The organism is Peribacillus glennii, from assembly GCF_003429105.1.
Lineage (GTDB): Bacteria > Bacillota > Bacilli > Bacillales > DSM-1321 > Peribacillus > Peribacillus glennii.
On sequence record NZ_QVTD01000003.1, the window covers coordinates 346,029 to 403,699 of the forward strand.

55 protein-coding genes and 1 pseudogene (1 of these 56 only partly in view) are annotated in these 57,671 nt (G+C 42.7%); 8 read left to right on the plus strand and 48 right to left on the minus strand.

The genetic code is table 11. From position 1 onward, the window contains the following. The first annotated feature begins 125 nt into the window (after positions 1 to 125). Entirely contained in the window at positions 126 to 890 is a 765-nt protein-coding gene (locus tag D0466_RS03295) for a uracil-DNA glycosylase family protein (protein WP_117321129.1), read from the plus strand. A gap of 456 nt (positions 891 to 1,346) precedes the next feature. Continuing rightward, positions 1,347 to 1,640, plus strand: a complete 294-nt coding sequence (locus D0466_RS03300; protein ID WP_117321130.1) for a hypothetical protein — start codon at positions 1,347 to 1,349, stop codon at positions 1,638 to 1,640. Between the two features lie 487 nt (positions 1,641 to 2,127). On the opposite strand, the gene D0466_RS03305 is transcribed toward D0466_RS03300, so the two are convergent. From D0466_RS03305 to D0466_RS03315, 3 genes are all read right to left on the minus strand, one after another. Further along, positions 2,128 to 2,472: a spore coat protein gene (locus tag D0466_RS03305; protein WP_117321131.1), complete on the minus strand. Its 345-nt coding sequence runs from the start codon at positions 2,470 to 2,472 to the stop codon at positions 2,128 to 2,130. Positions 2,473 to 2,487: 15 nt separating this feature from the next. Beyond that, positions 2,488 to 2,769: a ferritin-like domain-containing protein gene (locus D0466_RS03310; protein ID WP_117321132.1), complete on the minus strand. Its 282-nt coding sequence runs from the start codon at positions 2,767 to 2,769 to the stop codon at positions 2,488 to 2,490. 84 nt (positions 2,770 to 2,853) lie between these two features. Beyond that, entirely contained in the window at positions 2,854 to 3,525 is a 672-nt protein-coding gene (locus tag D0466_RS03315) for a YitT family protein (RefSeq protein ID WP_233522519.1), read from the minus strand. Between the two features lie 177 nt (positions 3,526 to 3,702). Between D0466_RS03315 and D0466_RS03320 the strand changes: the two genes are divergently transcribed. Further along, the gene (locus tag D0466_RS03320; RefSeq protein WP_117321133.1) at positions 3,703 to 5,118 is read left to right on the plus strand and encodes a S8 family peptidase; all 1,416 of its coding nucleotides are present in this window, start codon (positions 3,703 to 3,705) and stop codon (positions 5,116 to 5,118) included. Between the two features lie 374 nt (positions 5,119 to 5,492). On the opposite strand, the gene D0466_RS22035 is transcribed toward D0466_RS03320, so the two are convergent. Next, a complete protein-coding gene (locus D0466_RS22035) occupies positions 5,493 to 5,663 on the minus strand; it encodes a hypothetical protein (RefSeq protein ID WP_158555798.1) in 171 nt (56 codons plus the stop codon). A gap of 172 nt (positions 5,664 to 5,835) precedes the next feature. After that, positions 5,836 to 6,678, minus strand: a complete 843-nt coding sequence (locus tag D0466_RS03325) for an oxidoreductase (RefSeq protein ID WP_117321134.1) — start codon at positions 6,676 to 6,678, stop codon at positions 5,836 to 5,838. 369 nt (positions 6,679 to 7,047) lie between these two features. Here D0466_RS03325 and D0466_RS22480 point away from each other — a divergent pair, with 369 nt between their 5' ends. Then, entirely contained in the window at positions 7,048 to 7,200 is a 153-nt protein-coding gene (locus D0466_RS22480; RefSeq protein WP_199484495.1) for a hypothetical protein, read from the plus strand. Positions 7,201 to 7,287: 87 nt separating this feature from the next. On the opposite strand, the gene D0466_RS03335 is transcribed toward D0466_RS22480, so the two are convergent. The 21 genes from D0466_RS03335 to D0466_RS03435 form a co-directional block, all read right to left on the minus strand. Beyond that, positions 7,288 to 7,995 (minus strand): TerC family protein, encoded by a 708-nt coding sequence (locus tag D0466_RS03335; protein ID WP_117321136.1) that lies wholly within the window; start codon positions 7,993 to 7,995, stop codon positions 7,288 to 7,290. A 400-nt stretch (positions 7,996 to 8,395) separates the two neighbouring features. Further along, complete coding sequence (locus D0466_RS03340) at positions 8,396 to 8,992, minus strand: malonate decarboxylase holo-ACP synthase (protein ID WP_158555799.1); 597 nt, start codon at positions 8,990 to 8,992, stop codon at positions 8,396 to 8,398. A gap of 14 nt (positions 8,993 to 9,006) precedes the next feature. Continuing rightward, positions 9,007 to 10,701 (minus strand): biotin-independent malonate decarboxylase subunit beta, encoded by a 1,695-nt coding sequence (gene mdcD / locus D0466_RS03345; RefSeq protein WP_117321138.1) that lies wholly within the window; start codon positions 10,699 to 10,701, stop codon positions 9,007 to 9,009. Further along, complete coding sequence (locus D0466_RS03350) at positions 10,685 to 10,990, minus strand: malonate decarboxylase subunit delta (RefSeq protein ID WP_117321139.1); 306 nt, start codon at positions 10,988 to 10,990, stop codon at positions 10,685 to 10,687. Before D0466_RS03350 ends, mdcD begins: the two co-directional genes overlap by 17 nt. 18 nt (positions 10,991 to 11,008) lie before the next feature. Beyond that, positions 11,009 to 11,872 carry a triphosphoribosyl-dephospho-CoA synthase gene (locus D0466_RS03355; protein WP_117321140.1) on the minus strand — a complete coding sequence of 288 codons (864 nt, stop codon included), beginning with the start codon at positions 11,870 to 11,872 and terminating at the stop codon, positions 11,009 to 11,011. A 2-nt stretch (positions 11,873 to 11,874) separates the two neighbouring features. Further along, entirely contained in the window at positions 11,875 to 13,536 is a 1,662-nt protein-coding gene (gene mdcA, locus D0466_RS03360; protein WP_233522520.1) for a malonate decarboxylase subunit alpha, read from the minus strand. A gap of 53 nt (positions 13,537 to 13,589) precedes the next feature. After that, a complete protein-coding gene (gene mdcH / locus D0466_RS03365; protein WP_117321141.1) occupies positions 13,590 to 14,519 on the minus strand; it encodes a malonate decarboxylase subunit epsilon in 930 nt (309 codons plus the stop codon). 108 nt (positions 14,520 to 14,627) lie between these two features. After that, on the minus strand, positions 14,628 to 15,299 hold the full coding sequence (locus tag D0466_RS03370) for a GntR family transcriptional regulator (RefSeq protein WP_117321142.1): 672 nt from the start codon (positions 15,297 to 15,299) through the stop codon (positions 14,628 to 14,630). 262 nt (positions 15,300 to 15,561) lie between these two features. After that, entirely contained in the window at positions 15,562 to 17,064 is a 1,503-nt protein-coding gene (locus D0466_RS03375) for a solute symporter family protein (protein ID WP_117322197.1), read from the minus strand. 92 nt (positions 17,065 to 17,156) lie between these two features. Beyond that, on the minus strand, positions 17,157 to 17,513 hold the full coding sequence (locus D0466_RS03380; RefSeq protein WP_199484496.1) for a DUF485 domain-containing protein: 357 nt from the start codon (positions 17,511 to 17,513) through the stop codon (positions 17,157 to 17,159). A 71-nt stretch (positions 17,514 to 17,584) separates the two neighbouring features. Continuing rightward, on the minus strand, positions 17,585 to 18,649 hold the full coding sequence (locus D0466_RS03385) for a carbon-nitrogen hydrolase family protein (RefSeq protein ID WP_117321143.1): 1,065 nt from the start codon (positions 18,647 to 18,649) through the stop codon (positions 17,585 to 17,587). Positions 18,650 to 18,806: 157 nt separating this feature from the next. Then, positions 18,807 to 20,501 carry a sigma-54 interaction domain-containing protein gene (locus D0466_RS03390; RefSeq protein ID WP_117321144.1) on the minus strand — a complete coding sequence of 565 codons (1,695 nt, stop codon included), beginning with the start codon at positions 20,499 to 20,501 and terminating at the stop codon, positions 18,807 to 18,809. Positions 20,502 to 20,699: 198 nt separating this feature from the next. After that, a complete protein-coding gene (locus tag D0466_RS03395) occupies positions 20,700 to 21,680 on the minus strand; it encodes a quinone oxidoreductase family protein (RefSeq protein WP_117321145.1) in 981 nt (326 codons plus the stop codon). A 50-nt stretch (positions 21,681 to 21,730) separates the two neighbouring features. Then, positions 21,731 to 23,020 carry an SLC13 family permease gene (locus D0466_RS03400; RefSeq protein WP_117321146.1) on the minus strand — a complete coding sequence of 430 codons (1,290 nt, stop codon included), beginning with the start codon at positions 23,018 to 23,020 and terminating at the stop codon, positions 21,731 to 21,733. Positions 23,021 to 23,484: 464 nt separating this feature from the next. Beyond that, positions 23,485 to 24,696 (minus strand): MFS transporter, encoded by a 1,212-nt coding sequence (locus D0466_RS03405; RefSeq protein ID WP_117321147.1) that lies wholly within the window; start codon positions 24,694 to 24,696, stop codon positions 23,485 to 23,487. 110 nt (positions 24,697 to 24,806) lie between these two features. Further along, positions 24,807 to 25,922 carry a tartrate dehydrogenase gene (locus D0466_RS03410; protein WP_117321148.1) on the minus strand — a complete coding sequence of 372 codons (1,116 nt, stop codon included), beginning with the start codon at positions 25,920 to 25,922 and terminating at the stop codon, positions 24,807 to 24,809. 29 nt (positions 25,923 to 25,951) lie between these two features. Then, entirely contained in the window at positions 25,952 to 26,707 is a 756-nt protein-coding gene (locus D0466_RS03415) for a maleate cis-trans isomerase family protein (protein WP_117321149.1), read from the minus strand. 16 nt (positions 26,708 to 26,723) lie between these two features. Continuing rightward, positions 26,724 to 27,635: a hydroxymethylglutaryl-CoA lyase gene (locus tag D0466_RS03420; RefSeq protein WP_117321150.1), complete on the minus strand. Its 912-nt coding sequence runs from the start codon at positions 27,633 to 27,635 to the stop codon at positions 26,724 to 26,726. Positions 27,636 to 27,658: 23 nt separating this feature from the next. Continuing rightward, complete coding sequence (locus D0466_RS03425; protein WP_117321151.1) at positions 27,659 to 28,156, minus strand: LeuD/DmdB family oxidoreductase small subunit; 498 nt, start codon at positions 28,154 to 28,156, stop codon at positions 27,659 to 27,661. Continuing rightward, positions 28,140 to 29,420, minus strand: coding sequence for a 3-isopropylmalate dehydratase large subunit (locus D0466_RS03430; protein WP_199484498.1), 1,281 nt, complete (start codon positions 29,418 to 29,420; stop codon positions 28,140 to 28,142). Before D0466_RS03430 ends, D0466_RS03425 begins: the two co-directional genes overlap by 17 nt. A 30-nt stretch (positions 29,421 to 29,450) precedes the next feature. Further along, a complete protein-coding gene (locus D0466_RS03435) occupies positions 29,451 to 30,650 on the minus strand; it encodes a CaiB/BaiF CoA transferase family protein (protein WP_117321153.1) in 1,200 nt (399 codons plus the stop codon). Positions 30,651 to 30,918: 268 nt separating this feature from the next. Here D0466_RS03435 and D0466_RS03440 point away from each other — a divergent pair, with 268 nt between their 5' ends. Beyond that, on the plus strand, positions 30,919 to 31,602 hold the full coding sequence (locus D0466_RS03440) for a GntR family transcriptional regulator (RefSeq protein ID WP_158555800.1): 684 nt from the start codon (positions 30,919 to 30,921) through the stop codon (positions 31,600 to 31,602). Between the two features lie 300 nt (positions 31,603 to 31,902). Here the strand turns inward: D0466_RS03440 and D0466_RS03445 are convergent, their stop codons facing one another. Both D0466_RS03445 and D0466_RS23560 read right to left on the minus strand, forming a co-directional pair. Further along, a complete protein-coding gene (locus tag D0466_RS03445) occupies positions 31,903 to 32,868 on the minus strand; it encodes a bile acid:sodium symporter family protein (RefSeq protein WP_117321155.1) in 966 nt (321 codons plus the stop codon). A 96-nt stretch (positions 32,869 to 32,964) separates the two neighbouring features. Continuing rightward, a pseudogene (locus D0466_RS23560) lies at positions 32,965 to 33,090 on the minus strand (DUF6019 family protein); the annotation flags it as partial. A gap of 214 nt (positions 33,091 to 33,304) precedes the next feature. On the opposite strand from D0466_RS23560, the gene D0466_RS03450 reads away from it, so the two are divergent. Then, complete coding sequence (locus D0466_RS03450) at positions 33,305 to 34,543, plus strand: ATP-grasp domain-containing protein (RefSeq protein WP_117321156.1); 1,239 nt, start codon at positions 33,305 to 33,307, stop codon at positions 34,541 to 34,543. Positions 34,544 to 34,789: 246 nt separating this feature from the next. Here the strand turns inward: D0466_RS03450 and D0466_RS03455 are convergent, their stop codons facing one another. After that, entirely contained in the window at positions 34,790 to 34,981 is a 192-nt protein-coding gene (locus D0466_RS03455; protein ID WP_117321157.1) for a hypothetical protein, read from the minus strand. Between the two features lie 302 nt (positions 34,982 to 35,283). Then, positions 35,284 to 35,646, minus strand: a complete 363-nt coding sequence (locus D0466_RS03460; protein WP_117321158.1) for a general stress protein — start codon at positions 35,644 to 35,646, stop codon at positions 35,284 to 35,286. Between the two features lie 534 nt (positions 35,647 to 36,180). Here D0466_RS03460 and D0466_RS03465 point away from each other — a divergent pair. Together D0466_RS03465 and D0466_RS03470 are read left to right on the plus strand one after the other, a co-directional pair. Then, on the plus strand, positions 36,181 to 38,643 hold the full coding sequence (locus D0466_RS03465) for a transglycosylase domain-containing protein (RefSeq protein WP_117321159.1): 2,463 nt from the start codon (positions 36,181 to 36,183) through the stop codon (positions 38,641 to 38,643). 167 nt (positions 38,644 to 38,810) lie between these two features. Then, on the plus strand, positions 38,811 to 39,626 hold the full coding sequence (locus tag D0466_RS03470; protein WP_117321160.1) for an exonuclease domain-containing protein: 816 nt from the start codon (positions 38,811 to 38,813) through the stop codon (positions 39,624 to 39,626). Between the two features lie 31 nt (positions 39,627 to 39,657). Here D0466_RS03470 and D0466_RS21865 read toward each other — a convergent pair whose 3' ends face one another. From D0466_RS21865 to D0466_RS03555, 18 genes are all read right to left on the minus strand, one after another. After that, entirely contained in the window at positions 39,658 to 39,846 is a 189-nt protein-coding gene (locus tag D0466_RS21865) for a hypothetical protein (RefSeq protein ID WP_142919881.1), read from the minus strand. Positions 39,847 to 39,863: 17 nt separating this feature from the next. Then, on the minus strand, positions 39,864 to 41,558 hold the full coding sequence (locus tag D0466_RS03475) for an AMP-binding protein (RefSeq protein ID WP_158555801.1): 1,695 nt from the start codon (positions 41,556 to 41,558) through the stop codon (positions 39,864 to 39,866). Between the two features lie 150 nt (positions 41,559 to 41,708). Next, positions 41,709 to 42,152, minus strand: coding sequence for a MaoC/PaaZ C-terminal domain-containing protein (locus D0466_RS03480; RefSeq protein ID WP_117321162.1), 444 nt, complete (start codon positions 42,150 to 42,152; stop codon positions 41,709 to 41,711). A 63-nt stretch (positions 42,153 to 42,215) separates the two neighbouring features. After that, a complete protein-coding gene (locus D0466_RS03485) occupies positions 42,216 to 43,205 on the minus strand; it encodes an NAD(P)H-dependent flavin oxidoreductase (protein WP_117321163.1) in 990 nt (329 codons plus the stop codon). 124 nt (positions 43,206 to 43,329) lie between these two features. Beyond that, positions 43,330 to 44,913 (minus strand): class I adenylate-forming enzyme family protein, encoded by a 1,584-nt coding sequence (locus D0466_RS03490; RefSeq protein WP_117321164.1) that lies wholly within the window; start codon positions 44,911 to 44,913, stop codon positions 43,330 to 43,332. A gap of 130 nt (positions 44,914 to 45,043) precedes the next feature. Then, positions 45,044 to 46,237 (minus strand): thiolase C-terminal domain-containing protein, encoded by a 1,194-nt coding sequence (locus tag D0466_RS03495; protein WP_117321165.1) that lies wholly within the window; start codon positions 46,235 to 46,237, stop codon positions 45,044 to 45,046. Beyond that, entirely contained in the window at positions 46,237 to 46,641 is a 405-nt protein-coding gene (locus tag D0466_RS03500; RefSeq protein ID WP_117321166.1) for a Zn-ribbon domain-containing OB-fold protein, read from the minus strand. Before D0466_RS03500 ends, D0466_RS03495 begins: the two co-directional genes overlap by 1 nt. A 22-nt stretch (positions 46,642 to 46,663) precedes the next feature. After that, positions 46,664 to 47,821 (minus strand): acyl-CoA dehydrogenase family protein, encoded by a 1,158-nt coding sequence (locus tag D0466_RS03505; protein WP_117321167.1) that lies wholly within the window; start codon positions 47,819 to 47,821, stop codon positions 46,664 to 46,666. A gap of 68 nt (positions 47,822 to 47,889) precedes the next feature. After that, a complete protein-coding gene (locus D0466_RS03510) occupies positions 47,890 to 48,675 on the minus strand; it encodes an enoyl-CoA hydratase/isomerase family protein (protein ID WP_158555802.1) in 786 nt (261 codons plus the stop codon). Positions 48,676 to 48,754: 79 nt separating this feature from the next. Then, positions 48,755 to 49,555, minus strand: coding sequence for an SDR family NAD(P)-dependent oxidoreductase (locus D0466_RS03515; protein WP_117321169.1), 801 nt, complete (start codon positions 49,553 to 49,555; stop codon positions 48,755 to 48,757). A 19-nt stretch (positions 49,556 to 49,574) separates the two neighbouring features. Further along, positions 49,575 to 50,753: a CaiB/BaiF CoA transferase family protein gene (locus tag D0466_RS03520; RefSeq protein ID WP_158555803.1), complete on the minus strand. Its 1,179-nt coding sequence runs from the start codon at positions 50,751 to 50,753 to the stop codon at positions 49,575 to 49,577. A 45-nt stretch (positions 50,754 to 50,798) separates the two neighbouring features. After that, a complete protein-coding gene (locus tag D0466_RS03525; RefSeq protein WP_117321171.1) occupies positions 50,799 to 51,554 on the minus strand; it encodes an SDR family NAD(P)-dependent oxidoreductase in 756 nt (251 codons plus the stop codon). Beyond that, on the minus strand, positions 51,554 to 52,699 hold the full coding sequence (locus tag D0466_RS03530; protein WP_117321172.1) for an acyl-CoA dehydrogenase family protein: 1,146 nt from the start codon (positions 52,697 to 52,699) through the stop codon (positions 51,554 to 51,556). The genes D0466_RS03525 and D0466_RS03530 overlap by 1 nt, the downstream gene beginning before the upstream one ends. A 278-nt stretch (positions 52,700 to 52,977) precedes the next feature. Further along, positions 52,978 to 54,120: an acyl-CoA dehydrogenase family protein gene (locus D0466_RS03535; RefSeq protein ID WP_117321173.1), complete on the minus strand. Its 1,143-nt coding sequence runs from the start codon at positions 54,118 to 54,120 to the stop codon at positions 52,978 to 52,980. A 345-nt stretch (positions 54,121 to 54,465) separates the two neighbouring features. Beyond that, on the minus strand, positions 54,466 to 55,167 hold the full coding sequence (locus D0466_RS03540) for an ABC transporter ATP-binding protein (RefSeq protein ID WP_117321174.1): 702 nt from the start codon (positions 55,165 to 55,167) through the stop codon (positions 54,466 to 54,468). Beyond that, the gene (locus tag D0466_RS03545; protein WP_117321175.1) at positions 55,151 to 55,927 is read right to left on the minus strand and encodes an ABC transporter ATP-binding protein; all 777 of its coding nucleotides are present in this window, start codon (positions 55,925 to 55,927) and stop codon (positions 55,151 to 55,153) included. Before D0466_RS03545 ends, D0466_RS03540 begins: the two co-directional genes overlap by 17 nt. Further along, positions 55,914 to 56,909 (minus strand): branched-chain amino acid ABC transporter permease, encoded by a 996-nt coding sequence (locus D0466_RS03550; protein WP_233522521.1) that lies wholly within the window; start codon positions 56,907 to 56,909, stop codon positions 55,914 to 55,916. The genes D0466_RS03545 and D0466_RS03550 overlap by 14 nt, the downstream gene beginning before the upstream one ends. Then, a protein-coding gene (locus D0466_RS03555) for a branched-chain amino acid ABC transporter permease (protein WP_117321176.1) crosses the window boundary here: on the minus strand, positions 56,909 to 57,671 show its 3' portion. 104 nt of this gene lie beyond the right edge of the window; only the last 763 of its 867 coding nucleotides appear in the window; its start codon lies beyond the right edge, outside the window — the gene reads right to left on this strand; it ends in the stop codon at positions 56,909 to 56,911. Before D0466_RS03555 ends, D0466_RS03550 begins: the two co-directional genes overlap by 1 nt.

The following is a 57,671-nucleotide window of genomic DNA, read 5'->3' on the forward strand; positions in this document are numbered from 1 at the left end:
ACTTGTTTTTATGATATGAACATGTAAAACTATAGACCGTATCTGAGCCAGTACTTTTGGAATTAAGTGATAGAGGGTAAATTCTGTGAAGCCATTGAAGGTTTCAAAAAGGAGGCATTTCTTAATTGTCCTACAGGGAACCGCTTTTTAAACAGTATTACAAAGCAATCGAACAATTGCCGCAGCAGGCGGAATTTACTAAAAAGGATTTACTGACAGCGCAGTTCTTACTGGAGAAACAAGAGGATTTGGAAATGTATTATTCACCTCATAATGAATTTATTAACCACGAAGCAAAAATCGCCATCGTCGGGATTACTCCCGGATGGACACAGATGAAAAAGGCCTTTGAACATGCTGCCCAAAGCCTTCGTCAAGGTTTTTCCAGCTCAGACGTTCTTCGATCGGTAAAACAGGCAGCCAGCTTTTCGGGTACAATGCGCACCAATCTGATTTCTATGTTAGACAGGTGCGGTGTGCCTCAGGCAATTGGTTCGTGCGGCTCAGAATCGTTATTTTCCGACAAATGTGATTTACTTCACACTACATCTATAATTAAATATCCCGTCTTTTACCAAAACAAAAACTACACTGGCCACCGCCCAAAAATTGACCAATCCCCTCTACTGACACATTATGGTTTTGAGGTATTCCCAAAGGAAATGGAAAAACTAAAAAGCTGTGCCCTCGTTATTCCATTGGGCAAAACTGTTGAGCAGGTTTTTACTGCCCTTATTAGAGAAGAAAAGCTGCCGCTGCACCATTATCTTTTTGGCTTTCCCCACCCTTCCGGTGCAAACGGGCATCGGAAAAAGCAATTTGATGCCAAGGTCCTATCCTTCCAAATGATCGTCCAGCAATGGGCAAAAAATTTTAATTCGATTAATTAAGCTGCTGGAAGCTCTCAGCCACAAGAATCCAGTCTTCAATGAAAGAGTTCCAATAAATTAGCCCTGCGCCTTACCACCAAAGGATGAAAGGCGACAGTTGTTTGAAAGCCGGCTACCATGCCACACTCCACGGAGGGTTTTCACTTCCGCTTCAGTCTTCCCGAAAAAAAGATTGGACCGCAACGTTCCCCAGACATAAAATGAGCTGCGGCTGCTTCTCCAGCAGTTGTTGGCCGAGGTGCATCATGCAGATTTGTTTCCCGCTTCACAACATCTTACTGACTTTCAAAATCATTAATTTCGGTTAGAAAGTTAAAAAATACTAAATGGATTTCTCTTCGTCGCCATTAAGTATGTTTGAGGAAAATGGTAAGGATACAGGCAAATACCATGATTATTTACTAAAAGTGGGACAAACTAAGGATAATTTCAATGTAATAAAGGAGTTCATATGTGATGGAAATCAGGATTGAGAATCTGATGCAGGAATTGCCCGAATTTGATACTCATGATGAAGCAAAAGCATGGTTTGAGGAAAAATATCAGGACCGGTTCGTTTTAGGCAGTACCGATATAATGGAGGGAACCAAGGTCTATTACTACCATTTAGTGAAAGAGCCGAATGAATATAGAGACTATATGGCCAACGTATCAAACGGAAGCGACGAGGGTATAGAAAGCATGCAGCCTTTCTATAGTTACTCCACCATTGAAATTGCTGAAAACGGTGGTATTAGCATCAGTTTATAAGGCTGCAAAATAATTGAGGAGCTAATCTGCTCCTCCTCGTTCATTAATAATAACCCTGTTTACGGCATGATTACTGTAATCAATACTGCAAACGCTCGCGGAAAGGTTTTGCCCCTTTTATTTTTGGAAGGACACTTGATCTTTAGAAAGGAGGTTTGCCGTCAGATTTATTAGTATGGTCGTCTCTTTCTTGGTTTTGTCGCCGGATTTTTAATTTGGTCGGCAACCGGGGTTTCGTCGTCATATTTATTAGTTAGAATCTATATAAACCTATTAAAATGATCCCCTGTTTGAACATCTTGCATCTGTTTTCCCCTTCTATCTCATTTAAAGTTTTATGTCTCATGCTAAAAAATTTGCTGAACCTCTCTTTTTTGTTTCTGTCTTTTTAGATTCGATGCAGATTAAGACGTATCATCTAACCCGTGTTATTGTTACACCTTTGATATAAAAAAACCCGGTATCTTATTGGATACCAGGTTTACCATCAATACGGGAACTGTGAAGAATAGTTGCTGAATTGCTTATAGGCTTGATCAATTTTTTGCTGCTCTTCCGCTTCGAGCTTGTACCATCCATTTTGGAACATGATATTATACATTTCACGGCAGCTATCATGGGTTTCCATCAGAATTTGAAGCATATCGGAATACAGTTCTTTATGGCTCGCTTCCCGCACAGCGACATTAAGGCTGTCTGTCAAATATTTGCAAGTACTAAGGCCATCATTGATGAAGTCCCGGTCATTCATGTCTGGACTCTTTACTTTCGGCAATTGTCCTGTTTGGGGATTTGCAATTTGGCTGTTCTTTTTTGTTTGCTCGTTTTCCATGATTCAACCTCCAGGCTATTTGGATGAATTCTTGGCCTGTTTCGGGCTAGGAATATTAGCCATTACATCATCATTATTTACTTGCAGGTGTGTTAATAACCTCTCAAAATGCTTTTGATGCATTTTTCCCGCACGATCCAGTGCTTCTTTAATGTTCGAATCGCTTACAAGTCCAGCTAAAAAATGAAATTTCTTAAACGCAAGAAGTTCCCATGATAATGCATCTTTTAAATACAGTATGTCCTTGGACGTGATGGCCCGGGGCGGGTTGGGGATAGGTGGTTGTTGTGTGTCCAAACAGACGGCTCCTTTCTAATGTTAATACGTATAGAATGAACAGATCAGTGGTCCGTTATGCAAACGCAGGCGTTCCCAGTAACATTATTTTCTACGCCAAGCCACATCCTGAAACAGTGAAAATCGAATTTTATACGTGTTTACGAAGTCGATGATCTTCGTGGATGAAAATTGGCAAATCACTGCGTATATGACGATTTTAAAATCAATGATGATCGCCGTCAGGATAAAAATGGAGATATTCATCCAGAACATTGCTTTTCCAGGAGACATTTTTTTGTACATGGCAAGCACGAGTGCAAACACAACCATTCCCCCGCTGGATGAACCATATCGAATTAGTATTCCAACTCCTGCGCCGTAAAATAAAGACCCGCATATAAGATCCATTATTATATTCCATTCCGGGATGTACCAAAAAGCTGTAACCCAGTTTACTGTAAAAGAAGTGACAGAAACAGAAAAAATCGTTCGCAATGTCCATTGATAGCCGAAATATTTTAGTGCTAATGTCAAAGACATTAAATTTGCAAACCATAAACAAACCCCGATCGTCATATGAAGGAAGTGATTCATAAGGATCGCAATTCCAGCAGCTCCCCCGGAAGGAATGGAGTTAGGAAATAAAAATAACGCCATTCCAATTCCTTGAATGACAGCACCTACAGTTAAGTATCCATAAGAAATGATTTCCCAATAAAACATTTCGCTTAATGACCGATTATTTCTTTTCCCCTTTTTTGACAATGTCTTCATTGCCTCCGTTCACCATTCAGCCGCCATTTTCACTCCTTGTCCATATTATGAAAAACTGCGGCCAAATATGTTGAATTTCCAAATCACCCTAAAATCAAAGGCACCATACTTTTCCATCGTTAAAATTCAGTAAAAATAACAGGCTAATACTATTACTTTTTAATGAGGTGTACGGTGATGGGACGAATGAGACAATATGTAATAACCGGTTCTATTCTTTTAATGGTTGCAGGTGGAGCCGCGCTGATGATCAGAGAAGACAATCTAAATAAAGATGAAAATCCAGGGACAAACCGTTTTAGTGAATCCAATCCAAGGCTGCTAAATGATGGAACCAATAGTGAATTATTGAAAATCAACAGCCTGGAGGACGGTAATAACCTGAAATCACACCTTCGTACGCATCCGGAAATCACCCTTATAAAACATAATGCGGCCGATGAAAGCCATTATCATGAACATCAGGTAGCCGTAAAATTCAAACGATATCCGAGTAACCGGGAATTGTATGAAATCAATAGAAGGATTCAAGGCAAAATAATCAAAACTTATAATTCCACAATTGTTTTCCGGTCTGAAAGATTTAATACAAACGACTTGCTGCAACATTTTAACCATCAGGAGAATGTTGATTTTGCAGAGCCCAATTACATCTACCTTCAAAATGAAGAAAACCTTCCTAATGATTCGCTGTACCGCCGCAGGTATCAGTGGAACCTGCCTGCCATTCAAGCAGAAGAGGGCTGGGATATATCACGGGGAAGCAAAAATGTTGTTATCGCAGTGGTAGATACTGGCGTGGATTTGGACCACCCGGATTTACGGCGGAGAATCATTTCAGGCTACAATGTAGTGGCAGAGAATCATAATCCCGATGATGACAATGGACATGGCACTCATGTAGCCGGCATCATTGCTTCTGAAACAAACAACATGCGCGGGGTTGCTGGTCTGACCTGGCACAATAAAATCATGCCCATTAAAGCCATGGCTGCAAAAGGCTATGGAAGTGCTTTTGATATTGCACAAGGGGTTATTTGGGCAACCGACCACGGTGCCGATATCATTAATTTAAGCTTGGGAAATTATCAACCCTCTGCTGTCATGCATGAAGCCATAGAGTATGCCTATAAAAAAAATGTTGTGATTACAGTGGCCGCCGGGAACGATAATACGGACCAGCCAAGTTTTCCTGCCGCTTACCCGGAAGTGCTTTCTGTGGCAGCTGTGGACAATCAAGGAAATAAAGCACCCTTTTCCAACTACGGAGAACACATTGATGTAGCTGCACCTGGAGTGGAAATTCCTAGCACCTATTTTCACAAGCAGTATGCCGCCCTTTCAGGCACATCTATGGCCTCTCCGCACGTAGCCGCACAAGCGGGACTGATAAAGGCTGAAAACCCGGATTTGAAAAATACGGACATCATGAATATCATTACAAATACTACTTATGACCTGGGATCTGCGGGCAGTGACCCATTTTTTGGAAGCGGGTTAATCGATATACGGCAGTCTCTTCGCAATGTGAGACAACCCGAAGAGGAACAACGCGGCAGTTTTGCTGACAAACTAAAAAGACTTCTTCAATGATGGATATCAAAAATCAGAGTGACCTCCTTTGGGGAATAATAAGCCGGCATGAAATCCGGCTTATTATTTTTGGCTTTTAATAATGGATTGAACTCCAGCATTTACGTTGCTAAGGGAAAGGATGGGCTTTTTCCCAGCTCGGGTCAACAAAGTCATTTACGGGTACCCCTGACTATAATCACGTAGTCCGATCAATTGTAATTAATTATTCAATTTTAGATGTGAATGTCGGTATCATTCACAATGGTGTAAAGACGCTGCCATCGATTAAGACATATTCTGTTCCGCCTGAGGCACATGTTAAGAGAAATGATAGGCAACCATGCCTCTCGATTAAGATATTACAGAAAAAAATAAAGCGCCATTATGGCACCTTATTGATGATTTTTATTTTGAGTGTATTGTTGCTCGCTTGAGTTCATTCCAAACGTTTCTTTTACCGCATCCGCAATCTTGCTTGTGGCACGATTAAGGCCTTGCACCAAGTCGCTTTTATGATCATTTGCGGCATTACTGTTGCTTTCATTAGAATGCTGGTTTTCCATAGATTTCACCTCCTGGTAATAGGATGCGACATATAAAGTTGATTATCCAGAGATGACAAAACAATGTTAACATTCCGCAAACCATTAAGTTTACATAATATTTTTATAGAATACTGATATTGTCACCATTCTATAAGCTTCGTCACCCTAATTAATGTTGGGAAAAGATCAATTATTTGTTCAATCTCTTTAATATCATCCTCTCCCATTTCTTCCATGAAAGTGTATTCCTTAATAAGATCCCAAGCTTCACCCCTTTTCCAACAGGATAGCGTAAATCCATTTCCTTTTGCATGGATATATCCGCAATCTTGATGGCAACCTCTTTGGGGTCCCCGTATGCTTTCTCACTCTTTTGTATGTGACTTTCGATTTTTTTCATAAGCTCATGATAAGGTGACTCTTCGAGTAATGATCTTGCGGTAATTTGTTTGCCAGTGGTCCAAATGTTTGTCCGGTACGAACCTGGCTCAACAAGTGCTACATCAATGCCATAGGGCTTCAATTCAAGCCTAAGACATTCACTCCATCCTTCTACTGCAAATTTTGAAGCAACATACGGTGACATGCCAGGGAATCCTATTTTGCCGCTAATGCTGCTTACATTAATAATTTTTCCTTTACCCTGTGACCGCATGATTGGAATAACCGACTGTGTGACCGCAAATAATCCAAATACATTCGTTTCAAACTGTTTCCTGTATTCCGCGACAGGAATTTCTTCTGCAAAGCCTGCCCCTGCGTATCCGGCGTTATTAACTAAAATATCAACTCTCCCGATCGATTTCACAAATTTGCTAAACCTTTGAATAGAAGTTTCTGATGTCACATCCAATTCCTGGATTTCAATATTACCGCTTACACCTATTTCCTGAGATTTAACAATCAAACTGGCACCTTTATTAACATTTCTCATCGTAGCAATTACACGAAAGCCTCTTTTCGCAAATTCCAAGGACGTCAACAAACCAAAACCACTTGACGACCCTGTCACAATCGCAACTCGATTCACCAAAAAAACCCTCCCTTTTTGGGGGTCAGACCCCCATTACGTTAACATGTTAAAGCGACGGGGGTAAGTCTCCCAACACGTTAATGCAGTACAACGACGGGGGACTGACCCCCAAGGCGGTAATGCAGTACAACGATGGGGGACTGACCCCACAAGGCGGTAATGCAGTAAAGCAGCGGAGGAAAGACCCCTCTTGTTTATGTGATAAATTTATATGGAACAATGATAAAGTGATAAGTAAGAAAATTGTACCATTTTATTGAAAATTTTTATGTAAAAAGCTAACTTTAATTGAAAGATACTAAAGGGTATTTTTTACTGAGTAACACACATAATAAAAAAACAATCCTATTTGCATGAGGAATCGATGAAATGATTAACAATGATGAGGCTCTTATATTTTTAGAGGAAATCGGGCGTTTGATTAATGATTACTACAGGTGTGAAGACCATGAAATCAAAAATCAAATATTTAAGGATATACAGCTCTTGGCCAGTGCGATTTCTCCTGAAACCACTGATTGATTTATACTCTACGGCAGTCAGATTTTAAGCAAATAAAGTAAAAAAAAGAGACTTTTCTAGTTTTTCAAAAAGTCTCTTTCCATCGCTTTATTGAAGGTTTTCCTTCAGCTTCATTTCCTTTTTTCTTTCTTTTTCGTTTTCCACTTTTTGCTGTTTGAAGTTTCCTGCAACAAGCACACCTATTACGATGAATGCTTCAAAACCATATTTCACTAATGGGTTCGCGAAATAATCGTGCAAGAACGGCTCGTTTACAATCATCTTGGATGCAGTCCATCCGAGTATACCGGCACCGATTGTAACGATGAATGGGTATCGTTCAATCAGTTTCAGGATCAACGTACTTCCATACATAACTACCGGAATGGATACAAGCAATCCTATGATGACCAAGATCATGTTGCCGTGAGCGGCTCCCGCAACAGCCAGGACGTTATCGAGTCCCATGAGGGCATCGGCGATAATAATCGTTTTGATGGCACCCCACATCGAGTCAGCTGCTTTTACATCGTGCTCTTCTTCATCTACCAAAAGCTTATAAGCAATCCATACTAGCAGCAATCCTCCAACCAAGTGCAAACCAGGCACATCTAAAAGCACTACTACGAGCAATGTGGCGATGATCCTGATTACAATCGCACCAACCGCACCCCATACGATTACCTTCTTTTGCTGCTCTTTTGGAAGTTTTCTCGCAGCAAGGCCAATCAAGATCGCGTTATCGCCGGCAAGAACCAAATCTATCAAAATGATTGATAAAAGTGCTGCAAAGAATTCTCCTGATAAAAATTCCATCAAATTTCCTCCTTCTACTCTGGATATCCACCTACTGACTAGCCTTTTAAGGCTCGGCAGCATTTTGATTGCCCTTTTGGGTTGGGAAAGCTTAAATTTTTCCTTTTAACCAAAAATAAAGAGACCCATGCCATATAATGGCAAAGGTCTCGCTGAGCACTAATTCAATAGGCCAATAAAGCCGGTGGAAAAACCACGTAATGACGACTTTATTTCAGGTCTCCCTGACGCTACTCCCCTTCACGGGAACTGCTATTAAATTCGAGGGCTGACCACTTCCTCCTTAGGAAGAATGGTTGTCCGTCTATGAACCTATGTTTTTATTATACCAAAAATTTTTTTATAGTAAACTAAGAAAATTAATCTTTTACATAAAAAAGCTTTACCACACTAATATGGATCACTTTTGAAGTTCAAAGAGATCTACAAGTCGCGGACCATGCTTAGTACGCAATAAAACATGGCTGTCTCCCCGCGAAAATTCCAAAAGGGAAATGGCTCCCTTTCCCGTTTCAAGCTGGACATCCAGCCTGACATCCAGCTCGCAAAGGTCTTTCAAAATTTGCCTGGCTTTCTTTATATCTATAAATCTAGGAATTACTAAATCCAAATCACTGGAAGTATTGACAGTAGGTACGCAGGTTGCCAATTCGAAGCCAACGCTGCCTGTTGGCCCCCAGGTAACTGAGTGCTTTCCCATAATTTCATTAACCTGTAAAAGCGCGCTTAGCGCTGCTATATAGTGAATTCGCTCGCTACGATGCCAAAGTTTATTCTCTACTATTTGCTCAGGCGTGATTCTTTCTTTTATTTTTGCGAATGGGAGAAAGGCTGCGAAACGCTCGCTACGATTATCTCCCCTAATTCCTACCGCAGCCATATCCTTTGTTCCAGATGCCCGGCGCACAACAACATACGGGGCTTTTTTCAAGGAATCGGAAACCCATTCCGGAATCGGATTAAAGCTTATCAGGTCCTGGCTAACTTCAAGTTTCAAAAGATCATGCGGATTTAGCTCCATTGTTTTTCCAGCAGTTCACGAACTTTAATAGATGCAGTACGTCCGCCATTCAAAGCTTCTTGCGTCTCAAGACGGCTCTTTAAATCAATCGGCGAGGATCGGATTTTGTCTATTGCTGATATCAGGCTATTTTTTACAGTTATGATATCTTGTTCTTGCGGCACGTCGGCATTGATTCCGTCTAATAGTTCGTCCACTGCCCCCAGCTTTGAAAAAGAGGCAATGTCATAAGCCATAGCCGGTACTTCGCTCGTAGCTTTTTCAAGCTCTGCAATGGTCCGCCGGGTGATACGGGCGGCAGACTGTTTGGACATGGCATGAACGCTTACACCTTCGTCATTTAAGGCGATCAATTGGTTTGATTGATACCCATGGGCTAAGAATGCTCCGGAAATGGCCTTGCCAACGATCAATGAAATAACCGGATGCCCTGCTAGCCGTGCCGTTGCATAAGCATCAACCGCTGCTGCACAGGCTAAATGAATACCTAGAAGTTCTTCGCGATAGCCATATGCCTGGCTGGGAACGTCAACAATCGCAACAATGGCCCGGCGACTGTCTTTATTCCTATGACTTTCAATAATGTCACGAACATATTTGGCAATGGCCCATCCCTCATCCAGGCCGACTTCACCGTTACGGGCCCTTGGAAAACGGTTATTAAGATCCGGAACAACCGAAATAAAAGAAACGATCTCATCCGCTAATAAAGCTTCCCCATGCACTACGGTTGGAATTTCACTTTCAAGGTTCGCCATGCCCGTCAAGGCTGTAAGCCAAGTTCTTCCACGGCTTTCTGTGATATTGGACCGTGTTGGAGAAACAGTTTTCTTTTCACGAATTTCACCCTTGTCCATTTTTCTCCATAGTTCCCGTACAGATTGTGGAGTTGTACGTTCGAAAGGATCAATATGGCTCAAAAAATTGCGGTACAAATCTACTTTTTCGGTCCTGCTTTTCTCTATTTTTTCCACTGTTAAGGCAGCTGCGATTGCCGCTTTAATCTCGTCCATGTCATCATTTGCCAATACATCAGCGAATCCGGTTTCGACACGCTGTGTTCCACCAATGGTTCCCCATATAAGGGGGCGGTTACTTGAATCAAATTCTTTGATACCCGCCTCTTGCTCAATGACTTCAGGTCCATTGAGGCCAAACCGGGCTTCTTTTGTCATAATAAGGTGATTAAACAAGGCTGCTGTAATCGACATTCCGCCGAAGGAGCCCACATCACCGGGGATCACGCCGACTACATTCACATACTTTCGCAAAGCAACAACAGCAGACTGTATTTCTGAAATGGCCAGCAGCCCATAATTTGCTTCCTGCAACCGCACGCCGCCGGTATCAAATAAAACCACAGCAAAGGTCTTCTTCCCCAATTTGTTATCGCGTAAAGCCAGCTCCAGGGCACCTGCAATTTTTGCACCCGAAACTTCACCGATCCCTCCGCCCTGGAAAGCCCCTTCTATTGAAATGACAACTGCCGGTTTGCCGCCAATTTTCCCTTTGACAATGACTACACCATCATCACTTTGTGGGACAATCCCTTGCGGAGGCAAATGTGGAGACTCCAGGCCATCAAAAGGACACAGCAATTCGCGGTGGGTTCCTTCATCCAATACAGCCGCAGCCCTCTCCCTTGCATTCAATTCGATAAAGCTCACTTTATTTATCACAGCCATGCCCGCTCACCTCCAATGCCTGTGCCAGCCTCAGATTCACGACTCCAGGAGTCGCCCCGAAATCATTAATCGTTACTTTAGCAGCAATGTCATTCACCGTAAAGAACCGGTCCAGCACAAGTTTCCATACCTCCCCGAACCCTTCACTGCCTGTCCTGATATGAATATGTGCCCTTCCCGAATCAGAAGGCTCGAGTAAAACTTCCAAATCACCGGATCCGACAACACCGACATGGGAGCGTTTATGAATCACCTTTGTCGCTTCGTAATCAAAAGTCAACGTTTCCAAGCCCTACACCTCCGTTACTTATTTAAATCTTGTAGAAAGGACATGCAGCCGGTCTAAAAATAACGCGGCAGCCAGCAAATCCGCACTGCCTCCGGGTGAAATGTTGTGCGAAACAAATTCTCGGTCCAACTTCCTCATCGAATCATGTCCAGCTTTTGAAGAACCGCCGGCTCTCAATATGTTCAAGGCGCCCTCTTTAGCTAGTAAAAGCCCTTCCATTCCGCCCCGATGCAAAATGCATGTGTCATCAAGATTCGCTATCAACATCAGTAAAGCATCCAACCTGGCCTCTGTTTCGGGAATCCCGTCACGCCGGGCATTCCATAAAACAGGAAGCGCTTTTGCAATAACATGGGGAAAACCCATTTGGGCCTCTCCAGCAGCACCAGGCACCCCATAACGGTTTCTCACTTTGGCTCCATTCGTTTCAAAACCGGGTCCAAACCGGTCCGGATAACGAGCAATCGAGCCGGCAGTTTCCGCAATTATTTGTATGGGACTCATCGGACCATGTATCGCTGCACCTGCTATTAACAACCCGAGAGCCCAAATAGCTCCTTTATGTGTATTGATCCCGCCTGTCGCCAGAAGCATGTTATTCTCCCCTCGACGGCCGACTTCCGCTAATTTCTCCCGCAACACCCTTCCAGCGGGGTGACGAAAACTAACTTCAGCCATTTCGGCGAAAGTACTTTGTAAAGCTTCAGCCGAGCGGAGCATCAACCCAATTGACATATCCGAATGGGCACCGGAACTTTCTTGGTCGACCAATCCCGGCTTTGGGGTTAGGAGCGCTTCCTCCTTAAGGGCATCAACCGCCAATTCAGCCAGACGCTCGCTATATGGAATCCCTTTTGACTTACTCTCTGTTATAAGTATCATCTTTACCAGCTCCGGAATTTAGCAGGCGGTTCATAAAGGCCACCTGACCATTCCACTAATTCCTCAACACTTTTGGCAGCTAAAAGTGTCCTTTTGGCATCCGTACGTCGTATACCCAAATCTTCCGGCAAGGCGACCAGGCCTTCCTGGCGCAGTTTTTCCGTTACCCGCGGATTTTGGTTCCTTCCAATTGGGGTTACACCTGCCACTGCGGCGATTGCCTCTCGCCTTTCATCAAGGCTTTCAGCTTTATATAAATATGCGACTCCTTCTTCCGTTACAACATGGGTCACGTCATCACCGTAAATCATCACAGGTGCTTCCGGCAACCCGGCTTTACGCCCCACATCAATGGCATCCAGTGATTCGACGAAAACCGGGGCATTTCCTGATAGATGGGTTTCCACCATTTGTACAACGAGCTTTTTTCCCCGGGCAAGCAAGTCGTCCGTAGTGATCATATCCAGCCAGGCATCCGTGGCATGCCTTCTTCCTCTCGGGTCATGGCCCATATTTGGTGCTCCGCCAAAACCGGTGAGCCTTCCTGATTTTACGGTGGATGAATTTCCGTCCTTGTCGATCTGTAGGGAAGAGCCGATGAACATATCCACCGCGTATTGACCTGCAACCTGGCAAAAAGCGCGATTCGAACGCAAACTTCCATCACTTCCTGTAAAAAACACATCCGGTCGCTGGGAAATATATCTCTCCATTCCGACTTCCCCGCCAAAGCTATGGATGCTTTCCACCCATCCACTTTCAATTGCAGGTATTAAAGTAGGATGCGGGTTTAGTGCCCAATGCTTACAGATCTTTCCTCTCAATCCAAGCTGCTCCCCATAGGTAGGTAATAGAAGCTCAATGGCCGCTGTATTGAAACCGATTCCATGATTTAACGATTGAACATTATGCCGCTCATAAATGCCGCGTATCGCCATCATCCCCATCAAAATTTGCAGTTCCGTTATGTTTCTAGGATCCCTGGTAAAAAGCGCTTCCAGCTGATATGGTTTTTCTGCCACAACAATAAAATCCACCCAGGAGCCAGGGATATCCACCCTCGGCAGCTCATCGACAAGTTCATTCACCTGTACGATGACGATTCCGTCCTTAAATGCAGTTGCTTCGATGATCGCCGGCGTATCTTCTGTATTTGGCCCCGTATATAAGTTGCCGTTTATATCCGCTTTATCAGCGGCAACAAGAGCCACATTAGGAATGAGATCAATGAACAGGCGGCCGTATAATTCTAAATATGTATGGATGGCCCCCACTACTAGCTTGCCATCTTCAATCATTTGGGAGATGCGCAGGCTTTGAGGCCCGGCGTACGAAAAGTCAAGTCTTTCGGCAATCCCTTTTTCAAAAATATCCAGATGCTCCGGGCGCGAGATACTGGACATGATCATGTGCAGCTTATTCACATGATCCGGGTTGATTTGGGCAAGGGAAGCAGAAAGAAAGGAAGCTTGCTTTTGGTTGTTTCCTTCTAAAACAACCCGGTCTCCTGCGGATATTAATTTCTCCATTGCCTCTACTATCCTGTCTGTCGGCAGAATTCGGCCTTCTGCAATTTCGGCGACCTTCGAAAGCCGGGCCGCTTTATCATCCCGCCGTGTCGTCCACGAACGACCGGATGCTCCTCTTATTTGTTTTACATTCAATCCGTTCGTCCCCTTTCCCGTATTAATAAATGAATCTGAATTCTTTAATATCTTTATAATTTTGCTTTTTCCTGCTCTATTAAAATAGCAGCAGTTTTGAGGCCGTTTACCGAAATTGACAGCGAACGCGCACCTTGGAACTCTTTTGCAGCAAGGTCTGTCAGTACTTGTCCAGGAGGCATTTCAATAAAAAGGCGGGCCCCCAATTCAAATAACACACTGGTCGCATCGTGCCAGCGGACCGGATTGGAAAGGCTCAAGGCCAAATCTTCCCTAATGGCCTTTGCATTCCTCAATGGCCGGGCTGTCCGGTTTCCGGCATAGGGGATATCAGGTTCACGTAAAGGAATGGCTTCTAACAATGCTGCCAATTTTACAGTTACTGGCTGCAGCAGCGAACAATGGGAGGGAACGCTTACATTTAACAGAAAGGCCTTCCTGGCACGATTTTTCAGCACCAATTCAAATGCCTGTTCCAACGCCTTTATTTGACCGGCTAGGACAATTTGGTCAGGTGAATTAATATTTGCGATGTAAACCGAATCGTCTGCATTGTTATTTTTCAATACCGATGATAATTCAGGCTGGCTAAGCCCTAATACAACACCCATCCCATAATTATCGGGGAAGGCTTGTTCCATATACTCTCCCCGTTTTTTCACCAATGTGAGGGCCTCTTCAAACTCAAGCACTCCCGCAATGACGGCCGCCCCGAATGCTCCGACGGAATGTCCGGCGACCATGTCGGGAGTTGCCCCTTCCTCCTGCAAAGCTCTTGCAGTTGCAACGCTTGCTGTAAGCAGAGAAATTTGGGCAGCTGCTGTTGACCGTAATTTTCCCTCTGTATCCATTGAAAGAATATCAGTTTTTAATAGTTCGCTTGCTTCCTCCAGGGTGCGTGAAACGGCCGGATGCATAGGCAATTCATGAAGCATCCCGGTTTGCTGCGATCCCTGTCCTGGAAAAAGAAAGGCAACAGCCATGGCAGCCTCCTTTCCGCTCTTCTATAGCAAAATATGAATTGTCGACAATCGACTATATGTCAATCCTAATACTCTATCTGGCTAAAGTCAATAAATTTTCCAAAAACTCTAAATATTACTTCGATGCTGCAACAGTTTACTTTCTACCCTTTGGATTACATTATGATTGTGCTTTTCAAGAAGTGCGCTCGCTGCCTCCATTTCGCTTTTCATCAATAATTCCAAAAACATCCGGTGCTCTTCCATGGACTTCTGGATATGTTCTTCTTGTAGGAAAGACATCCTTTGCAACGCTAGCAGCGGGCGTCCCAGCCTGGAATACATAACCTTTATGATATCGCTTTTGCTCAATTCGATGATTTGCTTGTGAAATTCAAGGTTCAGGCTGGCATACCTTTTGCCATCTCCCTCGATTTCAGCCATTTCTTGTACCAAATCCTGCATTTTTTGAAGTATGCTTTCATCGATTCCACGGGTTCTAATCCTCTTCATGGCAAGGTTTTCAATCATCAAACGCAATTCAAGAAGGTCATAAACTTCCGCCTCTGAATACCCTTTTACAACAGCACCTTTTCTGGGTATTCTCTCTATCAAGCCATCCGTTGCTAATAAATAAAGCGATTCCCTAACTGGCGCCCGGCTTGTCCCAAATTCTTCTGCATAGTTCGCTTCAATAATCTTTTCGCCTGGCTTAAGTTCTCCTGACACAATTTGATTCGTAATTCTTTCGGCGATTTTGTGAGATAATGAATGGTTAAAAAATGAATCCGATTTCGCCATCTTCCTATTTCCTCTCCTTAGACGACTGTCGACTTTAAATCCATCTTATTACATTACGTATAAGGACACAAAATAAAATGTTATGAATCCACCTTTCAAACCCTTTATCTATTGTATTTAATCCGGCTATAAAGTTTTTTAATTATGAAAAAAATCGGCAATCAATGGTTTAATAGTAAGGAAATATTCTCACATAAGAAAAGCACAATATATTAAGAACTAAATATATTGTGCCAAAGGTCTCTTTTTTAATTTTCTATGTTCATTCAGCACCTATTCCGGATTGGGAACGAACGGCAATTTCTCTGTACTTTGATTCTGAATTATGTTCTTTTTCTGTTAGCACCGAGGCTACGAAGGTAATGAGAAAACCTACAGGAATACTCACCAAGCCTGGATTACTAAGTGGAAATAATGCATCTTCTCCGGCAAATTGTGGTCCCATCAATACTAAGGCAATAGCAACTATGAGCCCGCCAATCATTCCTACAATGGCGCCGGTAGTAGTAAGGCGTTTCCAAAATAGTGAAAATACCAGTACCGGGAGATTTGCAGTCGCAGCGATGGCGAATGCCAGCCCTGTTAAATAGGCTACATTTACATTTTGCAGAAGAAGCGCAAGGATGATGGATATAGCGCCAACTCCCAAAGCAGTGGCTTTGGAGATAAATAACTGCTCTTTATGATTTTCCCTGCCTCCCCGTACCACCTTGATCCAGAAATCGTAAGCAAAAGCGCTGGATGCGGCTAATGCAAGCCCTGAAACTACTGCAATGACTGTAACAAATGCGATAGCGGACAGAAAAGCCATAAAGAATTCGCCGCCAATGCTTCCTGCCCCTCCACCTACAAATTGAGCCAGTAAAGGCGCAGCAAGATTTCCACCTTTATCAGCATTCGCTATCACGTTGACACCGACCAGAAGGGCAGCTCCAAAACCAAGTATTGGTGTTAAAATTTGAAAAAGGCCTATAAAGGTCATTCCCCATAAAACACTGCTCCGTGCTTTATTAGCCGTTGAAACGGTATAAAATCTCATTAATATGTGGGGAAGTGCAGCCGTTCCAAACAGCAGCCCAATGCCTAAAGAGAGTCTGTCCAATGGATTTTGGATCAAGCCGCCAGGTTCCAGATATTTCGGGTCGAACTGGCTCATTGACTGGAATAATGTGTTGGGATTAAAGTTGAAATGGGAAAGAGTAAGCATCGCTAAAGCGTAAGCTCCGACTAATAATAAAACAGCTTTTATGATTTGTATCCAGGTAGTCGCGATCATCCCGCCAAACATTACATAAATCGTCATTAAAACCCCGGTAATAATGATAGCCACACTTGCCGGAATTCCGAAAAGTAACCGGATCAGAACGCCGGCCGCTATCATTTGTGGAATCATGTACAATAAGCTTATGATCAGCGTATTAAGGGCCGCTGCACTTCTTACGGGTTTTTCCCTTAATCTATAGGAAATGATATCAGCGAATGTGTACCTTCCCGTATTTCTTACGGCCTCGGCTATCACGAACAGAACCACCACAAAAGCAACATACCAGCTTACCGAATAAAGAAATCCATCGATTCCTTTAAATGCTATAAGCCCTGAAATGCCAAGGAAAGCCGCTGCGCTCATGTACTCCCCCGCTATGGCCAGTCCATTTTGTAAACCGGAAATGCTTCTGCCCGCTGCATAAAAGTCAGTTGCATTTTTGACGCGATTTGCTGACCAGTAGGTAATGCCAAGTGTCAAAGCTATTAAACCGATAAACATGAAAATTGCCAAACGCCCCAACTCCTCCCGCTACAATTCAAAAGTATTATTAATTTTACATTCTTCGATCAATCTACGGATAAAATCCAATCCTATTGCCTTGATTTTTCCATCAGTTCTTTACCGAGCACATCAATCTTCTTTTGTGAATACCTAATGAATGCATAGCATAAAACCCATGCTACCGGTATTTGAGAAAGAGAATATAAGTAGCCAAAATTGAGGGATCCAATTACCGGTTTTGATGCGATTTCAGGAAAATATCCTTGGATTACCAGCAGCAACGTGTAATAGGCTGTGAAAAATACGAGTGCAGGTATGATAAAACGACGCTTTGCTCTTACAAGCATTCTATATTCCTTTGATACATATAGATCGTCCCAGTTCAGTTTATTTGTCGAGTCAGTATCAACCGGCTCTGATTTCTCTACCCTAGTATTTAATGGCAATACGGAACCCTCCTTAAAAAAGATTAGGGAGTAAATTTAATAATTTACCCCTGTTAGTTCACAAGTGATTTTTAAACTTTTTGTAGATCTTGGCTTGTTGGGAAATTTTCGAGGTCTTTGTTGGTTGAGTTAATTAACTGATCAGTCAACTCATCCTTTTCGATGGTGATTGGAGCATGGGAGCGTTTATTCACTTTGAGCTGGTAAATATCAAATCTATTATAGTAGCCAACAATATCATGGGCTTGTTTTAATATGATACTTTGGCTGATGTCTATTTCTGCTTCGACCATGCCTTCTTTCCCTACCAAAGGTTCACCGATCACGTCACCTGTTGGTCCAACAATGAGAGAAACCGGTTGCGGAGCATTTCGTAAAGTGGATTCAATTTTTTGGTCGCCTTGTGACAATTGTTGAATAGCATCTTCGTCCAGGACTCCAGATGAAACAATGTTAAACACTTTACCTTCAAAGGCATGTGCAGCGGCTCTTAATGTGATGGCATTTGTTAAGTTATAACTTTTCCCCTCCTCAGGACGTTGGAAAGGCCAGACAGGAGGATAACAAGAAATATGCACCTGTTCTCCCTGGGCTAACAGGGAAAACCTTGATAATGTATTGGTATTTTCGCCACAGATTAAGGCACCGATTTTACCTATTTCTGTATCAACAGGATGCAGTTGTGAGGCATCACCATTGGCCCAGGTTAATTTTTCTGCCCAAGTAGGCACCAGTTTTCGGTGTCTGTTCAAGAGTTTGCCATCCCGGTCAAACAACAGATTGGTATTCCACATGGCACCCATGCTGATGTTATCCTTCTCTGTTATCCCTACAGATAGAAATACCTTATTGGATTTTGCTATTTGTGCTATTTTTTTAAATGCGTCACTTCCAACCGTAATCGCATTATCAAAAAGTTTACGGTAAAAGTCATGTTGATCAATCGGTGCATAAACAATATTCCATACGGGGAATGCAGGAACAAATGATTCTGGGAAAACTACCAGGTCTGCTCCGTTGGAGGCTGCATTCTTGACTAAATCCTCCATTTTTTCGATTGTTGCATCTCTGTCGAGAAACACAGAAGCAGCTTGGACGGCTACAGCACGAAATTTTGGATAGGTATCTTTTGGCATACACGTCATCCTTTCAAGTAATGAATTTTTCATACACTACTAAATATATGCAAGTATCATGCCATTTTTTTTCACATAGTAAACTGATATTTAGCCAAGGAATCGATGCAAGAATGACTCAGTTTCCTTAATTTCCTGATGCAAGAATGACTCTGATTCAATATTGGTTCGATGTAATGATCCCTAACTCCTTAATACGCCTGACAATTGTCGATTGGCTCATCTTTAAATGTTTGGCTGCCTTTCTGGTAGTTTTATATTTTTTTAGTGTTTCTTCAATAACACTCCTCTCGACATCCTTTAATATGTGCTTGAGGCTAGTATCTTGAATCTGCGTACTCACACTAAGTGGATCATAAGAATCCTTTGCTTTGAGCTTTGCCCCTGGAGAATCCTTGTCAAAATCCTTCGAGAGCGTGTGAAATAACGGAAATATCTTTTCCTTACTAATTTTATCCTCATCGGATAAAACCACTAAACGCTCGACGATATTCTGAAGCTGTCTTACGTTCCCAGGCCAATGATAATCACAAAGCAGGTCAACTGCTTCAGAATCAAACCTTTTTTGCAATGAATATAATTTATTATATTTGTTAAGAAACAAGTGCAGCAGAAATGGTATATCATCTTTTCTATCCCGTAACGTCGGGAGCTCTATCGGAATGACATTTAACCGATAAAACAAATCTTCCCTAAACTTCCCTTCATCCACCATTTGTTCCAGATTACGGTTTGTTGCGGCAATTAAGCGGAAATCAATCCGTAAGGTCTTTGTTCCTCCAACACGCTGTATGGCTTTGTCCTGGATCGCTTGTAAAAGCTTTGCTTGAAGAGCCAGAGGCATTTCACCAATTTCATCCAAAAATAATGTCCCTTTATCCGCAAGCTCAAAGTAACCAGGCTTCCCCTCTTTCTTTGCTCCTGTGAAAGCTCCAGGGTCATAGCCAAATAATTCTGATTCCATCAAGCTTTCCGGGATAGCCCCGCAATTAACCTTAATAAATGGACCGGAATTTCTTAAGCTAAAATGATGAATGCTTTTGGAAAGGACTTCTTTGCCAGTACCTGATTCACCTGTTACTAAAATGCTAGTATCAACTGGAGCGATCCGTTTGACAACATTTAAGATATCGTTCATTTTTTTGCTATTTGTAACGAACCCTTCAATTGTCGTTTCTTTCAGCCGTAATTCTATTAGTTCACTTTCATAACGCTTCACAATCTCTTCATTCTTTTTAATCTGTTCCTTTAATTCAGTTAATTCTGTAATATCCCTCGAATTACAAACTATTCTTACAATTTGGTTGTCATCATTGAATATTGGATTTCCTGTCGCTATCATCACTTTTTCTGTTCTTGTTTTTTGAGAGACAGTGATCCGTCTTCTATTTTCCAATACTAATCTCACAACCGAGGGATTAAAAATGCCCTCGTTTTCTATATCAACAACACTCTTCCCGATTAATTCGGTGGACTTTACACCAAAATTCCGTTCACTTCCCCGGCTGACCCCAAGAGTAATGCCATTTCCATCGGCTACGTATATTCCATCATGAGAATGATTAAATATGGATTCCAAATCCAGGTTCCTCTCCTGCAATTCGATCCATTCAGATATATCTTGAAAAATTGCGAGGCAGATATTTTTTTCCAGGGGAAATACTTTTACAAGTAAATTAGTATCCAGCTTTATTGAAATGGGCAGCGTCTCCATTTCGAAACTGGATATCCATCCAGTACCTATCTTATCCAGCAACTGTTGGACCTGTTCAGAATAGGAAGTAATCCTACTATCATAAATTTTTGCAATGCCTAATACAGTGTCAGGTAAATTCATTTTCATGGCCTCCATTATTTTAAACTCCTACCTATTTCTTTTTTAATATTTATTAAGCAAAGGATATATTTAAGTTTAAGATATTGGTTAACTGCATTGATCAATTTTGCAAGAAAATCTAACAAGGTGTCCAGTGGATTCCTGGGTATTCCATCCGTAAATCAGGTGGGGAAAAAGTGAAAAAGACAGGGTAGGTTCCCTGCCTTAGAAGTTTTATAACGTTAGCAATATCTTACCGGTACTTTGTCTGCTTTCCATCAGTTCATGTGCCTTTGCCGCATCCTCAATGGGAAAACGCGAACCGATCTTCATTTGCAGGCGGCCATCCGCCAAATAAGGAAGCACCTGGTCAGCCGTATCCTGCAAAAGGTATGGGCGTCTGTCGCGGGTGGTTCCCAGGCTGAACCCTAGAACTGAACGGCAGCTGGAATGCAGATCCGTTGTTTTGACTTGGCCTACCATTCCCCCGGCGGCATTTCCAAAATTGACCAATCTTCCATAATACGCAAGACATGCAAGGCTTTTTTCTGCAACCCATCCGGAGATCGAATCCAAAATGACATCGGCACCCTGTCCATCCGTCAGTTCATTTACTTTCGCAGCAAAATCTTCTGTTTCATAGCAGATGACATGATCCGCACCTGCTTCCAGTGCTGCAGCTTTTTTACTTTCATTTCCTACGGTTCCGATTACGCGCTTCGCCCCTAATACCTTAGCAAGCTGAATCGCAGTCGTACCAATACCACCTGCTGCGGCATGAATCAGTACCGTTTCGCCGGGATGGAGCCTTCCGACATCTGCCAAAAGCTTATATGAGGTAAAGGAAACGGTCGGGCAGGCCGCTGCCGTTTCAAAGTCAATACTATCCGGAATTGCAAAGGTGAGATCTTCATCGGCTACAATATACTCGGCATAGGAACCATTTTTGGGAAAAGCGATTACCCTGTCCCCTGCGCCTATGCGTTTTACGCCTTCTCCCACCGCTTCAACTGTCCCGGCAGCATCCAAACCAGGAACGAACGGAGGCTGCCCCGTTCCATGATATTTGCCGTATCTGGCTTTAATGTCCGCAAAGTTTACTGCAGTTGCTGCAACACGGATTAACACTTGCTTTGGCCCAAGGGCGGGTTTCTCAACTTCCGTGTACTTCAACACTTCTGGTGCGCCAAATTCAGTTATAACAACCGCTTTCATCCAAAATCCTCCCATTCATTCAAACTAGAACACTACTGTTTATCCTTATTTTACCATGGTGTTCCAATTAGTACGAATAAGAGCCATGCGAGACCCGGCCCAAGAGCGATGAAAAGGCCTGCAATCATCAAGAGCTTCCTGAAGAATAAACGTTCATTCACACCTTGTACGTTTGCCATGATCAGCGCTCCGTTTGTGGAGAAAGGACTGATATCAACAACACTCGCCGCAATGGACAGTGCTGATACTACACCGATCGCTGACATGGTTGGATCTTGCAGGATTGGAGCCGAAAGCGGGATAACGGCTGCCAGAAATCCTGTTGTAGAAGCAAAAGCCGATATAACCCCTCCAACATATGATGCCATCAGGGATGCAAGTACAGGGTTGCCGATGCTTGCAATTTGGTCAGTCATGAATTCCATGGTCCCTACTTTTTCCATAACTCCTACATACGTCATAATCCCCGTTACCATTAACATTACGCCCCAAGGCATTTGCTTGATGATATCCGCCTGGTTTTTAGGAGCCATCAATGCCAATACAAGCCCGATCATCAATGCGCCGAAGCCCATATTCATATCGAATCCGATAGCTAATGTAATAAGGAGACCGATTCCAAACAGCGTAGCGATTTTATACCAGGTTGATTCATTATTTTCAGTTTTTGCATTTACCGCGCCAGCTCCGCCTTCTGTGGCAGCCGCCATTTGCAATTCGGCACCGGTTCGGTGTTTAAGCAACCTTAGCCCCCCGAATGCAAAGAAGACAACCAATGAAATTAAAACGTAGAAAATAAAACAGTTGATAAAAAGCATGATTGGTGAATGAGGGATCTTTTCAGATTCCATGATACCGTTTACAACCAAACCAAAGATATTTAGCGGCGAGAAGGAGCCTGCATACATTCCTGTTGATATCAAAGTACCCATCAGAATAGGATTGATTTTGTGCTGATAAGCCAAACGCAGCGCGATCGGGAATAAGATCGGGCCAACAGCGACAGTCGAAGCTCCCACTGCGGATAACAGGGCGCTTAAGAAAAACAACACCCACGGAAGGAGCCCCACATTCCCTTTTACCAATTTAAGCCCGCCTGAAATGATCATGTCGAGAGTCCCGTTGTTTAAGGCAATCGCGAATAAATACGTGACCCCTGCCAAAAGAATGAACATGTCGACCGGAAAAGCCGCGTAAAGGTCATCAAGGGACAACCCGCTCACATAAGTACCAACGATAAAAGCTGCCACAATACCTAAAACGCCCATATTCACCGAAATAACCGAACCAATGATGAACATAGCTAAAAGGACAATAAGAGTAATTATTTCCAAACTCATAGATTTCGCCTCCTGATTTAAATTGTTCTAAAATGTGTTTGGCGACCAGTGCACCGGTTGCGTAGATAGCCTGAAGTTGCATGTTTCTCTAAAGCGCTTACATAGTTCTTTTAAAAAAAATCCCTTTTCCCCCTATCAATTTACGAAAAATAGGGACGTGGATTTTGGGACTGCTGGAAAGTCTGAACAAAAGGTTTCGAAAAGTTGATAATCATAAGTATTATTGCAATTTCTTTAAAAAAGCCTCTTTTAAATGATCTACGTATTCTCCCAGGTTCAGAAGTCAGTCCTTAATAATCTCTATGTAACTTGCTGACTGATCAAGGTAGTTAGTAGGTTAAAGCTTATTAAGTTGTTAAATTCCCCCTATCAATAATTGAACTTTATAAATTTTCTGTCTTTTATACTATAAAATTTCTTTCGTTTACTGTCAACAGTTTACAACAAAAAAATAATAGAGTTTCTTAAAACTTAGAGTCAATGAAACCGCGTACCCTGCCCACCCTTTTTGACGCTGCCAGAACAAGGGGATAGCCAATAAATAAAAGAACCAGAATGAGAGAAATGACTCCATACCATTGAAAATGAATCCAGAAATATCCCCCAAATGATCCGATTAGGCTCGATCCCAGGTAATAAAAAAGAAGATACAAGGATGACGCTTGCGCTTTATTTTCCCCTGCAAGTTCCCCTACCAAGGAACTGGCTATCGAATGGCTTGCAAAGAAACCGAATGTGAAAATAGACAATCCTGCTATTTTGCCAATTAAGGAAGGAACTAAGGTGATAAGCGCACCCGCCAGCATAATGGCAATAGACAGTTTCAAAATCAAGGTGTAGCCGTATTCATCTGCTTTTTTTCCCATGTAAACAGAACTGTATGTTCCACAGATATAAACAATGAAAATGAAACCGACAAGGGTTTGGCTTAACCCGTAGGGCGGATCAACAAGCAGGAATCCGATATAGTTATACAGAGTTACAAAACTTCCCATAAGCAAAAATGCAAGCAAAAATAATGCTAGCAGTTGCTTATTCATGATGTGGGTTTTATAGGAGTGCCCCACAGACTTCCAGTCCAACGGTTTTATTACGGTATGCCTTGATTTGGGAAGGGCAAACAAAAAGAGAACACTGAAAATAAGCGTCAATCCACCCACAGCCGTTAACGCGATTCTCCATGAGAAAATGTCGGACAGCAGACCTATTAAGATTCTTCCCGCCATGCCGCCGATCGTTGTGCCGCTGATGTAAAGTCCCATAATCCTGGCGATGCCTTTTGGATGAAATTCTTCTCCAATATAAGCCATGGAAATTGAAGGTACTCCGGCTATGAAAATACCCAGAAGTGCGCGAAGTATCAGGAGCGTAATAAAGTTTGGGCTTAACGCCGTTAATATGGCAAGAAAAGAGGTGAAGAACATGGAAAGCACCATGATCTTCTTTTTGCCCATCGCATCTGACAATGCCGCCGAAACCAGCATTGATATCGCAAGCAACCCTGTAGATAAAGACAATGTTAAACTAGCAAAAGGCGCGGAAACATGAAATTCTTTCGCGAAAACCGGTAGTAATGGCTGCGTTGTATACAGGATAGAAAAAGTGACAAACCCTCCAAGGAACAGTGCAAGGCTTGCCCGTGTATACTCTTTCGACCCTTTCAGTATGTAACCCACAAGCCTCTCCCCCTTTCCTTGAAGTAGATAATTTAACCCATCACCGCGCTGGGGGTCAGACCCCCGACGGATTAACGCGTTACCGCACAGGGGGTCTGACCCCCTGTGGTTTAAAGCGTTGCAGGAGTAATCGGTATAACACCTATTTCAGTGGCATGGATGACCTGTGTTTTTTCTGCAACGGCATCCCCGACTTCTTTTGTGTTTGCGGTTCCGCCCATGTCAGGCGTCAGCGTGTTCCCTTCAACCATTACTTGTTCCATTGCAGCCAATACTCTTTTTCCCCAATCCTCATGGCCGAAGAAATCCAGCATTTGGCTTGCTGACCAGATGGAAGCCAATGGATTTGCAATGCCTTTCCCCGCGATATCGGGTGCAGAGCCGTGAATCGGTTCAAACATCGATGGGTATTCCCGTTCCGGGTTGATGTTGGCTCCTGCTGCAAGCCCTAACCCGCCGGCAATGGCCGCCCCTAAATCGGTAATGATATCACCGAACAGATTGGACGTCACAACGATTTCAAAACGCCATGGCTGCTTGACAAAAAACATGGCTGCCGCATCAACCAGATAGGAATTTGTTTCAACATCAGGATACTCTTTCGCCACTTCATCAAACACTTGATCCCAAAAGACCATGGAGTAATTCAATGCGTTTCCTTTGCTAATGCTTGTCAGGGATTTCCCCTGTTTGCGGGCTTCTTCAAACGCATACCTGATAATCCGTTCCGTCCCTACCCGGGAAAATATGCCTGTTTGCAACACGACTTCATGAGGCTGTCCCTTGAACAGCCAGTCCCCTGCGCCGGCATATTCTCCCTCGCTGTTTTCCCGGATGACCAGCATATCGATTTGTTCGCGCGGTACATCATTCAGAGGGCATGGAGCTCCTTCCAATAATGTGATCGGGCGCAGGTTCACATACTGATGGAAGCCCTTGCGGATTTTCAATAGTAAGTCCCAAAGCGAAATATGGTCAGGAACTCCCGGATACCCGACTGCACCCAGATAGATGGCATCGAAGGAGCGAAGCTGGTCCAAACCGTCAACCGGCATCATCTGGCCGTGTTTCAAATAATATTCACAGCCCCATGGGAAGTGAGTGAATTCAAATTCAAATGAACCGTCCAGTTCTGCCGCTTTGTCCAGCACTTTTATCCCCTCGCTGATTACCTCTGGCCCGATTCCGTCTCCTGCAATAACGGCGATTTTATATATATTTTTCAACGTTTCGAACTCCTTCCCTATTATGGTTCTTAAAATTTCCCAGATAACAAGTGGCCTGCGTTTGGTACCTCAGTGGAAAGGTTTAATTCTTTCAATATTTTATAAACAGTTGCTACTCCGGCAGACAGAACTGGAAGCCCCAGACGGTCCTGGACTTTTTGGATTGCAGGAAGGGATGGCATCTGCACGCAAGCTGATAGTACAACAGCGTCTGCCCCTTCAATATTCAAACGATCCGCATGCCCGATCAGGTTTTCAGGGTCAAGCCGGCCCACTTCAAGGTTATCCGCCACTTCAAGGCTGATCGAATCAATGACCTCAATGCCGGCAGCGTTCAAATATTCAATTACTGTTTGTGTCAGTGGTTTCATATACGGAGTGATGATGGAAACTTTTTTCGCTCCAATGGTTTCGAGCCCTTCGATTAATGCCCCGGCACTGCTTACGATTGGAGCTGACCCTCCATTGTCCGCAGTTACCTTTCCTAAACGTTCTTCAGAAATTTGATGGTATCCCGGACCCTGGCACATGATGGCTACTAGACATGCATAAGCCAGCACATCACAGCGAGCGTCAGAAAGCTCCACCGCGCAACGGTCACTATCTACATCCATCTTCTTCAATTCATCTGGGTTTACATGCATCATCCTCATACGTGCGGAGTGGAATGTAAAGGTTTCTTCCGGTTTAATTTGCATTCTTGATTGAAGCATTGCCGGAATTTCCGTTTCCATTGTGGTATTCGAACTTGGTACGATGAGGCCTACTCGATAATTTTTACTCATTTCTGATTCCCCCTGTTTACATTTGTGGTTGGTTTACGTTGATTTTATGATAATGTCCGGTTAAATCCCTGTTCGTCAGCGGTTTGACGACTTCTATACAAGAATGGAGTGAAAAAAGGTCGATTCCTGTGTCAATCCCCATTTCGTGGAGCATAAAAACCACATCCTCGGTCGCGACATTGCCTGCTGCTCCCAGAGCGAACGGGCATCCGCCAAGACCGCCGATGGAGGTATCAAATCTTGTTACCCCTGTTTGAAGTGCTGCTACAACATTGGCCTGTGCCAGGCCATATGTATCATGGAAATGGGCAGTAATCATCGCTTGAGGCTGCAATTCCTCAAAAATCCGGCTGAACAAGTCGAACACCTGGGCCGGGTTTGCCTTGCCAATCGTGTCACAGATTACGATCTCATCCACTCCTGAACGGTCAATTCGTTTCACCATGTCCAGTACAAGTTCGGAATCCACCTTTCCCTCATAGGGACACCAGAATGAAGTGGCGATATTATAACGAAGGAAAATCCCGTTTTCCTTTGCCTTTTCCACGACACTATTAAACTTATTGATGGATTCTTCCCTGGTCATTTTTACATTTTTCAAGTTAAAGCTGTCACTTGCACCAACTACGAGAGAAAGTGCGCGTACCCCGTTCTCGATCGCGCGTTCATAACCTTTTTCATTCGGAATCAAGGCCATATACTGAATAGAAGGATCTTGTTCCATACCCTCCAGGACTTCTTTGGCATCCTTCATTTGAGGTACATAAACCGGGTGAACAAATGAAGTGGCTTCCATTCGTCTAATGCCGGTTTTGTTTAAAGCATTAATGAGTTCAATCTTTTTTTCAGTCGGTATAAAATCGGCTTCATTTTGAAGACCGTCCCTTGGCCCGACTTCTATGATTTCTACCTTTTTGGGCAAATCCATATGCATCATGCTCCTTTAACGAATTAAGAGATTCCCAGCTTCTTGGCAAGATAAGGCTCGAGGCCGCCAAGTTTAACCATTTCAATTAAGTGTTCAGGCAGTTTGGTTCCTTTATGCTCGGTCCCTTTTGTATGGTTGATGATCTTACCTTCCAAAAGGTTGATTTCAACCTCATCGCCTTCTGTAATGACAGATGTGTCCGCCATTTCAACCACCGGCAGTCCAACATTGATGGAGTTGCGGTAAAAAATGCGGGCGAACGAATTTGCAACTATGGCCCCAATCTGGTGATATTTTAATACCATCTGTGCCGTTTCCCGGCTGGATCCTGATCCAAAGTTATTCCCGGCTACCAAAATATCACCCGGCTGGACTTTTTCTGAAAAGGACGGGTCAATCGCTTCCATGGCATGCACTGCCTGTTTTTCGACAGGCAAACTCATATATTGGCCAGGTGAAATGATATCAGTGTTGATGTTGTCCCCATATTTCCATACTCGTCCTCTAATGATGAATGACATTAACCATGACCTCCTTAGGCAAATACTTTCGAGGATCTGTGATTTTCCCTTCGATCGCTGTCGCAGCCACAGCGGCAGGCGAACCTAAATAAACTTCTCCTTTAGGACTTCCCATCCGTCCCCGGAAGTTCCGGTTTGACGAAGACATGACAACTTCACCGGCCCCGATGACACCGCTCGTAAAACCGCCGCAGGCCCCGCATGAAGGCATGTTTACAATGCATCCTGCCTCCGTCAAAATGTCCAGGATTCCTTCTTTGTTGGCCTGCATCCAGACATGCTGTGATGCAGGTACAACTAGGCAGCGAATGTTTTTTGATATCTTCTTCCCTTTCAAGATTTGTGCTGCAATCCTGAGGTCACTGATCCTGCCGTTTGTACATGAACCTAAATAAACCTGGTCAACTGCCTTTCCTTCTACTGAACTCACAGCATGAACATTATCCACTTCGTGTGGACAGGCTACCTGGGGTTCCAATTCAGAAGCATTGTAATACAAGACTCTGGAGTAGATGGCATCCTCATCACTGGAGATCATATCGATCTCTTCTGTTACTCCCTTTGACCTCAAATAATCCACAACTTTTTGATCGGGTTCAATCAACCCGGTTTTCGCTCCCGCTTCGACTGCCATATTGGATAATACCAATCTTTCATCCATCGATAAATCGCTGATCGCACTTCCGGAAAATTCAATCGTTTGGTACGTTGCACCCGCATGTCCGATATCCTTTATCGTTTTGAGCACTATGTCTTTTGCATACACTCCATGAGGAAGCTGACCATCCCAAACGACTTTTATCGTTTCCGGAACCTTCAGCCATGTTTCACCTGTCAATAAAACACCGATCATTTCCGTAGAACCAATGCCGGTTGCAAAAGCCCCCAATCCTCCTGCCATGCACGTATGGGAATCAGTCCCCAGTATCAATCTCCCCGGACGGACATGCCCATGTTCTACAATTACCTGATGGCATGGCCCTTCGAACTCATAATAATAAGGAAGCTCTTGATTCCGGGACCAATCCCTTGTGAATTTAAGGATATCTGCCTGCTGGACCGTTGCGGGAGGCGTACAGTGATCAGAAACGACAACAACCTTTTCTTTATCGAATAATTTCCCGCCTAATCGGCGAAATCCCCCATCTACCAGCCATGGTCCTAAAAGGTCGTGCATCATGGCAATATCCACCTTAACCCATACTATATCCCCTGCTTTAACATTTGCCTGCCCGGATGCCTTTGCAAGGATTTTTTCTGACATCGTCATTCCCATCCTTAATTACCCCTTCTCTTAAATAATCCCTTTTTCCCTGAGTTCCTGTATGTCAGTGGTAGATAAATTGATTTTGTCAGAGAGTACCTCTTCCGTGTGCTGCCCTAATTTTGGGCCTGCCCATTCGATCTGGCCTGGTGTTTCACTCATCTTTGGAACGATTCCCGGCATTTTCAATGACCCAAGCTCTTCCACATCTACTTCCTGGATCATATGGCGGGCATTGTAATGCGGGTCGTTTACAATATCTTCTATGGAGTAGATCGCTCCTGCCGGAACTTTTGCATCATCCAGGTGCTTCATCACTTCATCAAAAGGCATGCTCTTGGTCCAGTCTTCAATTAAATTGTCAAGGTAATCGGCATGCTCGGATCGTTTTGAATTATTTTCAAAACGAGGATCTTCTGCTGCATCTGCCCGGCCCATCGCGTTCATGAGACGCTTGAAAATCGCATCACCATTCGCCCCGATGACCACATACTTTCCATCCGCACATAAATATGTGTTAGATGGCGTGATTCCCGGCAGGGTGCTTCCTGTCCTTTCACGGATCAATCCTGCCCGGTCGAATTCAGGAAGTGTGCTTTCCATCATGCTAAACACAGATTCATATAATGCCACGTCAATTACTTGTCCTTCACCGGTTTTGTTCACATCCCTGTGATATACAGCCATCAATGCCCCAATCACAGAATAAAGAGCTGATAGAGAGTCCCCGATACTAATGCCAACGCGTGTTGGCGGACGGTCGGGATAACCGGTAATATAACGAAGGCCGCCCAAGGCTTCCCCTATGGAACCAAACCCCGGTTTATCCCGATACGGTCCATCTTGTCCATATCCAGACACACGGATCATGATCAATCCCGGATTGATCGCCTTCAAGTCTTCGTATCCCAATCCCCACTTTTCCATGGTTCCAGGACGGAAATTTTCTATTAATATATCGATCTCTTTTACCAATTCGCGAATCAACTGCTGCCCTTCTGCCTCACGTAGATTGATAGTGATCGATTTTTTATTTCGGGACTGTACATACCACCAAAGGCTGGTGCCGTTTTCAACAACGCGCCAATTGCGGATCGGATCCCCGGTTTCAGGAGTCTCGACCTTAATGATTTCCGCTCCGAATTCACCCAATAGCCTGGAAGCGGATGGTCCTGCAATTAATTGTCCCATCTCCAAAACTCTTAATCCTTCAAGCGCTCTTTTTCCCATGCAAAACATCTCCTGAAATAAATTTTTATATTTATGTAATGTCATTAACATCAGTAAGCGGTTTCATTTTTTACTATATTACCCTTCGGAAAGTAAACTGTCAACAGTTAACACTAAACAATTCAGACTGTTTCCTTTATTCTTAATTTAAAAGGAAGACCTTTGCCTTATTGCATGAAAAGCTTGATATAAAATAGAAGTATTGTACACTTGATATTGAAGAAATAAGAACGTGATCATGGAAAGCAAGAATCGCAGGGGGATTTTTATGAGAGAGATTAAAAAAACCGAACCACTCCATAGCCAGGTTTATCATATAGTAAAAGAAATGATTATGGAGGGAAAATATCAGCCTGGTGAACGTCTGGTAGAAACAAAAGTGGCAGAAAACCTGGGTGTCAGCAGGGGTACAGTGCGGGAAGCGTTTCGTATGCTCACAAAAGACGATCTGCTTGCACAAAAAGAAAACAGTTTATTTGTTTATGACCCTGAAGCGCAGGATATTTTGGATATTTATGAATGCCGGAAAAGCCTGGAGTCCCTATCTGCCAAACTGGCAGCACAAAACATAGCAGCTGAACAATTGGACCAGTTGGAACAAATCATCACGGAATCAAAAAAAGCCCTGGCATTGCCTGATACACAAGAACTCACAAGCTTAAATCAAAAATTCCATGATACAATTGCTTTCGCCTCCCGAAATAAGCAGCTCATCCAATTGTTTGAAGTGATTAACGCGAAGGTTCTTTATATACGAAACTGCATATTGAAGGAGCGCTCCGAAAGCTTTGCTGTTTTAGTGAATGACCACGAAGAAATATTTCATGCGTTAAAGGAACGGGATCCTGCAAAGGCTCAAGAAAAAATGGAGGCTCATATTCAAAGAAGCCTAAAGGTTGCGAATGCTGCCTTGAACAAGCAAATGGGCGATCCAGAATCTTCTTTAGGTTGATTAGTAGACCTTTGTTATATTTCCTTCTATAAGATTGTTATGTCCTGACAGGCAGTTTCCTCATCCAGAAGCTGCCTTTTTGTTGAAATTCCTTACTATTAAAAAATATTTTGTCTTCAAAGATATATTATAGCGAGGTTTTTAGTCAAATATACAATTGTTTCTTTAGCGTATAAATAATATAACTAGCAAAAAAGGCCCAGTAGGCCAAGGAAGAATTTTGATATTTTTTGATGTCAAATGTCAAATTTTGCGCTTTCCCAAGAAATAAAGGGTTACAGTCCAGTCTTCCTTCCCCTTTTAAACCGTTTCCCCCTCTTCTACTATCTTTTTGTTGAAATGGCGGTCAAGCATGAGTCCGTAAAAAGAAGCCAGGATCTGCTGAAAAAGCATGCCCATGACAACAGGCACAGCTACAGGAGCCGGAAAATAGGAAACGGCCAGGACGGCACCTGAGCTAATATTCCGCATCCCTCCGCTAAACGTTAAAGCAATCACGGTCTCCTGATCATTCCTCATGAGCTTTCCAATAAGAAATGAGAAAAGGTAACCAGAAAAAGCGATCAAAAAAGCTGCCAGAGCAATCTTTATCAATTGTAAGTCGACCTCTGCCATATAAGGGGCAACTACTGCACCATTAATCATCACTACCAGCGCCATAGAGATTTTGGAAACTGGAGCGAGCGCCGGACTTAACACGGTAATTACTTTGCCATTTGTCATTTGATTAAGTGCCATTCCCAAAAGGGAAGGCATCACGATCATCAAAAACAGCCCCTTCATGATTTTTAAAACATCCATTTCAACATGCTGCCCCACCAAAAAGGACAATGTAGCAGGAACGATAAACGGCGAGAGGATCGTATCAATCAGGATGATGGAAAGTGTTAGGGCAATGTTTCCGCGGTAAATGGAAACCCACACAAAACTGGTTATTCCAGTCGGTATCGCCATTGCCAGCACAAGCCCTGTGATCGTATATGTATCGCCGCTAAAGGAAAGATGGCCGAATCCCCACGCCCATACAGGCATCACAAAATGCAAAATAAAGACTGCCCAAATCAATGGCCTTGGATGTGTGACCGCTTCCTTGAAGGTCGCAAAATTTGAGCTGAGGCTGCCGGCAAATGTCATAAACGCGAACAGCCATGGGATCAGGAATGAATAATTTTCAAGGTATTCAGCAAGCAGCACACCAAGAACTACACTTATAGGTGTTATCAGCGGCATCATTTTCTCCAGCCGTTTGTTTATTTTAGGTAACAATAATTATCCTCTCCTGCTTATAATACTTCGGAAAAGTCGGGCAACATTATGCGCATCCATATTTACCCAATTATTTTCTCTCCTTATGTACAAAACCTATTTTTTCAGTTCATCCATATATCTCTTTCTTCTATCTTGATCGGAAAAGAGCACGGATTGGTTTATCCCATTCTTAACAGCCCATTTAATAACAAAATATAAAACTATAAAAAGAAAAATAGCAGTTCCAAAGCTGAACCAATATTACCTTGCATAAGATTTCCCTCTTGCATTTCATCCCTCCCATTGTATCATGGCGGAAAATATTTTTCTCCGATGGTTTCAAAACTAGTGAAAATGTCAATAAATAAAATAGCGGGAAATATTATCAAAAAAGACGCCCTGAGGTTTTTTAACAAAATGATAGTCTTTTATTCATAATTTTATAGGGGGTATTATGATGGGAGCAAGAACGCTTCAAGTTTCTTCCAGGGAAGAAGAGCAGGTGAGGCTCATTCGTCCTTCGCAATCCATTGAAGACATTTATGGAAGGAGGTTTGCTTATAATCCGAAATTGTATGCAAAAGATTATAAGCATTTTTCAAGTGATATGCTGAACCTGGAAGCATTGACAGGCAGGGAATTAAGCGTGGCCGGAGATACCCCGGTTGTATGCCATGCGGGGGCCGCCACTGAACCGGCATTGGCCCTGTTGAGGAAAGCCGGACTACATGTACCTTCCATCCGTTATACGTATCGGAACGATAAAGAATATATACAAGTCCTCACTAAGTTGAAGAAGAAAAATAAAAAACTGATCTTCCAGTATCCTCATCCTGCTGATGAAGTTTCTCCTGATCTGTATTGGGTGGATCCAGAGGTGCTGGCGTATTTATGTGATAAACGAAGCATTCCTGAGCTTGTTCCTGCTGACCATATACCGGCCCGGAGATTGATGAGCCTGGAACAGGTTCTGGAGGAAAAACCGGAATTGCCGATTGTTTTAAAAACGGGTGATGGCCGGCCTACTTCAGGAGGCTGCGGGGTACTTTTTATCAATAAAGAAGAGCAGCTGTATGAAATCGATGAGACATTCGGCGACTTATCGCGACTTATCGTAGAAGAGCATATCGAGTATGACAAGAATATATCGGTACATTATGTGGTGAACAACAATGGCGAGATCAGTTTCCTGGGGAAATCCGAACAGCTTGTTAATAAGGACGGCTGTTTCCGCGGAAGCTGGATTAGTGTAGATGCCGAGGATGACATGGCCGAAATTATCGAAACAGGCTATGGGATTATGGAACAAGCTGCAAAAAAAGGTTATGTTGGGGTAGCCGGGTTTGATGTTCTTATACGGGGCGGTCAGTTTTATTTTATTGATTTAAATGTCCGTTTCAATGCCTCAACATGCGGCCTATTACTCTACAACGACATCAAAAACAAATACGGAAAAGAAATCATGCGTCTTAGTACGCTTGAATGGAGATGTGATTTCGACAGCGTTCTTCCAATTGTAGAAAAATACATGGGAAAAGAGCAATTTGTGCCCCTGAGCTTATTGGACGCAGAATATTTTCCCGGCCAAAATCAAGCATCAGTCGTGATTGGGCTAGTGCTCGGTCATTCTCCCCTGGAGGCAGAGGGAATCCTTCAAGAGATGGCTAGAGACGGCCTTCACCTGAGGGAGTAATAAAATTATTTAAACATCCATTTAAAGTCCCCCTTCAGCTAGACGTTAAGTTGGCCTGCCTGGAAGGGGATTTATTGTATTGATTGAAGGTAATCTCAGGTATTAAAAACACTGGGTTAAATCCTTGCATTAGAAGAATCATAATGGAAGTTGATGACTTCATTTGCTATGGTTCCTAACCTGTTCTTCCCTTTTATTTTCACCTGCTGGCAACCTCTTTTCACTTTCACGCAACTTTCCAGCCTGTTAATGCACCATTCCATCCTTCAGTAAAGTCTTGATCATCCCCATTTGTATCGTTGCATTGGAATTATTTAGTGTTCCTGCATCAAATCCTGCAGCAAAACCTAAGGCTGCATATTTAATAACCTCTTCTGAAACTCCTTCAGCCCTTAAAGAATCCAAATAGGCCTGGAATGCGTTTTCTTTATAGCTCACAATGAACACCTCCTTCTCTATTTATCGGCTATTTCTTTATGAATATGAACCATTTTTACTGATTTATTCCTTATTTCTATTTTTATCCAATCGCAAATAGCCCGGGTTAAGGAAAAAAGTTAAGAGGTAAGATCTTATAAGATTACCATTTAAAAGGTGTTCTTTGGAAAAATATACGAAGGGTATGCATTTTGGAGGGTGATTGCATAAGCGCTGGAATATAGAAGTAGGAGGAGAAAATAACATAACTTTTTTACTGCCTTAAAAAAAATGAAGCTGCGGAATGACAGCTTCGTAATAGATTAAATCCCCCCTATTTTTTTACCTTTATCAAGAAGAACTAATATCCCCCCATTTTGTACACTGCTTACATATCTGTCTGCGTCCGCCTCCTTCAAACCAGCATCTGCAAGGTTGTCTTCCAGTCGGAGATTTCCGGCATCATAAAAAATTTTCAATACCTTATCGATGATTGTGTCATCCTCCGGCGAGTCCTCTGGAACTTTCAGTTTGAGATCCTTATGGTAGCGGGCAAAATCAAGCGTTTCTTCCTTTTCAGCAAGCAAGGTAATGTCCTTGCCATCAAAGCCTTTTGCCTCTAAATCATGGATGGCTCCGATAACTTCCTCTCTGGTACCGTAAACTCCATAAACTACCTTTTTCATCCGTAATCCCCCATAGCATTAGTTTTTACCTATATACCCGCGATGTTTTCTAATAAACGAACTGCCCAGTTGTTAAATGCAGTGTGCACGTTCCCCTGCTCCCCTCCCCCCATTTCAAGACATCCCTGCTTGCTTTCCCAGTGAGATTTGATATTCTGGCGAGGTTTTTAGTAGGATATTTAAAATAAGGAATTTATCGACAACAATTTGTTTAATACTCTGATTTTCGACATATTGACCTATTTACTTCTAGCATTTGACAAAACAGGAACCGGATAGATCATTCCCTTTTTTTAAATGGGAATGCTTTAATATTGACTAAATCCCTGCACCAATTTATTATTACTCCTGAATGAAAAATTCACTTCTATAATTTTCTAAATCTAGCACCAACTCAGCACAGTTGCTCCTAACCTCATCCACCAAATTTTTATTTTATTAAAATTAATAGAACAACGAGTTGGATTCCTGACTTATTAGGGAATATCCGAATAGCTGGACTTTTTTATTCCTCATGAAAGGCAGGTCGTTTTTATGGCTGAAAAATATAACTCACGGCTTGAACGCCGAAAACAGATGGAAGCAAAGAATAAAAAAGGAAAGAAAAAATCAGGCGGTCTTTTTAAACGCATTTTTCTTTTCCTGATTACGATCGGGATTATCGGAATCATTGCCGGTGGAGCTACATTCGCCTATTTTATTAGTAGCGCTCCAAAACTGGATGAGAAGCTGTTAAGGGACCCTGTTTCCTCAAAGATATTTGATGAAGAGGGCAAACTGTTGACAGAAGTCGGGGCAGAACGTGACTTTGTTGCATACGAAGACATACCTAAAGAAGTGGAAGATGCCGTGCTGGCTACTGAGGATGTTCGTTTTTACGACCATCAGGGAATCGACTTCTATCGCCTCGGAGGCGCGGTTTTAGCCAACTTCACCCAAGGCTTCGGTTCACAAGGGGCTAGTACTCTTACCCAGCAGGTTGTAAAGCGTTCCTATCTCACTGCGGATAAAACGATGAAACGGAAAGTCCAGGAAATGTGGCTGGCCTTCCAGCTGGAACGAAAATATACAAAAAAAGAAATCTTTGAAATGTATGTAAACAAAATTTTCTATGGTGAGCGCGCCAACGGTATTGCCAGGGCTGCCAAAACATATTACGGAAAAGAACTCGAGGATTTAAAGTTGAACGAAGTCGCGACGCTTGTCGGCCTGCCACAACGCCCGAGCGCTTATAATCCCTACGAAAACAAGGAATTGGCCAAAAAAAGGCGTGATGTGGTCCTCCACCTGATGAATAAGCATGGTTTCATCAGTAAAGCGGAAATGGATAAGAATCAAGACATCCCAATCACGGAAGGCCTCCAGAAAAGACAAACCAAAAAGAATATGGAAACCTATGATGCCTTCATCGACCAGGTAATTGAAGAAGTTCAAGCCATGGGCGACTATAATGTGTACAGCGATGGATTGGAGATTCATACGACGCTTGACAAGGACGCACAAGAGTATGTTTATAAAATGCTCAATACCAATGAGCTCATAAACTATCCAAGCGAAAAGCTCCAAGCCGGCATCACACTGCTTGATACAAAAAGCGGCGAAATCCGAGCGATTGGCGGCGGCAGGAATACGAAGATTTCGCGCGGCTTCAATTACGCGACTGACGCAAAGCGCCAGCCAGGTTCAACGATTAAACCTATCCTTGATTATGGCCCTGCTGTTGAATATTTGAATTGGTCCACCCATAAGCTCGTAACGGATGAACCGTATGAATATTCCAATGGAACACCGTTAAAAAATGCATCCAATCGTTATTATGGAACGATGACGATCAGGGAAGCCCTCGCCCGCTCATTAAATATTCCGGCAGTGAAAACGATCCAGGAAGTAGGTCTTGACAGAGCAAGAGAGTTTGGATCCGATTTAGGTCTCCCTCTTCCGGATGAAATCGGAGAAGCCTATGCAATCGGCGGAATGGAGCGGGGCATTTCTTCCATGCAGCTGGCCGGTGCGTACAGCGCCTTTGGAAATGGCGGGATTTACACAAAACCGCATTCAGTGAAAAAGATTGTACTTAGGGATAAGACCTCGGTCAAAAACAACGTGGAGTCAAAAGCAGTCATGAAGGAATCTACCGCCTTTATCATTTCAGATATGCTAAAGAGCGTACTGAAGGAAGGCTATGGTACAGGAACACTGGCGAATATCCCGTATCTTCCTGTAGCAGGAAAAACAGGTTCTACAAACTTCTCTGCAGAAGACCGGCTTAAGTATGGCATCCCTTCGGAAGGGGTCCCGGACAGCTGGATGGCTGGATATACAACGAATTTTACAATTGCGGTTTGGGCCGGGTACGACCCTGAAGAAAACAAGAAGGAATATTTAGGGAAGGAATCTCAAAAAATCCCTAAATATCTGTTTAAGAATTTAATGGAATATGCTTCTAAAGACGTAGCCACGGCTGACTTCGAAATGCCTTCAAGCGTTGCGCAGAGCGGCAGCGAATACTACGTCAGAGGCCATATGCCGGTTCAAGTAGCCAAGAGCCCTAAAAAAGAAGAGAAAAAAGTAAGTGAACCAGCTTCAGCACCAGCAGAAGATGAAGATACTGAAGAACAAACCGAAAATCCGGGTGACACCACTCCTCCTGGCCAGAAAAAAGAAAAAGATAAAGATAAAGATAAAGATAATGGTAATAAAAAAGGAAACAAGGACGACAATGATGACGGAAACGATGATGGCAATGATAACGGGAACGATGCTGGCAACGGTGATGACGAGGATAATGATAACGGGTCAGGAGGCACTCCGCCTGACACAGGCACGCCTGGCACGGACCCTGGAAACGGGGACGGCGATAATCAGCAAGATCCCGGCGGCTCAGACGATGATTCTGATACAGGGAATCAGCCTCCAAAAACAAATCCAGGCAACGGCAACCAAAAAAAACCTGACGCCAAAAAAGATTCTGTAACCCCTGAGTCCTCGAACTCCTAAATCGGAAATAAAGTTTATCGATTGACGCCTGGAATTTCGTATTCCAGGTTTCTTTTTTATCGTCGCTTTATATAAAATAAACTTCGCCTAGTGAGCCACTTCCAAATATTTAACAAAACGGGAACCACTTTTTCTGTTATAATGAATAAATAGAAAAGGTGGTACTTATGAGCTATATAATTGTAGATGTTGAGAGAAACAGTTTTAATTATACAACGGACAAGCCAAGCGAAATCATTGAAATAGGAGCAGTGAAGCTTGACGAAAGCGGAACAATACTCGAAACTTTTTCAACTTTAGTTAAACCCTCCTGTTCCCTTTCAAACTTTACGGCCAAGCTTACTCATATTACAGAAGATATGGTCAAGGATGCCCCCCGGTTCAAAGAAGCCTATCGCCATTTCGTTCATTTCCTCGGGGAGCACTATGTCTTCGTTTCATGGGGAAAAGAAGATTACCGCTTCTTCCAGGCTGATTGCAGCCGATTCGGACTCGGCCTTTTCCGGCCTTCTGCCCTTTTGGATATCCAGGAAGTATACATGTACGGAGTTTTAGAAACCTTTAGCACGCCAAGCCTTTCATCTGCTCTTGCCCATTTAGACATCCAAGATAATGAAAATTCCCACAGAGCTCTAAGTGACGCACAAGGTACGGCGAAAATCTTTACAGTGCTCCAAAACAAGTTCGACATACACGCCGTACAAAAGCCAAAAAGATTAGCTAGCGAACTTCATTTTACCAATGGGAAAATGAACAGTTCCGGCAAAAAGAAATTCGCCAGACTGATAAGAGCCACCATGAAAAAAACCAACGAAATCAACCTTACCTGGAAAGATTTCAGCTCTCACACAAAATGGCTTGAATACAAGGACGACTTCCAAATTGGCAGTGTCCTTGAAAAATACTATGAAAAGCAGTTCGAGAAAACCAAAACAAATATCATTCACAGTCTTATTCACAAAGAAAAGGTGGAGTCTGTTTAGGGACATCACCTTTTTTATATCACGATTTATTTTATACAAGAACAAAGCGCACTATACTGTTTAGGGAATTCACATGAATGGTGAGCCAATCGACTCTAATCGGAAGCCGGTTTACCTTGGATTGGTTCATCAAATTATCCCTCGTAACGGTATCATGAGAAAACACTCTTCCATCAGTTAACTGATTAACATCTCCGTGTTTCATTGCTATTTCGCTCATTATTTTCCAGCTACGCTTTATCGCTGACTCGGCATTATTCCGTCACGTGTAATCCGGTAGCCTGCTTGCTCAACGTCCCAAGTATTTGCCCCTATTTCGCCAAGCTTATATTTTTCTATTTTTCCGAGGGCTGTGAGCGGCATAGCATCAAGAATTTCCAAGAACCGAGGTACCATAAAATAGGGCATCCGATCAAAACACCATTTTATAAACTCGACACGATCAAAAGTAGTTTGGGACCTCAGGGTCAAGCAAATTTTGACTTCATCTTCACCGATTTCCGATGCAACAGGCACTGCCGCACAATGAACAACTTCTTCATGTTTTGAAATGATGTTCTCTACTTCTGAAGAAGATATATTCTCTCCACGCCTTCTGATGGAATCCTTTTTGCGATCGGTAAAAAATAAATAGCCCTGTTCATCTAAATAACCTAAATCCCCTGTGTGATACCATGCATTTCTTAAACTAATGACTGTGCTTTCCGGTTTGTTCCAGTATCCCTGTAAAATGATTTCAGAAATTTTTGGTCTCACGACTATTTCCCCTATTTCACCGTGAGCTAGAATATTGTCATGGTAATCTACGATTCTGATTTCAAAATAATCATTCGCTATCCCCGAGGATCCCTTTTTTGCTGCACCCTCCCTAAGGTCGGGTTTGGTGATATAGGTCATTTCTGTGCCACCGAATGGGACAGTCACACGTGTATTGAATCGTTCCTCAAACTTGGAGTAAATATTTGGCAATGCAGGTACTGCCCACACAACTTCCAGCGGATTATCTCCATCATCCGGTGATTCTTCTTCAGCCAGGATCAATGAAGGCGTACCGCCCACAGCCACTACTTGTGTGCAATTGTTAGATTTAATATCCTTCCAAAAATTAGTAACGCTAAATCTTTCCCTTAGTACAAATCTGGCTCCAGAAATAATTGCGCCACCGACAAGCTGCCGTCCGGAGACATGGAAAAACGGCAGAAAGTGATAAATGATGTCTTCTTTATTTATCCCAATGCTTTCAACATATGTTAGCCCATAAAAAAATAACATATGGTGGCTGATCATAACTCCTTTTGATTGGCCAGTCGTCCCTGATGTATATATAATAGTACTTGTCTCATGGAACGATGGATTCTGTTCCTGATAGGCAATTTCCACTGGCTGTTTGTCTTTAAAGTTAAAATGCGAGTAGAGTTCAACATGAAGCGGTTTTACCAATTTTCCAATGTCCAGTTCGTCATCCCCAACTATAACGACCCGCTGCAGATTAGTCAGCCCATCTGCTATTTCCATTATACGGGAATAGTATTTTGCATGAATGATCAGTGTTTTAGCTCTTGAATCATTTAAAACATATTGCAGGATTTCTCCGCGATATGCTTCATTTATACAAATTTCAACTGCCCCACACTTGGAAAGAGCAAACCAGTAACCCATGCTTTCCGGACTTGTCGGAAGCATCCAGCAAACTGTATCTTTTGGCCGCACCCCTATTGACGATAGACCATTTGCCAATTGGTTTGCGTGATTATTTACAGCTCCGAAAGAATAGATTTCTCCATCCACTGTCCGAAACAATTCCAAATCTGGAGATTCGCTTGCACGACGTTCCAGCATTTTATATAAAATCCGATCTGTCTGTTCAATCCGATCCAATAATTTGGTTTCTCTTATGTTTCTCTTTTTTGATTCTCCCTTAATGTTTCCCATATATCTCATCCCCTCAAAATTCGTTGGTTAATGAAAGGTTCCTTGCCTTCTGATCATATATGATGAAACTTGATGGTCTCGTTATATATTAGTCCTGTAAACAGTGTTCCACATCATTCTGTATGAACCTTAAAAGAATTGAAAAGCAGGTTATGCAGGGTTTATTCGTTTAACTAACCCAGTGACTTCCGCCCTCAAAACCAACACATTTTCTTGGTTGAAAGTTTTTAGCAAAACAGTAAAAAACCCTCTGTCTTTTTTCCTGGGGTGCTCTTTCTTTTCAATTATATTTGCTTCCACCCTCAATTCATCTTCTGGAAAAACTGGCGCCAGAAATTTGACGTGATCCATGCCGACTCCCCCAATGACATCATCTGCAATCAAATTCATCTCAACCCACAGCTTCCAAGTGATGCTCAATGTGTGCAAACCGGAAGTGATGATACCGCCAAACATACTTTTTTCTGCTTTTTCCTCGTTTATGTGCATGTATTGTGGATCAAATTCGGATGAAAAGCTATAAATGTTCTCCCTGGTGACTTTATAGGTAGAAGTTTTAAATGTTGTGCTGGGGGGCAGTTCCTCAAATTTCATTGTGACGGACCCTCCTCCATTTTGTTATATGCTCCATAAAGTTTGAAAGAGTAACTAACTCCATTACGCTCTATGAAAAGATTGCAAAATTTCTGCTGCCTCAATGGACATTCGCCTTACGATTTCGGACGCGCTTTCAATATGGTCAATCAGGCTGGCTACCTGCCCAGCCGCTATATATCCACTACCTACGACCCCATCAATGGCTGCCGTTTTATTTTTTGTCCCCTTGATAAAGGGAAGCACGTTTTCTGTTTTATCCCAGTTTTGCCGCTCTATTTCCATTACCCTCTGTGCATACTCATTTTTGTAAACTCGTAGAGGACCCTTTATATGCCTTGATATAACGGTTGTGGATTCACCTTTTGCTTCAGTCAGTAATTCCTTATAATTAGTATGGGCTTCACATTCTGTTGTAGCTACAAACCTTGTTCCCATCTGTACCCCATCTGCCCCAAGCACCAATGAAGCAACAAATCCCCTTGCATCGCATACCCCACCCGCCGCGACTATTGGAATCGAGACAGCTCTAGCGATTTGTGGAATAAGGGTGAATGAAGTAAGTTCTGCTTTGCCATTGTGACCGCCCGCTTCATATCCTTCACATATCACAATATCAGCTCCAAAAGCTTCAGCTTTAGCCGCTTGCACAGGTGTGGAAATTACCACCATTACAATCAGCCCTATTTCTTTAACGAGTTGGATATAAGGTGCCGGATTCCCGCCGCCAAAGCTTACCGCCTTGATTCGGGACTTATGCCTTCTCACTATTTCAAAGTATGGTGTGTAATCCGAATGGGCGCTGATCGGTAAATTCACCCCAAATGGTTTATTGGTTTTTTGGCTGGCAATTACTATTTCCCTTTCAAAATTATCAACGGTTCTTCCAGCACAGCCTATCTGCCCAAATCCCCCGCCTTCTGAAACAGCTGCAGCCAACAAACCGTTTCCGACATATGCCAATCCGCCTTCTATAACGGGCAATTCAATTCCCAACAGTGCACACACACGGTTTTGTGAAGTATCCAGAGAGTCGTTTGATAATTTAATCATAGCCGTTAGATTCCCCCTGCCAGATTTCCGGGTTCAATAAACTAATTATTACTAAAGCACAACGGCTAAAATATAAACCGTTGTGCTAACACACATATTCACAGGATTCATGTGAACGCGTACATTAATTGATTTTTCTGGCCTTTTCCTTCCAGTACTTATCCCTTACCTTTCTTCTTAATACCTTTCCTACTGTACTGAGAGGAAGCTCGTTGACAAATTTGATGGACTTAGGAACCTTGTATCTCCCTATTTTATCTTTTGTAAAATTGATCAATTCCTCTTCGGTAATTGTCATCGATTCTTTCAAAATCACTTCAGCATGAACGGATTCTCCCCATTGCTCATGGGGAATGCCAATAACTACAGATTGCTGTACAGCATGGTGTGAATTTAAAGCGTTTTCAACTTCAATTGCATATACATTGAATCCTCCAGTGATAATCATATCCTTCTTCCTGTCAACAATGAAAACATAGCCACTTTCGTCAAAGTAAGCGATATCGCCGGATTTCCAAAAACCATTTTCTGTGAAATTGGCCCTTGTTTCTTCTATGTCCTTGTGGTACCCTTTGATAACATTTGCTCCCCTGATCCAAATCTCACCAGGCTCCCCTACAGGCATATCTTTTCCATTGTCATCCACTATTCTGATTTCAACAGTTGGAAGAACCTTTCCAGTTGAGGATAGTCGTTTTTTATCTTTCTCATTGGTAACTATATGATCTGCTTTTCCAAGTACTACCGCCATTGGCCAGGCTTCGGTAGCTCCATACGCCTGGATGAATATATTGCCAAATTTCTCATGGAGGATTTCCAATTTCGAGGGACTCATCGGGGAAGCCCCATAGAATACAGTATTTAAACTACTGAGGTCGTACTTCTCTTCAAGTCCCAGATCGACCAGATGATAAAGTATGGTAGGAACGACGAAAGTCGATGTGATTTGATGAAATTGAACCGCTTCGCTAAAATGTTCAAGGTTCGGAAGATTGATGGTGTATTGTGTCCCCCCTTTAAAATGTATCGGAAGTACAAACAGCGAACTTGCGTGTGACAGAGGTGTAATGTGAAGGTGTTTGACATCTTTGGTAAAGATATTTTCTTCAAATCCATATATATGGTTTGCACCTGCCAGGAAGTTTCGCAGAGAATAGGCTGCGCACTTTCCCCTGCCTGTAGTGCCACCAGTGAATCTATAAAGCGTGATATGTTCATCAATGTCATACTCGACCTCGACTTCTGCATCACTAGCGGTTTCAATCAAGTCCCAAAAGTATTGGACTCCCGGGAGTTCCTGCCTTGGTTTTTCCATGCAGACTATTTCCATCCCGCGCTCCCTGAAAGCGTTATAATAGTTTTCTTTCTCTAAAATTTCATTTTCCACAAAAATTAGTTTAGGATTTACATAATCAATCTGATACATGTGTTCATCGAAGGAGTCACGATAATTGAACCATAATCCACTAGGTTCTGATTTTGTCACCCATACGTTGAAGAGGCTATTATTATCATTTTCCAATAAGTTGCCATATACATCTCCACTTTTAAGACCAAACCGGTCTCTCATCATATTGCAAATCTTATTGGCTAACAGATGCAGCTCCATAAATGTGTAGCTCCGATTCTTTTCAACATTTACCAGTGCTTTTTTATCGGAGAACTGTCTGGCAGTTTGCAATAGGATTCTTCCAAAGTTAACCTTCATTAATTAATCTCCTTCCAAAAATAATTTTGCACAGGAGTTATTCATGTATGAGTACACTTATATAATAATTACTAGCTTGGAGAACCATTTCCTGCTAGGAACGGTTCTCCTTAACTGTTAAACTTTCTGGCTAAACCCTGGATAAAATATGAATACAGGAGGCTGCTTGATCACCTTCAACATAACCTCCATCATTTTGGGTCAATCCAAATCTAGGCAACTTTCCATCTCCACTCCGAACTTGCCTTTTTCCTGCTTCCCCGCGCAATTGCCAGACCACTTCAGCGATCTGTGCCAATCCGGTTGCACCGACTGGATGCCCCCTGGACGCCAATCCTCCGCTTGGATTCACTGGTATATCACCCGAAATTTTCGTCCTGCCTTCCCGTATTAACTTAATCGCATCTCCTTCATTACATAAGCCCAATTCTTCATAAATTTTTAGTTCCGCAGGGGACATTGCATCATGAACTTCGGCAAGGTCTATATCCTCCGGTCCAACACCCGCTTGTTCATAAGCTTTGAGGGCAGTCGTGTATGTAGTGCTTTCTTTAGGTGTTGATTCAAGCATGGAAGCATGCCCGCTGCTTAGTTCCGATGCAGCGACCCGGATGATCGGGTTCCCTTTTTTCAGCTGTCTTGCGATTTTTTCATTGCAGACTATGGCCGCTGCCGCACCGTCTCCCATAGGGGAAGCCATGAATAAAGTGATAGGATCAGCAATCATCTTGGAAGCCAGCACTTCTTCTTTTGAAAGCGGCTTCTTAAATTGAGCATATGGGTTTAATGAACCGTTGTAGGAATTCTTTTCGGCAACTAATCCCAAATCCTCTTTTGTCCAACCATACCGATCCATTTTTTTCCTGATATTCATCGCATAAATCGATGTAAACTGCAATCCCATATTTCCACAGACTTCTATATCTGTAGCTGTTGATAACGCTTCAATTGATTTCGCTGTATTGCCCACAAACATTTTTTCCACGCCTACTGCCAGCACAACATCATGCAATCCTGACTTGACGCTGAGCCATGCCATACGAAAGGCAGTGGATGCCGTGGCACATGCATTTTCCACATTCACGATAGGAATTCCCTTAAATCCTGCATGCCGGAGGATTACTTGCCCCCGGACTGATTCCTGGCCTACAAGCAGTCCGCCAAGACAATTTCCTACATATGCTGCTTGTATTTTACTCGCATGAATTCCAGCATCTTCAATCGCATTCCAAATGGCTGTATTGGCTAGATCTTTAAGATGTTTGTTTTCGAACTTTCCGAATGGGTGCATGCCAATTCCTAAAACAGCAACATCATTCACCATCAACGCCCTCCTTCCGGCTGGTACATCCACCCGACGATTTCTTCACCATTTTCACTCCTGCGGACCGGTCCTATTGTGAGCCGCACCAGCTGATTCAAGGCAACTGAATCAATATCTTCCGTTTTTAATATACTGAATACCAATGGCCCTTCATCCAGTTTCACCATGGCCTGAACATGCGGTACCGGAAAACCCGGGGGTGCGACGTGCAGTATCGAAAAAGAACTTATTTTTCCTTTTTCACCTATTTTCACTTCTTGTAAAGTATTAGGCTTCAAACAGTTAGGACATGCGCCTTTCGGGGGAAAATGAATATCCCCGCACTGTTGGCAAGCGCTTCCAATTAAATACGGCTTCTGTTTAGAATCGTCTGGTTTATAAAACAATCTACCGTGTATCTCCATCAAGAATTTCTCCCTTCCTAGATTACTTGAATGCCGCTAATCCAATGGAATTACGGGCGATTATTAATTTCTGGATTTGGCTTGTGCCATCCGGAATCGTTAACATTCGCGCATCCCTAAAATACCTCTCGACAGGAAATTCTTTTGATAAGCCGTATCCGCCATGAATTTGGATCGCATTTGAAGTAATCTTTACCCCTGCTTCTGTGGCATAATATTTAGCCATTGAAGTTTGCGTATCACAACGGACACCTTTTCCAATTAAGTAAAGACCTCTATATGCCAACAATCTCGCTGCATCGAGTTCAGTCAGCATTTCCGCGAGCATATCCTGGACCATTTGGTGCTGGCCGATTGGTTTACCCCATTGCTGCCTGTCTTTCACATATTGAATTGTTGCGTCCACAGATGCCTGAGAAATACCGATTGAGTACAGTGCAACAAAGCAGCGGGCTCTTTCGAAAGCTTTAAGGGTGGACTTTAGACCTTCTCCTGTTTCTCCCAGCAAATTTTCTTCAGGGACAGAAATATCGTCAAAAAAAAGTTCAGATGTCGGCCATGCATTCAGCCCTAGCTTTTTAATATCCTTGGTACTATATTCGCTGACAGAACGTTCAACGATAAATCTGCTTACTGATTTTTTTCCAGCCTCTTTTTCTGTACGGGCAAGGACAATGGCAAGATCAGATATACTTCCATTTGAAATCCATATCTTTTGCCCATTCATTCTATATCTGCCATCTTCCAGAATTGCCCGGGTTTTTACGTCGGAGGGATTCGAACCGACATCAGGCTCTGTTACAGCAACACATCCAATATAGTCGCCTGATAAAAGCTTAGGGATGAAACGATTTATTTGTTCTTCATTCCCATCTTCATAAAGAGACAGCGCGGTATCTTGTGTAATGAAGGCAATTCCCCCTAGACCAGGAAAGACACGGAACAGCTCCTCATAAAGTATGCCTTGGGAAATGGTATCCAAATTCATTCCGCCAGCCTCTTCAGGAAAAGGGCCGACTATAAAGCCAAATGGAATCAATTTTTTTAATAATTCATGGGCCAATTCTTTCGGTATTAACTGGTCCGTATATTCTTCTGCATAGGGTCTAATCTCGTTCTCCAGAAATCTTTTTATTGTTTGTTTCAACATTTGCTGCTCTTCGCTTAATTCTAATTTCATATTTTCACCCCTGCTCCTTTGAAAGGTAATCCGCAGTAGAGATTCACGTTGTAAAGTACAGCTTATTATTATTGGCCTTGGAACACCGGCTTTCTTTTCTGATTAAAGGCTGCTATCCCTTCTTTTGCATCATTTGATCCATGCAGTTGGTTGGACCAATGCCTTTCTATTTCAAGACCTGTATTTAAATCTGTATTGGTAGAAGATACTGCCAGGCTTTTAATCGCTTTATGAGATAATGGGGCACCATTTAAGAATGGAGCTGAAAATGCTTTAGCCTTAGCGATTAGCTCTTCCGAAGAAACCACTTCATGAATTAAACCCCATTCTTGTAAAGTGTTAACCTCAACCGGTTCACCTGATAGCAGCATGTATTTCGCACGTGATAAACCGATTAAACGTGGCAGGCGCTGCGTTCCGCCCCCAGCTGGAAGAACGCCGAGCTTTACTTCGGATAATCCTATCCTTGCATTGGTTGTTGCGATGCGGAAATCACAGGCTAGAGCAAGTTCGCATCCCCCACCATATGCAATGCCATCAATCGCGGCAATTACTGGTTTTGTGTAGGTTTCTAGTTTATTAAATAGTGTTGTCACTGCATTTAACAATTTTTCAGTAGGGTTAAGCTGTCCTGTCTGTTGCATGGTATAAATCGATTTTAAATCCGCACCCGCACTAAAAGCCCGTTCTGTTCCTGTAATAATGAGTACCCGCGGTTCTACTTGATCCTCCAGCTTAGCCAGTAATTCAATAAAATCTTCAACGATTGCAATATTCAAGGCATTCAATACTTCAGGACGATTGAGCCGGATAATGCCGTAAACCTCATCTTGTTCATACATAATCGTGTTCATATTTTCATCCCCTCTTCTGGCACTAAGGTTAGAATATCGAAAAATTGGGAAAATTAATTGGGTGGAACGATTTTTCCAACTATTGGTTAAATGAATATCCCCCATTGACTGGGTATGTTTGCCCTGTTATCCAGCTTGATGCATCAGAAGATAAGAATAATACGGCATTTGCTGCGTCTTCTGGTTCACCAATTCGTTTAATCGGGTATTTCTTAAGCATCTTTTTAAGGATTTCTTCATTTTCAGTAAAACTAGAAACGCCAGGAGTATTCATGGTAGAGAGTGCCACACAGTTCGCAGTGATATTATAGCGGCTGATTTCTTTGGCAAGTCCGCGAGTAAACCCCGCTGCCCCGGCTTTTGCTCCTGAATAAACGACCAATTTTGGCTCGCCGACCCTGCCAGCGTCCGAAATAATGTTTACGATTTTCCCATACTGATTTGAAACCATACTTGGGAGTACAGCCCTGCATGTGTACATTGGACCAAAATAATTTACACCAATCCACTGATCCCATTCATCCGGGGTTGTTTCAATGAACGTCTTCTGTTTTGCCATTGCTTCTGGCGTTGATGCACCAGCGTTACCTGCGTTATTGACAAGGATATCTATTCGCCCGAACTTGTTTATGGCTTGCTGCACCATATCCTGTACAGAATCCCAGCGGGTTACATCCGATACTGCAGCAAATGCTTCTGTATCTTTATTTAATTCAGAAATCAGATTGGCTGTTTCATTTGCGCGATCTGCATTGAAATCATTTACAATTACAGCCTTCGCATTATATTCAGCAAAATGCAATGCAATTTGTCTCCCAACGCCTTGCCCAGCACCTGTGACAAGCGCAATTTTTCCGGATAAATCTAAAATGTCCTTCATAAATTCACTCCCCTTCATCTCATGAATGGTGTTGCTTCGATAATTCTTCGTAACAAATATTTTTGCTAAATAGATCATCAATCTCATCTTCGGCATAACCGATTTCCCGTAAGATCACCCTGGAATGTTCACCTAAATGTGGTGCATGTTTGGTTGGAATTGTTTCACGTCCTTCAAATTTTAAAGGTTGGCGGACATGGGTCATTGCAGGTCGATCATTGCATTCTGGAATTTCTACAAACAGTCCTCTTTGTGTGAATTGAGGGTCATGCTGGACTTCTTCCAAGCTTAAAACGGAGCCAAAAGGTATTCCAGCTTTTTCAAAACGTTCTTCCCATTCTTTCCTTGTATGTTTGGAAATTGCCTGTGACACCTTTTGCTTTAATTCTTCAAAACGTGTGCGCCGTTCTTCACTTTTTAAATGTGTTAATTCACTTAGACCAATCTCATTGCAAAAATCGACCCAAAACCAATCTTCATGCGCGATGCTTATACTGATTAATTTTCCATCTTGGGTTTTGTAAATATAATATCCTGGTTCAGCAGGTAGACCGGGCTGGCCCATTTTATTAATAAATGGAACCAGGTTGGTAGTCATCCAAGAAACTAAGCCATCAGTCATGGAAACGTCGATATATGTTCCTTTGCCTGTTTGCTGCCTCAAGAATAATCCCGAAAGTACACCAATGGCAGCAAACATCCCAGAAGAGAGATCACCCGTTTCCACTTTTGGAACTTGAAATGACTGCCCGGAATCTACTTGCCGATATAGCATTCCGGCAATGGATTGATAGGATAAATCATGGGCTGGCCGGTTTTTATAAGGCCCATCCTGGCCAAAACCGGATATGGAAGCATAAACTATCCGATCATTAATAGCTGAAATATCCTCATACGAGATTCCTAATCGTTTCGCAACACCTGGTCTATATCCTTCAAGGATTACATCAGCATCACGCGCAAGTTCCAAGAATATTTGCCTACCTTTTTCTGATTTGAGATCGAGTGCCAAAGACCGTTTATTCCTATTAATAGATTGATAGAATGCATCAAATTGGCGCGCAGGATCTCCTCCAATCGGCCGTTCAACATTTATTACATCGGCACCGAGATCTGACAATATTAAAGTAGCGTAGGGACCTGGGTATTGCTCGGCTAAATTCAATATTTTGAGTCCGCCCAACACTGTATTATTCACTCTTTCCCCTCCTTGCACGGTATGAATAGATTTAAAACGAACTTATTATGATGAGAATCCTCCATCTACTATATATGTTTGCCCCGTAATGTAACTGGAGGCATCCGATGATAAAAATAAAATCATGCTGGCAATTTCCTCAGATTTACCAAAGCGCCCCAAGGGCATTTTTTTAATCATCATTTCATTGATTGATTGATTCTGTCTTATTCCTTCTGTAAGATCCGTTTCGATATAACCTGGAGCCACCGCATTAACGCGGACACCCCTGTCAGCCCATTCAACTGCCAAAGTTCTCGTCATAGAGTCCATACCGCCTTTCGTTGCTACATATGGCAGTCCGCGTGGAGTTCCTACAACTGCCGTAACAGACGATATAGAAACGATACTACCGCTCCCTTGTGCAAGCATGTGTTTCCCGGCAGATTGGATCGCAAAAAACACTCCCCGTAAATTCACTGCCATCAGCGTATCCCAATCTTCGGGCGTAACATTTTCAGCCCTTTTATACATTGGATTGATGCCTGCATTGGCAACGAGTATATCCAATTTCCCATTTTCTTCGGCTACTTTATCAATTACTGTCCTCGTTGCATCAACTTCGGCTATATCAAATGCATAGGAACTTATTTCTAACCCTAACTCCTTTGCTTCAGCAACAACTAAGTCTATATTTTTTTGGGATCTGCCGGTAATGATTACCTTTGCCCCTGATTTCGCCAAAGATAGGGCTGCTTCTTTCCCGATTCCACGAGTCCCTCCAATGACCATTGCAACTTTGCAGTTAAAGTTTATTTCCATCAACGCTCCCACTTGTAACCGTTCAGGAATTCCCTGGCGGCCACCATATACTGAATGGTTGGAGGTCCTTCTTCCAGCCAGTTTAAACGGGCATCGCGGTACAGTCTTTCAATAGGATATTTTCTTGTATAGCCAATGCCTCCGAATACCAATAGTGCCCTATCGGTAACCCTGCCAACTGCTTCGAGCCCGAATTGTTTGCACATTGAAGCCTCGGCCGGAATCCTATTGCCACGGTCCCACTTTTCCGCAGCATCCTTTATCATGTTCCTAAGCGCGTAAATATCGATTCCCATTTCAGCGATATATCTTTGTATAGCTTGCCGCTGTGCTATTGGCTTTCCAAAAGTTTTTCTTTCCTTAGCAAATTCGACGGCTAGGTCAAAGGCTCTTTCTGCAGTTCCCAAAGAACTTGCTGCAATGTATAATCTGCTTATTTCCAATGCCTCTTCCAATTGATGAATACCCTTTCCTTCTTGACCTAGTAAACAGCTAACCGGAACGCGTACGTCTTTAAAGGTTAATAACCCATGTTCACCGCCCTTGCATCCCATCGTTTCTGGCAAAGGTTCAATGGTAAAGCCGGGTGTATCCCTTTCCACCAAAATAGCAGTAACGGAATCTTCACTATTTCCAGCTTTCGTCTTTGCGAAAACAATAAAATGGCTCGCAAAATCAGAATTGGTGATTAAGTGCTTTCTGCCATTTATGATATATTCGTCGCCTTCCCGCCTAGCGGTGGTTCCTAGATCCAGCCCTGTTCCGTAATCTGGCTCAGTTAATGCAAAGGCTACCGACTTTTCTCCAACTGAACAGCCCGGTAAAACCTCCCTCCTTTGATTTTCATTAGCTATTTTGTATAGTGCGCTTGCCATGGAATTATGGACATGTACCACTACTCTGATTCCGCCTTGAACCTTAGAAAATTCAGCAATGATATCTATATATTGTGAAACGGTAAGGCCAAGGCCACCGTATTCCTCGGGGATCCTCAAACCAAAAGCGCCCATTTCCCTCAATAAGGGAAATAACTTATCGTAAGGTAGGGCTTCTTTATTTTCAATCTCTTCCTCCAACGGGTCAAGATCCCGCCAAATAGCCTCGAATATTTGCGATTTGAATTTTTCATAAGCCTTTTGTTCCATCTGACAATCATCTCCTTTTTCTTTGGAAAAGGGGCTCCAGGTAAACTCGAACCGCCTATAAACGCTTTAATGCGGTTTTAACAATTACGATTTTTTTATTCTAAAATCGGGAAAACACATTCTTTTTTATGTGTTTTTGAACCAATGAATCAATGACAATAGCTTTTTAAAACGATGGACTTACCAAAAGACTGCTAAGTTGTTTGATTTAAATACAAACAACAAGGCGAAACGGTGATATCTACTAGTAACCCTTCAAACATTTCGGTAAAGCTTCTTTAATCCCATTTGTAACCGCTTACGAATTCTCGTGCAGCAACCATATATTGAATGGTTGGGGGCCCTTCTTCAAGCCAGTTCAACCGGGCATCCCTGTATAGCCTTTCGATCGGGTACTTCCTGGTATAACCAATACCGCCGAATACCAATAATGCCCTATCAGTAACTCTTCCCACTGCTTCTAAGCCGAATTGTTTACACATAGATGCTTCAGCGGGGATTCTATTACCGCGGTCCCATTTTTCCGCTGCGTGTTTGATCATGTTCCGCAGCGCATAAATATCGATTCCCATTTCCGCAATATACCTTTGTATAGCTTGCCGGGATGCTATTGGCTTTCCGAACGTTTTTCTCTCTTTTGCAAATTCGACAGCCAATTCAAACGCCCTTTCCGCTGTACCCAAAGATGTGGCTGCAATATATAACCGGCTTACTTCCAGTGTCTCTTCTAATTGGTTAAGTCCTTTACCTTCTTCACCGAGTAAACTGCTTGCAGGGACTCGTACGTTATTAAAAGTTAAAATCCCGTGCTCACCGCCTTTACAACCCATGGTTTCAGGCAACGGTTCAATCGTGAATCCTGGTATATCCCTCTCCACCAATAAAGCAGTCACAGAATCTTCACTACGGCCGGCTTTCGTCTTTGCAAAAACAATAAAATGGCTGGCAAAATCGGAATTGGTAATCAAATGTTTTTTCCCATTTATGACATATTCGTCCCCTTGCCGCGTTGCGATGGTTCCCAGATCCAGCCCTGTTCCATGATCTGGCTCAGTTAATGCGAAAGCCACCGATTTTTCTCCAGTTGTGCAACCTGGAAGTACCGCCCTCCTCTGATCCTCATTAGCAATTTTGTACAGTGCGCTTGCCATGGAATTATGAACATGCACTACTGCCCTAATTCCACCCTGAATCTTCGAAAATTCCGCTATGATATCAATATATTGTGAAACCGAAAGACCAAGGCCTCCATACTCCTTTGGGATCCTTAAGCCAAATGCTTTCATTTCCCTTAATAGTGGAAATAACTTATCGTAAGGCAGGGCCTCATTATTTTCGATTTCCTCTTCCAAGGGGTCAAGATCACGCCAGATTGCTTCAAATAGTTTAGCTTTGAACTCTTCATAAGCTTTTTGTTCCACTAATTAACAACTCCTTTTACTTTTAATAAATTAATAGCTATGAGGTCTTAAGGAACTTGATGAGCACTAATGTAATATGCAAAATCCATGCCAGCATTAATAAAATTGTTGTTAAAAGGTTATTATTCAGTCAGCTATCCGTTTGCAAACGTTAAACCAGCGTAAATTTTTCAACCAGGTCTTTTCGCAAAGTGTTAACACTTTACATGTTTTAATCTCGTTTTGAAAAACAAACACCTAAAATTGTTAACCCTTGTTAACATCTGAACTACAATTGTGTTAACTATCACTACCAGAAATAATGCGAGCCTTGTTCCTTTTAAAATTCTCTGTTTACAGAAAGCACTAAGCACCTAAATAAAGTTTACGCACTTCATCATTGTCTTTAAGATCTTTGGAATTTCCTTCAAGAGCTACGCGGCCATTCTCCAAAATGTATGAATAATCTGAAATCTCCATCGCCATGTGGGCATTCTGTTCAACAAGGAGAATTGCTGTCCCTTCATCATTAATTTCTTTAATGATCTTAAAGATTTCACGGACAAGAATAGGTGCTATGCCAAGGGAAGGTTCATCAAGCAGCAATAGTTTTGGTTTTCCCATCAAAGACCGGCCAATGGCTAGCATTTGCTGTTCACCGCCGCTAAGAGTACCCGCTTTCTGCTGTAATCTTTCTTGTAAACGCGGAAAATAGGTGAAGACCTTTTCCATGTCAGACTTAATGTTTTTATCTTTACGGATGTAAGCACCAATTTTTAAATTTTCTTCAACGGTCAGCAGCGGAAAAACCCTTCGGTTTTCTGGACATTGGATTACGCCGTGTTTGACCATTTCACCAGCTGACTTCCTTAGCATCGAAGTTCCTTCTAATTCATAGCTGCCCTCTTTTGGCTGGATTAGCCTGGAAATTATATTTAGGGTCGAAGATTTACCAGCACCATTGCCGCCCAATAACGAAATGATTTTCCCTTTTGGCACTTCTAATGAGACGCCACGTAATGCATGGACATGGCCGTAAAAAGCATGGATATTATTTAGCCGCAACATGAGTTTCCACCTCTCCCAGGTAAGCTTCTATTACAACAGGATCATTCTGTACTTCAGCTGGCGTCCCTTCCGAAATTTTCTTTCCAAAATTCATTACAGTCACAGCATCCGAGACTTTCATGACCAAAGACATGTCATGCTCGATCAATAAAACTGTGTAACCCAATTCGTTTTTTAAACGAAGAATAAGTTCACTGATTTTTTCTGTTTCAATGGGATTCATCCCGGCAACTGGTTCATCCAGCAGGATTAATTGCGGATTAACAATCATGGCACGGCCGATATCGACCATTTTTTGAAATCCGAATGATAGGTTGGATACTTTTTCATTAGCCAAATCGGTAATGTTCAATAAATCCATGACTTCGTACGCTTGATCCCTGGCGTCTTTCTCCATCCGCTTTACAGAGGGGAGATTTAAAGCGATAGGAAAAATATTTTTCTTTAACAGTGGATGTAACCCGGTCAATAAATTTTCCATGACAGTCATCTTGGTAAATAACTCGACATTCTGAAAACTTCTGGCGATTCCTTTATTTATGATCTGGTGTGGTTTATATTTAATGAGATCTTCTCCATTGAATAAGATGCTGCCTTTCGACGGCGTATAAAAACGGCTTATACAGTTAAAAACAGTAGTTTTTCCTGCACCGTTTGGACCAATGATTGAATATATTTGTCCTTTTGGTACCTCGAATGAAAGACTGTTAACAGCAGTCAACCCGCCGAACTGAACGGTAATGTCATTAAATGTTAGCATTTTCCTTTTCTCCCCCCTGCACCAATAATTCCCCTTTCCCAGCGGGTTTTACCAGCTTCTGCTTGTTCATTTTAAATAGGGAAACGATTCCATCAGGTTTAAACAATATGATTAACACAACTGCGATACCTATCACGATGTTCGTGATCCCAATATAACTATCCGTGAAATGAGGAATTACCGAAAAAAGAACCGCACCTATGATGGATCCAGGAATGGAAGCCAATCCACCTACCACAATCATGGCCAAAACCAAAAATGAGTTTGTAATGATAAAATCATTTGGACTTACAAAGCCTACCCAATAGCCGTATATCCCTCCTGCAATCCCTGTAAAAAATGAACTGATGACAAACATGGTCGTTTTATAGAAGGAGATATTTATCCCGATTGCTTGAGCGGCTACTTCACTATCCCTGATTGCAATAAAAGCCCTGCCGAGGCTGCTTTTCACAATGTTTTGGATTAACCAGGTTATGATGACCGTAATCACTACAAAAACATAGAACAAAGAAAAATCAGAACCAAACATCAGCGGTTTTGTAACAGCAAGACCGGAATACCCCCCTGTCAACCCATCCCAATTCAAAACGATCTGCGGAATCGATAACCCAAACCCCAATGTAGCAACAGCTAGAAAATGCCCTTTCAAACGTACAGCCGGGAGGCCGATGAGGAGCCCAATCGATCCCGTCATGATACCTGCCAGCGGTAAAGCCAGGAAAAAGGGCAAACCAACTGTTGAAGACAGGATTGCAACGGAGTAGCCTCCAACCGTCAGAAAACCGGCATGGCCTACCGAGATTTGCCCTCCATATCCTATTAACAGGTTCAAAGACATAGAGGTAATGGCATAAATACACGTAATCACAAATAATGTCATAAAATAATTCGAATTTCCGACCAAGAAGGGGTAGATCAGCATGAAAACAACAAGTAATCCTATGGTTAACCTTTTGTTTTCCAATAGTTTCAAGATCATCACACCTTTTTAACAGATTGTGTACCGCCAAAAATCCCCTGCGGCCGAATATATAACACGATAATAATCAATAAGAATGTGTACACTAATTTCAGTTCTGGAGACAAATAAAATGCAATTAAATTTTCAAAGACGCCAATAATCAGACCTCCAACAACAGCTCCTGGTAAACTAAGGAATCCTCCCAATACTGCAGCTGCAAATGCCATGATCAGTACATCGAACATCATATGTGTGTCCAAAAATGTTATCGGGGCAGTCATCATACCGGCTACTCCCCCAAGAATCGCCCCAACGGCCCAGGTTGCGGTAAAAACGTTGGTCACTTTGATTCCCATTAATTGTGACGCTTTAATGTCCTGTGCAGATGCTCTCATTGCCAATCCCACTTTTGTATATCTGAAAATAACGAAAAAAATCAGCATAAGTGTCAGGGTTATGCCCATTACGAATATTTCATTCGGCGTAAAGAAAACACTGCCCATTTTTATGGAATCACCTTTAATTGCCTGAGGGTATCCAGCCGGTTTGTGTCCCCAAATAAGTCCAGCCAATCCATTGAAAACCATGAATAATCCCAGGGTAACAACAAGCTGGTTAAGGGGCGGCGCCGATTGTAGCCGTTTCATTATCCCTTGGTGTACGATGGCCCCAAATACTGCAGCAAACAATAAAGCCAACAAAAAGGAAGTGGTATATCCCATTTCAAACTGGGATAAAAACGTAAAGCTGACAAACGTAGTAACCATGGCCATCTCACCT

Bases quoted from the DNA above. Each gene is read 5' to 3' on its own strand.
- D0466_RS03300 (WP_117321130.1), top strand. From the start codon at position 1,347: ATGGAAATCAGGATTGAGAATCTGATGCAGGAATTGCCCGAATTTGAT.
- D0466_RS03305 (WP_117321131.1), bottom strand. From the start codon at position 2,472: ATGGAAAACGAGCAAACAAAAAAGAACAGCCAAATTGCAAATCCCCAA.
- D0466_RS03315 (WP_233522519.1), bottom strand. From the start codon at position 3,525: ATGAAGACATTGTCAAAAAAGGGGAAAAGAAATAATCGGTCATTAAGC.
- D0466_RS03320 (WP_117321133.1), top strand. From the start codon at position 3,703: ATGGGACGAATGAGACAATATGTAATAACCGGTTCTATTCTTTTAATG.
- D0466_RS22035 (WP_158555798.1), bottom strand. From the start codon at position 5,663: ATGGAAAACCAGCATTCTAATGAAAGCAACAGTAATGCCGCAAATGAT.
- D0466_RS22480 (WP_199484495.1), top strand. From the start codon at position 7,048: ATGATTAACAATGATGAGGCTCTTATATTTTTAGAGGAAATCGGGCGT.
- D0466_RS03335 (WP_117321136.1), bottom strand. From the start codon at position 7,995: ATGGAATTTTTATCAGGAGAATTCTTTGCAGCACTTTTATCAATCATT.
- mdcD (WP_117321138.1), bottom strand. From the start codon at position 10,701: ATGGCTGTGATAAATAAAGTGAGCTTTATCGAATTGAATGCAAGGGAG.
- D0466_RS03355 (WP_117321140.1), bottom strand. From the start codon at position 11,872: ATGATACTTATAACAGAGAGTAAGTCAAAAGGGATTCCATATAGCGAG.
- mdcH (WP_117321141.1), bottom strand. From the start codon at position 14,519: ATGGCTGTTGCCTTTCTTTTTCCAGGACAGGGATCGCAGCAAACCGGG.
- D0466_RS03370 (WP_117321142.1), bottom strand. From the start codon at position 15,299: ATGGCGAAATCGGATTCATTTTTTAACCATTCATTATCTCACAAAATC.
- D0466_RS03375 (WP_117322197.1), bottom strand. From the start codon at position 17,064: ATGTTTATCGGTTTAATAGCTTTGACACTTGGCATTACCTACTGGTCA.
- D0466_RS03385 (WP_117321143.1), bottom strand. From the start codon at position 18,649: ATGCCAAAAGATACCTATCCAAAATTTCGTGCTGTAGCCGTCCAAGCT.
- D0466_RS03390 (WP_117321144.1), bottom strand. From the start codon at position 20,501: ATGGAGGCCATGAAAATGAATTTACCTGACACTGTATTAGGCATTGCA.
- D0466_RS03395 (WP_117321145.1), bottom strand. From the start codon at position 21,680: ATGAAAGCGGTTGTTATAACTGAATTTGGCGCACCAGAAGTGTTGAAG.
- D0466_RS03400 (WP_117321146.1), bottom strand. From the start codon at position 23,020: ATGAGTTTGGAAATAATTACTCTTATTGTCCTTTTAGCTATGTTCATC.
- D0466_RS03415 (WP_117321149.1), bottom strand. From the start codon at position 26,707: ATGAGTAAAAATTATCGAGTAGGCCTCATCGTACCAAGTTCGAATACC.
- D0466_RS03420 (WP_117321150.1), bottom strand. From the start codon at position 27,635: ATGGATTTGCCCAAAAAGGTAGAAATCATAGAAGTCGGGCCAAGGGAC.
- D0466_RS03425 (WP_117321151.1), bottom strand. From the start codon at position 28,156: ATGTCATTCATCATTAGAGGACGAGTATGGAAATATGGGGACAACATC.
- D0466_RS03430 (WP_199484498.1), bottom strand. From the start codon at position 29,420: ATGTCAGAAAAAATCCTTGCAAAGGCATCCGGGCAGGCAAATGTTAAA.
- D0466_RS03435 (WP_117321153.1), bottom strand. From the start codon at position 30,650: ATGGGAAAAAGAGCGCTTGAAGGATTAAGAGTTTTGGAGATGGGACAA.
- D0466_RS03440 (WP_158555800.1), top strand. From the start codon at position 30,919: ATGAGAGAGATTAAAAAAACCGAACCACTCCATAGCCAGGTTTATCAT.
- D0466_RS03450 (WP_117321156.1), top strand. From the start codon at position 33,305: ATGATGGGAGCAAGAACGCTTCAAGTTTCTTCCAGGGAAGAAGAGCAG.
- D0466_RS03460 (WP_117321158.1), bottom strand. From the start codon at position 35,646: ATGAAAAAGGTAGTTTATGGAGTTTACGGTACCAGAGAGGAAGTTATC.
- D0466_RS03465 (WP_117321159.1), top strand. From the start codon at position 36,181: ATGGCTGAAAAATATAACTCACGGCTTGAACGCCGAAAACAGATGGAA.
- D0466_RS03470 (WP_117321160.1), top strand. From the start codon at position 38,811: ATGAGCTATATAATTGTAGATGTTGAGAGAAACAGTTTTAATTATACA.
- D0466_RS21865 (WP_142919881.1), bottom strand. From the start codon at position 39,846: ATGAGCGAAATAGCAATGAAACACGGAGATGTTAATCAGTTAACTGAT.
- D0466_RS03475 (WP_158555801.1), bottom strand. From the start codon at position 41,558: ATGGGAAACATTAAGGGAGAATCAAAAAAGAGAAACATAAGAGAAACC.
- D0466_RS03480 (WP_117321162.1), bottom strand. From the start codon at position 42,152: ATGAAATTTGAGGAACTGCCCCCCAGCACAACATTTAAAACTTCTACC.
- D0466_RS03485 (WP_117321163.1), bottom strand. From the start codon at position 43,205: ATGATTAAATTATCAAACGACTCTCTGGATACTTCACAAAACCGTGTG.
- D0466_RS03490 (WP_117321164.1), bottom strand. From the start codon at position 44,913: ATGAAGGTTAACTTTGGAAGAATCCTATTGCAAACTGCCAGACAGTTC.
- D0466_RS03495 (WP_117321165.1), bottom strand. From the start codon at position 46,237: ATGGTGAATGATGTTGCTGTTTTAGGAATTGGCATGCACCCATTCGGA.
- D0466_RS03500 (WP_117321166.1), bottom strand. From the start codon at position 46,641: ATGGAGATACACGGTAGATTGTTTTATAAACCAGACGATTCTAAACAG.
- D0466_RS03505 (WP_117321167.1), bottom strand. From the start codon at position 47,821: ATGAAATTAGAATTAAGCGAAGAGCAGCAAATGTTGAAACAAACAATA.
- D0466_RS03510 (WP_158555802.1), bottom strand. From the start codon at position 48,675: ATGAACACGATTATGTATGAACAAGATGAGGTTTACGGCATTATCCGG.
- D0466_RS03515 (WP_117321169.1), bottom strand. From the start codon at position 49,555: ATGAAGGACATTTTAGATTTATCCGGAAAAATTGCGCTTGTCACAGGT.
- D0466_RS03525 (WP_117321171.1), bottom strand. From the start codon at position 51,554: ATGGAAATAAACTTTAACTGCAAAGTTGCAATGGTCATTGGAGGGACT.
- D0466_RS03530 (WP_117321172.1), bottom strand. From the start codon at position 52,699: ATGGAACAAAAGGCTTATGAAAAATTCAAATCGCAAATATTCGAGGCT.
- D0466_RS03540 (WP_117321174.1), bottom strand. From the start codon at position 55,167: ATGTTGCGGCTAAATAATATCCATGCTTTTTACGGCCATGTCCATGCA.
- D0466_RS03545 (WP_117321175.1), bottom strand. From the start codon at position 55,927: ATGCTAACATTTAATGACATTACCGTTCAGTTCGGCGGGTTGACTGCT.
- D0466_RS03550 (WP_233522521.1), bottom strand. From the start codon at position 56,909: ATGATCTTGAAACTATTGGAAAACAAAAGGTTAACCATAGGATTACTT.